This window comes from Kordia zhangzhouensis, assembly GCF_001005305.1.
GTDB lineage: Bacteria > Bacteroidota > Bacteroidia > Flavobacteriales > Flavobacteriaceae > Kordia > Kordia zhangzhouensis.
Genome location: NZ_LBMH01000002.1, coordinates 1 through 57671, shown reverse-complemented (window position 1 = coordinate 57671; position 57671 = coordinate 1). Strand labels below are relative to the sequence as shown.

Sequence of the window (57671 nt, the reverse complement as noted above, 5' to 3'; positions counted from 1 at the left end):
GGGAGCTAAAACACATTCATTCTTGGGTGCGGCATCATTAGCCTACAAGCTTACCAATAAATCAATTCTTACGTATAATATCAATATTGATTATGTAAATGCGAAGAATAATAGTTTTGTAGAAAACCAACTGTTTGACAACGGAAATCCTGAGGGTGTAAATACAACGGTATCCAATAACAATAACAACATCTTTTCACAATACCATCAATTATTATTTACTTCAAAACTACAAAAGAAACTTATCCTTGAAACTAAAGGAACTTACTACAGTGAAGGCAATACCTTGTTGAATGACTTTACTATTCGTGATGCAATAAATATGACCAATGAAGCACAAGCGTATCGTTTTGACAAAAATGAGGCGCAAGCAAGTTTAGCTTTAAAATATAAGGTCTCTGATAAATTTATTCCTAAGTTATCAACGCGCTATGTGGCGACACAAGATGAATTGAAAGATCGCGAGTTGACCAATGCGAAGTTACTCAGAAGAGAACGTGACGAGTTTTTTGTAAATCTTACAGTAGAAGGTGACGGAGTTGTAAAAGGATTGGATTATAATGTTATGATTGGTGTCAATCCATTCACCAACCGAATTGTGACAGATAATATTGAACAAAAAGATGTGTTCATTCCAACAAAAGCGTCCATAAGTTATGAAGATCGTGTAAATCGTTATCATATCAAATATGAAAGAACACGTACATTCAACGAACTATTAACAGGAATCACAACGATTCAACCGTTTAACAGTATTTGGAATGGAGATTTGACATTTCCTGCAAACTACAATACTTCTAGCTATATAAAGGCAAGTTACGATTATACCAACATTTTTGATGGAGAAGCCTTTGCTGTCAGTACTTCTTTTGAAAAAAATAAAAACGTATTACGTAAAAACTTTTTAGGGCAGGAAAACGGAATTTCAACATTCGAGCTTTTTATGGCGGAGGAATCAAGTACGTTTAAAGTAAACTCGTATTATGCAAAAACGGTAGCGCCACTTTCATATCCAACAAAAGTGACACTATCAGCAACGTATACAAGTACACAATATCCAGCAATCATCAATCAATTTAATACAGAAGTCACGACCCAAACGATTGAACCAACACTTACAATAGAAACAATTACGGACAAACTCTTAAATTTTCGTGTGACGTCTGAAGTATCGTTCAACAGTGATGAAGTTGCCAATACAACCTATGAAGCAGTATACACACGAAATAGTGCGGCAGTGTTACTCAAAAATAAAGCATGGAGAGGAAATGTCTCCTTTTTATATGACAACAATCGTATCAACGGAATTACCTATACCAGAAAAAACTTAAACCTTGGTTTATCATACACGTACAACAAAATAACATTCAGTATGGAAGCTAGGCATATTGGTGAATTGCTTTCGTTTTTTGAGAACGATGCGTACAACTCACAGTTTATCATTACCAACGGAATTACCAATACAATTATTAACAATCAATCACTCAATTACATTATTGGAGGGATTAAATTCAAACTTTAACCAACACATTTTATAAACTTTTAAATACCAGTATCATGAAAACTATCAAAATTTTAGCAGCAATTCTTTTTGTAAGTATTACATTGAATGTGAACGCACAAACTAAAGACAAGAACATCGTAAAAGTAAGTTATACAAGTAGTTGCGTTTCTGACTTCTTAGTAGATTTATTAAAAAAGCAAATTCAAGATCCGTCTGAATTCTCAGACGTAATGGCAAAAATGGAAGCCTACAAAATTCATAGTAGTTTTTACCAAAATGTAAAAACAAAAGAATCTATATATATAATTGATTCAATTACAGAAGTAGAAAACTTAAAAACAACAGGATATACCTATTTCGCATATCGTACTACAGAAGGAAAACTCTTTGGAAAAGAAGTATTCATGGGTTCCAAAATCAACTTTACAGGAAATGTGAACGACATCGAGTGGACAATCACTAATGAACAAAAGGAAATTAATGGATACCAGTGTAAAAAAGCACACTTAAAAGGAAATCCAAAAGTATATGCATGGTTTGCACCAGAAATTTCAGTAAATGGAGGACCATACGTTTTTTACGGATTACCAGGATTAGTACTAGAATCTAACAGTCACTTTGAATCAGTAATGGCAAATAGCATTGGATACGAATCAGTAGATATGTTTGAAAAAAAATTAGCCGAAGTAAAAGGAAAAATAAGCGAAAACAAATCTATCAGTCTGGAAGAAGTATTTGCAAAAAAAGAAAACTTTCAACGCATGATTGCAAACGGAAGATAGATTATATAAACCTACTTAGCATACAATAGAATATTCACCTTTACCTTATGAATTATGGAATTAGCAGTGACGAATGTTTCAAAAAAATACAGTTCAAAAAAATACGGAGTTAGCGATTATAGCATCCACATCTCTTCAGGAATTTTAGGTTTGCTTGGCCCAAATGGCGCAGGAAAATCAACCTTAATCAAAATGATTTCATCCATTAGCAAGCCAACTTCAGGAACCATTTCGTTAAACGGGAATGATATCGTAAAATCACCAAACTACATTCGTAGAATATTAGGATACCTTCCGCAAGATTTTGGCGTATATCCAAATTTGAATGCTTTTGAGTTTTTGTCGTATATCGCTGCTATGAAAGGCGTTGGAGGAAATGGATTATATGAGCGTATTGAAAAACTGCTTGTAGAACTAAACCTAATTGAAGTTGCCAACAAACATCTTGGAACCTATTCGGGCGGAATGATTCAACGGATTGGAATTGCACAAGCGTTGCTCAATGACCCAAAAGTAATCATATTTGATGAGCCAACGGTTGGATTGGATCCTGAAGAACGTTTGCGTTTTCGTGATCTTATCTCCGATTTGGCAAGTGAGCGTATCATCATTCTATCGTCACACATTGTTTCAGACATTCAAAGTATTGCTGATGAGGTGGCAATTATGAAAGATGGAAATTTGATTGCTAAAAATTCGCAAGAAGACATCATTGAACTTGCCAAAGGGAAAGTATTTGAAACGACTGTTAATCGTTCAAATATTCAAAACTTCAAAAAATACCATACCGTGGTAAGTTCGTATCGCTTACAAGATAACTTTAGAGTGCGATATCTATCTGAAACGCCACATGTAGATGCACAACCTGTGGCCGTCACACTTGAAGATGCTTATATCTATTTAACAAAAAATTAGTCGCATGCGTTCATTCATCAATATCATCAAAGGAAACTATCTACAATACGTGCGAAGCTATTCGTTTCTCATTACAGTAGCCATTAGTGTATATGTAGCCTTAAGTTTAGTACCATCGCCAAAAGCTACTTATTCAACTATACGTTTGGGTGCGTTTACAGGCGATTACAACAGTGTTTGGATAGGATTGGTTATAGCAGTAATGGCAAGTACATTTTTATCGTTAGCAGGTTTTTTCCTCATCAATGGAAGCATTCAAAAAGATATAGAAACACGTATTGGTCACATTATTGGAACGACTCAAATATCCAATAGTAGTTATCTATTTTCTAAGCTCATAAGCAATCTATGTATATTGATAACTATTCTTGGTGTTGTATTGTTGGCTGGAATTGTATTACTCTTTGTTTTTGGAAGTCAATACACATTACAACTGCTAGACTTTGTGCTTCCACTACTTTTGATTACCGTACCTACATTGTTTGTAGTTTCGGCTTTATCACTTGCGTTAGAAGTACTATTTCCTAAAAAACGATTTGTACAATACGGAATATTTCTTATCATATACTTTGTATCGTTATTTGGGTTTTCTACAGAAAAGAACGCAACTTTTGACATGTTTGGAATTCAAGAGCCCATTGCAATCGTAACAGAGCAAATTCAACAGCAACACCCATCAGAATCTACAAAACTAATAATAGGCTTTGTTTCTGGAGGAAGAGATCTTGACAAAGTTATCACCGTAGAACGTATTTCTTTTTCGCAAAACTATGTGTGGAATCGGTTGTTGTGGATTATAATAGCGATGCTGGCAACATTTTTAGTTTCGGTTGTATTTCATAGATTCAATATCAAAGAAAAATTGGTTCTTTCTTCAAAAAAAGTAAGCTTACAAACACAAAATAGTGCAGGTTTTCAACTCAGTAATCTAGCAATTACTCCAGAATTTTCCTCGCACGTATCTCCATTGATTGGAGCAGAAATCGTCATGCTCGTTCGAAAAAGTCCCAAATGGTTGATTGGTATTAGCTTTTGTTTGATGTTTGCTATGATTTTTGTACCACTCAAATTTGCACATTACTATATATTACCTTTGGTATGGTTCTTACAAGTAGGAGTCTGGTCAGATTTAGTTACCAAAGATATTTCGTTTCGCACGTATTATTTCACAGCTTCATCCTATAAACCGTTACAGCGACTATTTGTATCACGAATTTTGGCAGGGGTTTGTATTGCTTTACTTATTGCAATGCCATTATTGGTATGTTATTTAGTAGAACTGGACTTTCATACAATTGTAAATATTGTATTGGGAGCAATTTTTATCATTTTGCTTTCGGTATTCTTTGGAACACTCACAAAATCTAAAAAACTATTTGAAATTGTCTTTTTCTTTTTAATCTATAGTAATATCAATTTAGTGACTTTAACAGATTATTTTGGAGCATTGCACAATTCAGTTTCGTATACGCTTATGATGATTTTGTTGTCCGTAGTATTATTTTGTATGTCTTATTCCCTAAAAAAGATTCGTTATGGAAACTAATTACATGGATGAATTGATAGTTCAATACACAATTGTAATGTATGATGGAATTTGTGGTTTTTGTGATGCAAGTGTCCAATTTATCTTGGATAAAAAACCTTTGTCAACTTTACGTTTTGTATCTTTTCAATCTGAAATTGGAAAACAATTATTGCAAAAATATAATTACACCTCAACACCAGAAACAATTATTTGTATTGAGAATGGAGTATTTTTTAAAAAATCAGCCGCTATTTTTGCTATTGCTAAATATATACAAGGACCGTATCGATATGCTCAATACCTTCGTTGGCTTCCAAAATTCATTACAGATACAGGATACAAAGTGATTGCTAAATACAGATATCAATTGATGGGAAAAAAACAGCACTGCCGATTGTTAACATCCAATGAGCAGCACTATTTTTTAGAATAAATGTTCCTATTTACTTTAACTTATCAGCATGCAACTTGCGTAGTTTGGCAAGTTTTGGCGTGATTACAAAGTTGCAATATCCTTGTTGTGTATTTTGTCGATAATAATCTTGATGTTCTGCTTCAGCCTCAAAAAATGGCTCAGCTGCAGCCACCTCAGTTACAATAGGATTCTCATAATAGGAAGTTAATTCGCTAATTACACTTTCCGCTATTTGTTTTTGTGTTTCCGTATGATAAAAAATGACTGAACGGTATTGTGTACCCACATCTGCACCTTGACGATTCAATGTAGTAGGATCATGAGTCGTCATAAAAATGATTAGAATATCTTTGTATGATATCAAAGTTGGATCAAATGTAATTTGGATTACTTCAGCATGTCCAGTTAAGCCTGAACAAACTTCTCTATAAGTCGGTTTGCCAGGAACTGTTCCGCCGCTATAACCTGAAACAACTTTTTGCACACCTTTTACTTGTTGAAAAACAGCTTCGGTACACCAAAAACAGCCACCACCAATGGTTGCTAATTCCATATTTTTTTTCTCCATAAATAACTTATTCCTTCAGTAAACAATATAAAGATACTTATAAAAAAAGTATACTGTGTACTTAGTCGAAGCAACACAGGAAAACTTATAGTAACATTATAGTGATATTTTACTGACAAATAGCAGCGTGAATGCTGCATGGAGCATAAATATTTAACAGTAATTTGACATTAAGATATTCATTTATCTACAAAAAGAATACATTCGTCGAAGGTTTGGTTATTATTGTCTAATATATAGTGTTTTATAGTGCCAAGAATACTATATTTGACATAACTTTTTTTCATGGTTAAAGTAATTTATTGGTTATAAATTATTTCCCTTATTACCCTAAGACCCCAAATAAGAATAACCAATTTTTGGTAAGAGAAGAGAGCCTCCTAAAGGAGGCTCTTTTTTGTTTGAAGATGTAATAAAAACAATTACTTTTTTAAAAAAAGAGCAAGATTTCTTGTTGCAAATTTTTAATGATTTTATAAGCTAGCAGTTAAGTGTAAGTTGCTGAATATAAAAATATGTAAGAGTTGATAAAAAAGCAGCGAAGGAAATGACTAAAACCTCAGGAGCTTTTTTAGAGAAGGGACGTAGATAAAAAACTCCGCTATCAAAGCGGAGTTTATGTGTGTAAAGATATACTTATCACAATAGTACTTTATTCAGCAGTTAACACCATATATTGCCAAGGTTGCAATGCAACATCTTGTCCTTCTCTAAAAATTACGGTATCTCCAGTAAGGTAGTTGGTAAAACTTCCATCCAAATCAATTTTTGTAATCACTGTATCTTTAGAGAGATTACCAATATAAATTACCCTTTTTCCATTTTTTTCACGTTCAAAGGCTAGCACATTGTCAGCTTCACTGGTAGAAATTTTAGTGTATGAAGCAGGATTTTTACCTCCGTGTAAGGCAATATTTGTGTTTTTTAAAGCGCCTAATTTTTTCAATAATGGCCACATAGCTCCTTTTTCTTTTGGAATTTGATCTTTTTCAAAGAATTTTAATTGATGCTTCATGTCGTATTCTTGTCCAGAATAAATTAAAGGCATTCCTGGAGCTGTATAGATTAATGCTGTAAAAGCGGCAGCTCCTTCGCCCATTCGTTCTTCAATGGTTCCATTCCATGAATTTTCATCATGATTGGTCACAAAGTTCATTAAAATATCATCTTCTTCATACAATGAGTCAATTTGTTGCATGCGTTGATTCCACGCTTCTACGGTTTCTTTACCTTGAGCAATATGATTCATTTGATGGTGTGTGTCCCAACCATATGCCATGTCAAATAAATCACCTTCTAACAATTCTGGTTCCCATGCTTCTGCTAGCATAAAAATATTTTTAGTAGCACGTAATTGAGGAATGGCTTCTTCCCAAAAATCAGTAGGAACAGAACCTGCTACATCACAACGAAAACCATCAACACCTTCTTCTTTTAGCCAATACTGCATGTCTTTTATCATTTCTTTGCGGAGTTCTTTGTTGTCGTAATTCAAATCGGCAACATCTGCCCAGCCAACAGGTGTTCCATCCTCGTTTAACGGATCGGTAATTTCACCTTTGTCATTTTTTGTGTAGAATTCAGGATTGGTTTTAATCCACGTATGATCCCAACCTGTGTGATTTGGTACCCAATCTAAAATTACGTAGATATCATTATTATGAGCGGTTTGTACCAATTCTCTAAAATCTTCAATTGTTCCAAACTCAGGATTAATCTTGGTAAAGTCTGATACTGCGTAGTAGCTTCCTAGGTATTTTTTGCGTTCTTCCTCATCTTCAATATCACTCACAAACTGATCGCCTGTCGCTTTTCGTTTGGTTTCAGAAATAGGAAAGATGGGCATCAGCCAAATAATCTTTACTCCTAATTCTTTTAATTGCGGAATATCTTTAGTGAATGCATTGAAAGATCCTTCTTCAGAATATTGACGAATATTTGCTTCGTAAATGACTGCACTTTCCATCATATCAGCAGAAACCGCTGCGATGGTCGTTTCTTTTTCTTCTTTTGGTGTGGTATCAGCTTCTTTCTTTTTCGTTTCACACGAGAAAAGAATCAACACTGACACACAGAGTAGACTTAGTTTTTTCATTGGTATTTGTGTTAATTTCTATAGTTTAATTGTAATTTCACGTTCTTTTTCGGTATTCCAAGTTACCGTAAAACGAACCGTTTTTTGTGTGGCATTCCAGTCAAATTTTACACGTTTGCCACGAAATTTTATTTTTCTAGGATTTTTATGAATGTTGTGAACAATCACGTCAATTTCTTTGGTAGTTGCTGAAAAGTTTTTGCCAATTTCCGCTTCTAGTTCAATCTCTAAGCGATTGTTTTCAAATTCACTTTCAAACTCCAACAATTCATACATGCCTTTTTCAAACGCATTTTTAGTTTCGCCATCATCATTATACAGCATGCGTTCACTTTCGGCAATAGTTTCATCGTGATAGTAATGCAATTCCAAACGATTGGCATCATAGTTTGCCGTAGTTTGCATCGGCTTTGCCATCGGAATAAACGCACCACCACGTACAAACACAGGAATTGAATGTTCTTTTGTTTTCACCATTTTCGTTTGTCCACCGATGACTTTTTCGTTCGTTTCAAAGTCAAACCACATACTACCTTTTGGAAAGTAGACTTCTTTGGTGTCCACGTTATCTTTTAGAATCGGCGTCACTAAAAAATCATGTCCCCACAAATAGGTGGAAGCATTGGTGTATAATTTTTTGTTATCAGTTTCTTCAAAAAACAACGGACGCATGAGTGGCGTGCCTTTTTGGTTGTTTTCAAAAGCCAAGGTGTAATTGTATGGCAATAATTGATAGCGCAATTCAATCGCTTGTTTGGCTAATTTTTTCGCTCGTGCGGAACGGAATACAGGCTCACTCGGAACTTCTTCTTGTGCATGTGGTCTGTAAATTGGTTGAAACACACCATATTGCAACCATCGGATGTATAAATTATCATTCAAATTCGCGCCTGCAAAACCACCTAAATCCGAGTGCATATAACTTAAACCTTGCATGCTCATTTGCAACGCAATTTCTGGTTGTGATTGCAATCCGCCCCAAGTTCTGTTGACATCACCAGACCATGGAATCAATCCATAACGTTGCGAACCTGAATAGCCAGCACGCATCAAAATAAACGGTCGTACATTTGGAAAATCGCGTGCGTAGCCTTCGTAGACCAATCGCGCCCAATCGTGTCCGTAAATATTGTGTACTTCATTGGCGGTTCCTGTGTGATGGATGAGTTTTTCAGGATGCACTTCGGGTTCGCCCAAATCGCCCCAAACGCCTGCAACGCCTAGTTCTGCTAATTCTTTGTAAATATTCCAAAACCACGCTTCGCCTTTCGGATTGTAAATATCAATTAAGCCCGTATTTCCAAAATAAAAGTCAAACTTGTAGGGTTGACCCACTGAATCTTTCGCTAAGATTCCCAAGTTTGCAGTTTCATGCCATCTTTTAGACGTTGTCAAAATAAATGGTTCGGTGATAAAAATTGTTTTTACACCTTGTTCGTTTAGATTCTTGATCATTTGTTGGGCATCTGGAAAGGAATCTTTGTACACTTGCAGATTTCCCATCGTACCTTTGATATCTTTCCCAAACCAATACAAGTCTAGAATAATCGCGTCTACAGGAATTTTTTCTTCTTTAAATTTCGCAATGGTAGCTTCGGTTTCCGCTTGCGAATGGTAGCCAAATCGACTCGAAAAATTCCCCAATGCCCAACGTGGTGGCAACGGTTGTTTTCCTGTCAAATTGGTGTAGTTGTCTAAAACCGCTTCCCAGGAATTACCTGCAATCACTTGATAGGTTTTACGTCCCGAAATGGTTTCATAGGTGAGTGTATTGTCTTTTTTGCTGTCCAAATCCAAATAACCGATGGGCGCGTTGTCAAAATGCAGCATGTATTTGTTGGACGAGAGTACAATCGGCATGGTATAATTCATCAATTCCGAATGCGTTTCGTAACCGTAATGCGCTCTGTTGTATAGTTTCAAACGGTTTCCGCGACGATTCATGCCCAACGCACGCGCGCCGCCGCCGTACAATATTTCATCATCTGTTAAGTTGAACTGAATTGCTTCTCCGTCAGGAAGTTTTTGGTAGCCGTTTTTTTCTGAAATAATAGGCGTTCCTTTGTATTTGTAGGAGATTTGAAACGGCGATTTTTGTATATGCACCGAAATTCCGTCTGAGATTAAATCTACGGAAGTGGCAGACTCCTCAACCGATGGTATCTTCTGAATATTTTTTAAAATAACTGCATGACTTTTTGAAGTAATTTTTTGTCCTTTCGGGAGAAATGTTGTGCCGACCATCTCATCACTGATAAAGCGAATATAATAGCGTCCGTCTGAGACATCAATGGCGTGTACATTGACACTTTTACTATATTGAATGAACTTTCGTTCTGCATTCTGCGCCAGCGAGAACGAAAACCAAAGACAAGATATGAATAGAATATTACGTATTTTCATTACTATTTATTTAAAAATAATTTTTGATAATCGGTCTCAAGTGCCCATTTTGGGTCTAAAAACAAAAACATAAACGGAATGTGCAATCGTTTTTGCCAAGAGTTTTCTGAATGATCAGCTCCTTCAAACTTTCTATTTAAAAAATTTATACTACCGTCACGATATCCTTTTTTCTTAAAAATAGCATCCACTTTAGGTGCGTATTGCGGGTAGTATTTGTCTAGCGTTTCGGTGCCGTAATCAAAATAGAAACGATGCGTTTTTGGTGAAGGTAAATTTGCGTCCATATACGCAAAAAATGCTTCAGGAAGCGGATTGTTTTCCATCGGTTGCGCACCCACCCAATGTGTAGAAATACACGCTGCGGCACTAAAAACCTTTGGATATTCACACATCGCATACATCGAAATTAATCCGCCCATGCTTGAACCTGCTACAAAGGTGTGTTTGCGTTCGGTTTTTACAGAATAGGTGGTGTCGATATATGGTTTGAGTTCTTCCGTAAGGAATTTTAAATAGTTGTCCGCATTAAATTGTAGGGAGAAATTGTTCTTCTTTGCATCTTCACGAAATTTCTTCTGAACGTCTGCACTCAAGTAGTCAAATGCTTTTTGAGGAAAATAATCTTGCCAACGAATTTCAGCAATATTCCACGGAGAAACCACTATGAAATCTTTTACGCTACCTTCACTCATGAGTTTAGTAGCAACTTCATCTACTTTCCATTCTTGTTTATTCCAAGTTGTAGATGCGTCATACAACATTTGTCCATCATGCATGTACAATACGTTGTATTTTTTATCTGTGGAATAATCTTCTGGCAACCAAACATCTACGTTTCTAGGCACAATATAGTTGGAAGGAAAATCCACGACACGCATCAGTTTTCCAGCGTACAGTTTTGCGGTGGTGACTTCTGTTGCTTCAATTTTTTCGCTCGGTTGCTTTTTTATGTCTTCAGAAAATAGAAAAAGTAAGGCATCTTTAAGTTCGCTTCGCCAAAATGCTTCGTTATGTATGCCTTCTGGAGAAAACTTTACCTTGTAAGTTGCTTTAGGAAATTTGTTTTTTTCAAATAGCGAAATCATTTTTTGCAAATTACCTACCATTTGTTCTCCTTCTTTATTTCCCATTAAATAGTATAGGTGTGAATTTTTAGCAGTTGCCAATTGTTTTTCTGTAAAGGAAAAAATGTCATCAGAAAACCAAAAAGAAGGCGAGAAAATACCAGCTTTTCCAAATATATTCGGATGCGCAAATGCGGCGTAATGTGATATCAATCCACCCATAGAACTTCCCATGATGGCTGTGTTTTTAGCATCTTTTTTGGTTCTATAGGTTTCGTCAACGGCTGGTTTTAGTGTTTTGGCAATAAACTCTATGTATTGTTTTCCTTGTGGAGAAGGATGCTTTTCGTGTTTCCAAGCAGTGTATTCTTGCATGCGATTTTCGCTATTGTCAATTGCGACAACAATTACGCTTAAACCGTGTGTTTGATATAATTTGTTTAATATTTCATCTACTTCCCATTCACCTGAATATGAGGTCGCTTTATCAAATACATTTTGTCCATCGTGCATATACAATACAGGAAATGACTCTTTGGTAGTTTGATAATTTGGGGGCAAGTACACTTGAATTTTCCGTGTAGTATTTAACTGTGGAATTTTAAAATTTTCTGCAAAAGTGGTGACATTTGGTTGTTTGCTTGAAACTGTTTTGTTGGGACTTCCGTTAGACCAATTGCCAATTGAAACTTTGATAGTTTCAGGTATTTCTTTAAAACTATACGTCCTATTTTCTATATTTTGTCGTTTTTCATCTAATTCAACAGTTTCCCATGTTCCTAATGTAAATTTGTATTGGATGGTTTCTTTGTGATTAGGAAGTGTAATTTGATAGGTTTTGTTTTTCTTTTCTAGTTTTAGTTCTGGTCGTCCGCCAGACCATCCTTCAAAATCGCCCGAAATGTAGAGATCTTTAGAAAAATCGTGATTCGCAGGCAAATCGGTCACAATAAACGTCACAGATTTTTTTCCGTCGGTGTTGTCGTCTTTTTGCGTGCCTTTGCAGGAGAAGAAAAGGAGCGAAAGTGCTATGATTGTGAATTTATAGTTCATTTTTTAGAATAGTATTGAGAATTGAGACAAATTTGCTAGGCTCATTTGATTTTCAGAAAACTCATTACTCATATTTTATATCTAGTTAAATTTTGTTTCCAAGTACTTCTCGATACTATTTTCTTTCAGAAAATCACTCGAAGTGACGGTTTGGTTGTTTATTTATGCGATGTCATTCCGTACCTGATGCGGAATCCACAAGGATATTCTATGGGTTCCTGCCTTCGCAGGAATGACAGTCGATTTTCAAAAAATCTCACTACTCATATCTCAATACTAACATCTAATATCTAATCCAACTTCGTTGTCAAAATAACACTTCCTTTTTCTTTGAATTGCATGTCATCGCCCCACGTCATTTGCTCGCCTGTAATGACATTTTTAAGCGTTTTTCCTTTGAGATTCATTTCCGCGTAACGTTTTAAATCTATTGTAATTGGTTGTTCATTTTTGTTAATGATGTGTACAACAGTTTCCTCACCCGATGTTCTAAACAAGAAATACGTTCCCATGAACGGCGCAAAATGCACTGTTTTTCCCTCGTGAATGGTGTTGTTGTTTTTACGGAAATTCAATAGTTTTTTAAGATAGGCTTGCATGTCTTTTTGCTCGTCTGTCAAACCTTCTCCTGTAAAGGCATTTGTTGAATCACCTTGCCAGCCGCCTGGAAAGTCCGTTCGTATCAATCCGTGATCGCCAGGTTTTTCAAAGTCGTTCATCAAAATTTCTGTTCCGTAATAGATTTGTGGAATTCTAGGCAACACGAATTGAAAACTCAATGCCATTTTTGTATTTGTAACATCGCCATTGAGCTGTGTGAAAATGCGGCTCATATCATGATTGTCAGGAAAGATCATAATGTCTTTAGGATTTGCATAATGAAAATCGTTTGCCAAGCCTTCATAGATTTTTACCAATCCTTTATCCCACGATTCTTGTTCATTAAGAGCTTCTACTGTTTTTCGTTGCATGGCAAAATCCATGGTTGAGGTAAGATTACTTTCATAACCATCATTGTTTTTTGCGCCTTTTTGCCAATATCCTATGAGTAATGGATTGTAACTCCATTCTTCACCAACAATAGAAAAGTTAGGATATTCTCTCATAATTGCGCCTGCCCATTTGCTCATAAACTCTTTGTCAGGATATGGATAGGTGTCTTGACGAATACCGCCAAGCCCCAAGGCTTCAATCCACCATATACTATTTTGGATAAGATAGGTCGCCATAAAAGGATTTTGCTGATTAAGGTCGGGCATTGCACTGACAAACCATCCTTTACTCATGCCTTCTTTGTCACTTTGAGAAGCATAGATATCTTGATTGGAAGTACGCCTATGATTGGAATGATGAGTTGGAGCTCCTTTGCTATACTCTTCTTGGTAATTTACCCAATTGTTGAAAGGTAGATCTTTCATCCACCAATGTTCCAAACCACAATGATTGGCAACTTGATCCATAATGAGTTTCATGCCACGTTCGCTGGCTTTGTCTGCCAATTCTTTGTATTCGTCAAATGTTCCGAATCGCGGATCAACTTGGTAGTAATCTGTAATTGCATAACCATGATACGAACTTTGCGGCATATCATTTGTGAGTAGTGGACATGACCAAACAGCCGTAAACCCTAAATCATCAATATAGTCCAAATGTTTTGTGATTCCAGCGATATCGCCACCGTGGCGTGCGTAATCGTCGTTTCGATTAATGGCTGTTTCTAGTAGGCTTGTGTCAATGTCATTTTCAGGTATTGCATTTGCAAATCGGTCTGGCGTGATAAGATAGATAGCATCAGAACTGTCAAACCCAATGTAGTCGTTAGCAGCTTTTGTGCGTTTTTTGAGTTCGTAGGTTTGCGTGAGTGTGTCTCCGTTTTCTTGTTTGAATTCGATATTGAATTTGCCAGCAGTAGCCTTTGCGATATCCAAATCAATGAAAAGATAGTTGGGACTGTCGCCTTTTTGCACTTTTTCTATTGTGATGCTTTTGTTTGCAATGCTTGGCGAAGCTTTGGCAATGTTTGGATGTTTGACCAAGAGTTGGAGTTTGGTGTTTTGAAAACCTGTCCACCAATGTGGCGGTTCTACTCGTTCTAGGTCGTTTTTGATTTCTGTTATAGGTTCAGATGAAGTGTTGACGGTTGTTTTTTCTTCGGATTGTTTGCACGAGAAACAACTTATGAGTGTGAGGAGTATGAGTAGTTTTTTCATCTGATTGGTTTTTTTATATGGTATTGAGATGTGAGATGCTTTTGTTTGATTGCTTTGTGTTTTAAAGTACTTCTCGATACTATTTTTGAGTACACTTCGACAGGCTCAGTGTGCTCAAAAATCACTCGAAGTGATGTTTTGGTTGTTTATTTATATGATGTCATTCCTGCCTACGCAGGAATGACATTCGGTATCAACATCTCAATTCTAAATCTATCGTTTCTCATTAGCCCTGATTGCAGTGGCATCCTTTTTTTGCTTTGTTATGTGGCAAAAAAAGATACAACGGAAAGCAGGAAATAGCTCCTTATATTTAAACCGTTACCAAATCGTTTGGCGAAACGGCTACTTTTTTACCATCGACCAAAATCACTAGATTGTTTCCTTTTTCCAATTCAAATGACGTTCCTTTATGGGTTACATTGATTTTTAGAATTTGATTTCTAAAATTCACTTTAAACGAATAGCCTTGCCATTGCTTTGGAATACGTGGTTGAAATGAAAGCGTATCTTCCTTTACGCGCATTCCACCAAAACCTTCTACAATACTCATCCAAGTTCCAGCCATGGAAGTAATGTGTAAACCTTCTTCTACTTCTTTGTTATAATCGTCTAAATCTAAACGTGAAGTACGTAAATAGAAAGTATACGCCATATCCATTTTGTCTAATACAGCTGCTTGAATACTGTGAACACAAGGTGATAATGATGATTCGTGTACAGTGAATGGTTCGTAAAAGTTAAAGTGCTTTTCTAATTCTTCTTTGGAAAAATGATCTTCAAAGAAATAGAAACCTTGTAAGGTATCTGCTTGTTTGATGTACGGCGAACGCAAGATGCGATCCCAACTCCATTTTTGATTGATTGGTCGTTGAGAACTGTCTAAATCTGCCACACTAACGAGGTCTTTGTCTAAGAAGCCATCTTGTTGTAAGTATACACCGTATTGTTCACTGTATGGGAAGTACATATTTTCGGCAACTTCCATCCATGAAGAGATTTCTTGATCTGATAAACGTACTTTTTGCATGATACGATTATAATCGGCTGTGTATTCTTGTTTTACTTTTTCGATATGCTCTTTAGCGAATTTGATACACCATTGTGCTATATAATTTGTATACCAGTTATTATTGACATTGTTTTCATATTCGTTTGGACCGGTAACACCCAATATTACATATTTGTTTTTTGCGGTAGAGAAACTTGCTCTTTGATGCCAAAAACGTGCAATTCCAATCATTACTTCGAGCCCCATTTCTGGAATATAACTGTAATCACCTGTATAACGTGTATAGTTGTAAATGGCAAAAGCAATAGCTCCATTACGGTGAATTTCTTCAAAGGTAATTTCCCACTCGTTGTGGCATTCTTCTCCGTTCATAGTGACCATTGGATAGAGTGCCGCACCATTATTGAATCCAAGTTTTTGTGCGTTTTCAATTGCTTTTTCTAGGTGGTTATAGCGATATTGTAATAAGTTTCGAGCTACTTGCTGGTCTTTGGTCGTCATGTAGAACGGAATACAATACGCTTCGGTGTCCCAATAGGTACTTCCTCCGTATTTTTCGCCTGTAAATCCTTTTGGACCGATGTTGAGTCGCGAATCTTTTCCTAAGTAGGTTTGATTCAGTTGAAAGATATTGAAACGAATTCCTTGTTGTGCTTTTACATCACCTTCAATCGTAATGTCTGCCATTTCCCAAATTTTAGCCCATGCTTCTTTTTGGTTTTCTAGCAATGCTTCAAATCCTAATGAAGTTGCATTATTTAAGGCTTTTTTGGCAGCCGTAATAAGTTTGTTTTTATCGTGGTTTGTACACACAGTATAACCACCAAACTTATGAATGGTAAACGTTTCGTTGGCTTTTACCTGTTGTGTGTAATCAAAAGATATTTCTGTAGCTTTCTCAGAAGCGTTTGTAGGAAGTTGTAACTTTTTACCATTTAAAAACAACTCATTCTGCATGAACGTACATGCGTAAAAATTTGTTTTAAGTGTTTTGGCAACAATAAATGCTTGGTTGCTTTCTTCTTTCACTTGAATGGTTTCCCAGAATTTTTCCTCCCAATTAGCGTCTTCATTTTTGATGCCTGAATCTAGATAGGGTGTATATTGAATAGTTGCCTCGGTATTCAACGGTTTTACACTGTATTCGATTACACCTACTTCATCAATATCTATACTTAGAAAACGTTTTGCTCTTACTTCAATTTCAATATCATTTGGTAAAGTAGCCATAAATGTACGCTCATACCAACCTTCTTTCATATTGAGTTCACGACGGAAATTCACTACCTTTTTGCAGGTATTCAAATCGAGAACTTCTCCGTTTACTTTTACATTAATTCCTATCCAGTTAGGAGCATTTAGTACTTTTGCAAAATATTCTGGATACCCATTTTTCCACCAACCAACTTTCGTTTTATCTGGATAATATACTCCGGCAATATAACTTCCCTGAAATGTTGCCCCAGAGTAGTATTCTTCAAAATTAGCCCGTTGTCCCATGGCGCCATTTCCAATGCTAAAGAGGCTTTCTGAAGATTTAACGCTATCTGCGTCAAATCCTTCTTCAATAATCGACCAATTGTCTGGTTGTATATAATTTTGATTCATTTTCTTTACTTAGATATTAGATATAAGATATTAGACCACTGCGCTTTTAGACTCTAAGCGAGAAACGTTTTAATTTCTAAATTATCTATTTATTAATTCTTGTATAAAAAGTGTTTGTATTTCTGTAAAATCATTAAAAATATAATCTGCATGGCCAAGCGTTTCTTTGGAACCTATCCCGATAGAAATCATTCCTGCAGTATTAGCGGCAGTAACGCCAGCTACAGAGTCTTCAAACACAATACAGTTTGTTGGTTCAATATTTAGTTTTTGAGCAGCAATTAGGAATACTTCTGGATCAGGTTTAGCCTTGCTCACATCATTTCCATCAACAATCGCGTTTTTAAAAATGTCGTGCAATCCTACTTTTTGAAGAATTTTACGGGCATTTTTACTCGCAGACCCTAAAGCAATTCCTTGCTGTGTTTCTTGTAAATAGTCAAGTATTTTTGGGACATCAGGGAGAATTTCACCTGCGTCCATTTGTGCAATATGCGATAAATAATTATCGTTCTTTTCTGCCATGTATTTCATAAATTCATCTTCCGACAGTGTTTTGTTTCCCCAATCAAGTATAATTTCTAGAGAACGTATTCTGCTTACGCCTTTGAGTTGTTCGTTTTGTTCTGGTGTAATGTCAAAACCTAGTTCATTGGCAAGGGTTTTCCATGCTAGGTAATGATATTTTGCGGTGTCAACAATGACACCATCCAAATCGAATATAAATCCTTTTTTATTCATTAATCAATTCTGTTGTTGAAGTATTATCATTTACTGCTAATGAGAGTACGCCTGCCAAAATCATAGAAGCTCCGCCAATAAGCAATGCGTATACTGGTTGGCTTTCAAAAAAGTACGAAACTAAAAATCCTAGAATTGAAGCTGCGACCAACTGCGGAATTACAATGAAGAAGTTAAAAACACCCATGTAATATCCCATTTTGGAAGCTGGTAGTGATCCTGATAGCATAGCGTACGGAATAGATAGGATACTTGCCCAAGCAATTCCGACTCCGATCATTGGAAGCCATTCTACCAAAAATGTAGAAGGTTCTGAAATAAAATAAATTGAGATCAATCCAAAACCACCTGAGACCAATGCTAAAAAGTGTGTAAATTTTCTGCTGGTAGCTTTTGCTAATACAGGCAATAAGAACGCTACAATGGCGGCAACTAGATTATAGTTGGCAAACATTTCTCCTACTTGATTTGCTCCAATATTGTATGCTTCGGATGTCGTGTCAGTAGTGCCATAAATGTATTCGGTAATTGCGGGCGTCATATAAATCCACATTGAAAAGAGTGCAAACCACGAAAAAAATTGAACCCAAGCCAATTGCTTCATCATTTTTGGCATGGATTGAAAGTCATTCATAATAGTAATAAAGCCGCCTTTGGTATTTTTGTTTTGTTGCATCAATCCAGAAATGATGAGTGCAACTCCTCCAAGTGTGATAAGTCCTAAGGTTAATACGTACAAATCTTTTTTCAGATTGAAATGATAAATTAAATAGGTCGTAATCAATCCAATAGTTACTGCTATGATTCCTTTGATTAGGTGAGATTTACCATTGGAAATAAACCAAGACTCTGATTGTTTTTCTTTTTCGAAATCATCTTCTTTCTCGGCTGCTTCAAAGGCTTCCATTTCTTCAGGGGTATATTCCTTCGAAAAAACAACAGTCCATAACACAGCAATAAAAAAAGCGGCACCACCAATGTAGAATGAATATTTTACAGAATCGGGAATGATTCCTTCGGGAGCTGTATTGGAAACTCCTAAATACGTTAAGATATTAGGCAGTTTTGAGGCTACATACGCACCAATTCCTATGAAAAAGCTTTGCATTGCAAATCCTTTAGTGCGTTGCTCTTCGGGCAAATTATCTCCTACAAAAGCTCTAAAAGGTTCCATAGAAACATTAATAGAAGCGTCCATAATCCACAACATACCAGCAGCAAACCATAATACAGGAGAATTTGGCATGATGATTAATGCTAACGATGCTAAAATGGCACCAGCTAGAAAATAGGGTCTTCTTCTCCCTAGTTTTGGATGCCATGTTCGATCACTAAAATATCCTATAATAGGTTGGACAATTAATCCTGTTAATGGTGCGGCCACCCAAAGAATTGGGATGTCATCAATTTCAGCTCCAAGAGTTTGAAAAATTCTACTAACGTTGGCATTTTGGAGTGCAAACCCCATCTGTATTCCTAAGAAACCGAAACTCATGTTCCATATTTCCCAGAAACTTAAGGTACGCTTTTTCATTATCGTAACGTATTAATTAGTACTACGATAAGCGTTTAAACTTATCAAAACTTACTTTTTGGGTGAGAGGTAAAAATATAAGTCTTGATATTTAAGGCTGTAAATATAATTGTTTTTTTGAAACACACATTATAAAATTGAGGAGTTCACGTTGAAATTCATCTAATTTTAACAAATTAGTATTTGAAAATCATGGATTTACCGAGTAGTGTCTCTCTCAATCAATGTGGTGTTGATGACCTCAGTTTGATACTTTTCTTCGTCTACTAACTCTTCTAATTTATCAATCAACATAGTAGCCGCTTTTTTACCCATTTCGGAAGCATGTTGGCTAATTGTGCTTAAAGAAGGAATGGCGTGTTTGGATAAAACACCATCCGTAAAAGCTATGATAGACAGATCTTCTGGTATCTTGTATCCTTTGTTAATAGCTATTTTCATGGCTGTAATGGCATACAGTTCATTTACCGCAAAAATCCCATCAATAGATTTTTCTTTATCAAAAAGAGTGGAAATTTCACGTTCAAGTTTTTCAATTTCAACTTCTTTGTCTTTATTTTCTTCAACCTTTATAATTAAAGACGATTTTGGCACTATTTTATGTTCTTCCAACGCTTCCAAATACCCTTGTGTACGGAGCTTTCCAACATTTACATAATCTTTTGTTGTAATAAGAGCAATATGTTTACAACCACTTTCAATGAGTTTCGCAACCGCTTTTTTGGAGCCAAGCTTATCATCAACAACCACTTTGTCACAAGCGATTTCGTTGACAACTCTATCAAACATCACAATAGGCATTCCTTGATTGATAGTTTCGTAAAAATGATGGTAATCTTGAAGTAGAAGAGTTTCTTTTGCTACTGATAAAATAAAGCCATCAATGCTTCCGTTGGCAAGCATTTCAATGTTAATGACTTCTTTATCAAATGATTCGTTAGACAATCCAATAATTACATTATATCCTCTATTATTGGCTTCTTTTTCAATACCACTAATTACATTTGAGAAGAAATGATGTACAATTTCAGGTATAATAACCCCAATAGTTTTGGTGCGTTTATTTTTCAAACTCAAAGCAATGTTATTGGGTCTGTAATTATAAAGTTTGGCAAATGCTTGAACCTTTGTTCGAGTGTCCAAACTTATTTCTTTACTATTTCTTAAAGCTTTTGAAACAGTTGATACAGAAACATCTAATTCTTTGGCTATTTGTTTGAGGGTTACTTTTCGCTTCATTCCGTAGTGATTGTCGAATCAATAATTTAGGCTGTAAATTTTTATTTTTTTGTTAAAAATACGCTGTTTTAATTAGATAAAACCCAATGTTTACAAAAGTTTTCAACACGAAAACGTTTGCGTGACACCAAAAGTTATGCCCAGATTTTGATTTACTTAAAATTTACATAGTTTTAACATCGAGAGGTGAAAATATAGAGTATTTAAACTTGAAAAATCGCATATTTTTATCATAAAAGACATAATAAATGTAATGAAAAATACGCGATTATTTGACGACAATTTTGAAAACAAAAAATTAAACTAATGAAGAACATGCAAAAATTTATTTTGTTTTTGGCTTTTTTGATTCCCATCGGAATGCTTGCCCAAACAAAAGTGACAGGTGTTGTTACCGAGCAATCTACAGGAACTCCATTGTTGGGAGTAAATGTGGTGATAAAAGGAACAACCACTGGAACCACCACAGATTTTGACGGTAAGTATCAGATAAATGCTACGAACGGTCAGACGATTGTATTTACGTATGTTGGTTATAAGTCACAAGAAATTGTATATAGCGGACAATCTAGCGTAAATGTTGCATTACAAGAAGATACATCTCAACTAGATGAAGTTGTTGTAGTGGGATATGGTTCGGCAGTAAAAAAAGATGTAACTGGAGCTGTTGAATCGGTAACATCAGATGATTTTAATGGTGGAGCAATTGTTTCTCCAGAGCAATTAATTGCTGGTAAAACAGCAGGTGTGCAAGTAACACCGCCAAGTGGAGCACCAGGAAGTGGTTCGTCTATCAAAATTAGAGGTGGAGTTTCGTCATTATCGGCAAGTTCTAATCCATTAATTGTAGTGGATGGAGTTCCTCTTGATCAAGGGAATAGTGGATTAAATTACATCAACGCCAACGATATTGAGTCGTTTACCGTATTAAAAGATGCATCTGCAGCTTCTATATATGGTTCGCGTGCAACAGGAGGTGTAATTTTAATCACGACAAAAACTGGAAAATCTGGGCAACCGCTCAATATCAATGTAAATCACTACACATCTGTTGGAAACAACGTGAACGAAGTAGACGTGTTAACTTCAACAGAATTTAGAGAATTAGTGACAGCTAACGGTAATGCAAATCAGATCGCACAATTAGGAGATACAAGTACAGATTGGCAAGATCAGATTTACAGAGGTTCCTTAACGACCGACACTAACATTACGTTATCAGGTGGTTTTGAAAACTCTTTGTATAGAGCGTCTGTTGGGTATGTGCGACAGGAAGGAACATTGAGAAACTCAAAAGTAGATCGTTGGACAGGTTCAGTAAAGTTCATCCAACGTTTATTGAACGATGATCTTAAAGTTGAAGTAAATGTATTAGGCGCATTACTCGATGATACTTTTGGAAATGGAGGTGCTATTGGTGCTGCGGTTTCGTTTGATCCAACGCAATCAGTATTCGATCCAACAAGTCCATTTGGCGGATATACTGAAAACGTAAACAACGATGGTACTATCAATACAATTGCGGTGCGTAACCCAGTAGCTTTACTAGAGCTGTATGATAATACTGCGTACACTAGAAGAAGTACAGGAAGTTTAAATATTGATTATACGTTGCCATTCTTTAGAGATGTAAAATTAACTGCCAAAGGTGGATACGATTATTTTGAAGCAGATGGAAACTTGAACATTCCGGCAGAAGCAGCTTCTAACTTTAACTCTCAAGGATTTACAGGAACCAATAGTACACTGAATAGAAGTAACTTGTTAGACCTGTATGCGTTTTACAAAAAGGATATTGAAAGCATTAAGAGTACAGTAGATCTTACGGTAGGTCACTCATACCAGTATTTTTACAGATCTAATCGTTTTAGAAACGAAACAGGATTGGGGGAAGTAACTTCCAATGCTTTTAAAACAGACAATGCCTTAGAATCGTACTTTGGTCGTTTGAACTTTTCGTATGACAACAAATACTTGGTAACTTTAAACTTAAGAAATGATATTTCTTCTCGTTTAAACCCTGATGACCGCTCAGATTTCTTTGGAGGAGTTTCTTTAGGATGGAATATTATTGATGAAGATTTCATGAAAAACTCAAAAGTATTCTCTCAATTAAAATTGAGAGCTGGATACGGAGAAACAGGTCAACAAGAAATAGGATTAGATTACGGATACATTCCACGTTATACTACAGGAGATAATAGAGTTCAGTATCAATTCGGATACAACTCAGACGGTTCGCCACGCTTCGTAACAACACTTCGTCCAGAAGAATATGACGAAAATTTACGTTGGGAGCGCTCTAAAACGATCAACCTTGGTTTAGACTTTGGTTTCTTCAATGATCGCCTTACAGGTTCTGTTGAGGTATATGAGCGTAAAGTTGAAGACTTATTAAACTTCATTCCAGTACCGGCAGGAACCAACTTGTCTAACCAATTATTAACGAATGTTGGAAACTTGGAAAACCGAGGTTTAGAAATCAATTTGAACGCAACACCAGTTCAAAACGATAAGTTTACATGGAATACAAATTTCAATATCTCTTTCTTTGAGAACAAGATTACGAAGTTATTCTTAACAGACAATACAGATTCTCCAGGTGTGTTAGTAGGAGGAATCGCAGGTGGTGTTGGTAATACTATCCAGATCAACTCGGTTGGAAATGAAGTAAACGCATTTTACGTATTCAAACAAATCTATGATGCAAACGGTGCACCAATCGAAGGAGCGTATGTAGATATTAATGCTGATGGAGTAATTGATATTAATGACAGGTACCGTTACAAGAGTCCAAACCCAGATGCAGTAATTGGTTTTAACTCCAACATGCAATATGGTAATTTTGATTTTGGTTTTACATTACGCGCAAGTTTAGGTAACTTTGCTTATAACAATGTGGCATCAAACACAGGAAACACGCAAGCGTTATTTGGTGCAAACTCTATCAACAACGTAAATGCCTCCATCTTAGATACAGGTTTCCAAAATCAGCAATTATTCTCTGATTACTACGTGCAAGATGCATCATTCTTAAAATTAGATAATCTTACAATTGGGTACAATTTAGACAATCTTTTTAAAGATGTGAGAATGAGAGTATATGCTACAGGACAAAACTTATTTGTAATAACAGATTATGATGGTTTAGATCCTGAAATAAATGGAGGAATTGACAATAACTTCTACCCAAGATCAAGAAATATCTTGATGGGACTTAATTTGAACTTATAATAAAGTAATACCAAATACAAACAATGATGAAAACAATGAAAAAACAATCAAATCGTATAGGTATTGTACTGTTCATGCTAATGGTAAGTATCGGATTTATTTCGTGTTCTGACGAATTAGATCTTGAACCAATAGTAGAACAGTCAGCAGCGGATGTATTTGACGATCCAGCCGCATACGAGCAATTCCTTGCAAGAATTTATGCAGGTTTTGTAGTGAGTGGACAGCAAGGTCCTGCAGGAAATCCTGATATTACTGGAATTGACGAAGGATTTTCTAATTACTTGCGTCAATACTGGAAGCACCAACAATTAACGACAGATGAAGCATTAATTGCTTGGAATGATGGAACAATTCATGATTTGAATTGGCAAGTATGGACTCCAGCAAATGAGTTCATTACAGCAATGTACAACAGAATTTATTTCCAAATTTCTATATCAAATGAGTTTTTAAGAGCTACTGCAAATGTGGCAGAATCTGAGTTTTTACCTGCAGCCTACAAAGCGGAAGTTCGTTTTTTACGTGCATTGAGTTACTGGCATGCTATCGATATGTTTGGTGATGTGCCGTTTGTAACAGATGCAGACCCAATTGGAGCATTTTTACCAGAACAAGGAACTCGTCAAGAAATTTTTGACTTCTTGATTTCAGAGTTAACTTCAATTGAGCCTATCATGATTGATGCACGTCAAAATGTATATGGAAGAGCTGATAAAGCAGCCGTTTGGATGTTATTAGCCAAATTATACTTAAATGCAGAAGTGTACACAGGAACTGACCAAAGTGCACAAGCAATTCCATATTTAGAAAATATCATCAATGCTGGATATACATTACATACTAGCTATGATGAGTTGTTTTTAGCAGATAATGACACAAACGGAGCACAAAACGAATTCATCTTTACCTTCAACTCTGACGGATTAAATACTCAAGGTTATGGAGCAATGACATTTTTAGTTCATGCACCTGTTGGTGGAAATATGAGTGCAGCTGATTTTGGCATCAACGGAGGTTGGGGCGGAATTAGAACAACTAAAACATTTGTAAATCAATTTCCTAATGGAGCAATGTCTGCTGATGATAGAGCAAACTTCTTCACAGATGGACAAGAATTAGAAATCGCAGACGTATTTAACTTTAACGACGGATATGCTGTAGAAAAATTTAAAAATGTAACCAGTAGTGGAGCTCCTGGCTCGGATGCTTCAGGAGATTTTATCGATACAGATTTCCCTGTATTTCGTTTGGCTGACGTGTACTTAATGTATGCAGAAGCAGTAAAAAGAAGCGGAGCAGGAAATCAAGCATTAGCAGTACAATATGTTAATTTGGTAAGACTACGTTCCAATGCAAATCCAATAGGTGGTTTTGGTGATATTACAGACGAGTTTTTATTATCAGAACGTTCTAGAGAATTACACTGGGAAGCACATAGAAGAACAGATCTTATTCGCTTTGGTCAATTCTCTGATCAAGGTATCTGGCCTTGGAAAGGAAATGTAGAAGGAGGAACTACTACAGAATCTTTCAGAGATTTATTCCCAATTCCTTCAACAGATATCACAGCAAACCCAAATTTAACTCAAAACCCAGGTTATTAAAAAATAGTATAAACAGATGAAAAAATTAAATAAACTATCAGCAGGCTTTTTAGCTTTAGTGGCCTTTGTAGGATTTAACGCATGTAGTGATGATGATAACTTAATCATTGCTTCTCCTCAAGGTGGCCCACAATTAGTAACACCAGCATCAGGAACTTCTATTGTATTAACTGCTGCCAACGAACAAAATTTGGCAACTACTTTGGTTTGGAATGATGCAGATTATGGAGCGCAAACAGCTATCAACTATGATGTTCAAGTAGCACTATCTGGAACTGAATTTGCAGCACCTATCGCAGCAGGCTCAACGAACGAACGTTTCATTTCTTGGACAAATCAACAATTAAATGATGTTGTAATAGCAGCAGGCTTAAGTCCTTTTGTAGCTGGAGATATTGACGTACGTGTTATTTCTTCTATTGGAACACAAGATGCAGAGCAACAAATCTCTGATGTATTAACATTAAATGTAACACCTTATACTACTTCATTACCTAAAATAGCAGTACCAGGAAATCATCAAGGTTGGGATCCTGCAACAGCACCAAGATTGGCTGCTTCTGGGTTTGGAGCAAGTGACTATGAAGGATATGTTTGGTTAGAAACTGAATATAAGTTTGTAGCACCTGATGACACAGGAAATTTTGCTTGGGGAAATACAGATTGGGGTGATGATGGAAGTTTCTCTGGAATCTTAACAGAAGATGGAGAAGTAAACGTTCCTGCAACACCTGGATACTATTTAGTACAAGTTGACACTGAAAACCTAACCTATAGTGCTACACAATACTCAAACTGGGGATTGATTGGTTCGGCAACTCCAACAGGTTGGGATAGTGATAATGATATGACGTATGATCCAGCAACACAAACATTTTCAATAACATTAAATCTAACGGCAGATGAAATCAAATTCAGAGCTAATGACGATTGGGGATGGAATTATGGAGATACTGGAGCTGATGGATCCTTAGAAAATGGAGGAGACAATATTGCTGTACCTGCAGCAGGAAACTATACAGTAGTGTTAGATTTAAGTAATCCAAGAGAATACACTTACACATTAACACAAAACTAAAAATATTTAAAAAAGGCTGTAATACTTTATGTTACAGCCTTTTTTAATATAAATAATAAGTGTTTTAATTGGATGTATTAAATTCATTACAAAACACTACTCTCTAATTAATGGCTATGAAATAGGTCATGTAAACCATGTAAGCATGACAGATTCCATCTGATAAAAAATACAGCAGATGAAAAAAAAATTACATATACTCTTTTTATTGTTTGTTGGAATTGCTTTTGGACAAGTAACAATTTCTCCAACACCTTTTGAGGTAAATGAAACAATAACAATAACCGTAGATATCAATAGTACAGCAACTGATTGTGACGGAATAAACAACCCGAATAAGGTGTACATGCACTCCGGAGTTGGAACTGACAGCAACCCATGGACCTATGTGGTAGGTAATTGGGGACAAGATGATGGTGTTGGTGAAATGACCAATATGGGAGGAGGCTTATGGCAAATTCAAATTGTTCCAGAAACCTATTATGGATTAACGTCTACGCAAGCACAAACCATTACTAAAATGGGAATGGTATTTAGAAATGAAACGGGATCACAAGAATTGAAAGCGACAGGATGTTCTGACTTTTTCTTTGATGTAGGAGCCTTTCAGTCTACCTTAGTAACACCAAACGATGGGAGCACAACAATTTTAAGTTCTGGTTCAAATCTAGCTATAACTGCAAACAATACTGGAGGAACGGCTTCGTATGTATTAAAAGCAAATGGCACTACAATCAATTCAAATACAGGATCAACTTATTCATACACTGATACAAATATTACAGAAAATAAAAATTATGTATTAGAAATAACGCTTGGTGGAACTACAATAACAAAAAACTTTAGTGTTATTGTTAACCCAGGTACTGTAACACAATCGATACCTGCAAATATGGAAGATGGTATTAACTATGATGCCGATACAACAAAAGCAACGTTAGTACTTGATGCTCCTAATAAAGATTTTGTGTATGTAGCAGGAAGTTTTAACAATTGGCAGCCAGATGGTAATTATGCTATGAAAAAAGACGGGACTTCTGGAAAATTCTGGCTTGAGATTACCGGATTAACACCAGGACAAAATTATACGTATCAATATTGGGTAGTTGATCAAACTCCAATTGCAAATTCACCTTCATTAGTAAAAACAGCAGATCCTTATTCTACGCTAGTATTGTCTCCTTTTGATGACCCATACATTCCAGCAACAACGTACCCAAATGTACCTGCTTATCCAACAGGACAAGAACGAGAAGTAACTGTATTACAAACAGGTCAAACACCATATAACTGGCAGGTTGCTAACTTTACAAAGCCTAAAAAGGAAGACCTAATTATTTATGAAGTATTAATTCGTGATTTTGATGCGAATAGAAATTTCCAAGATTTAATAGATCGTATTGATTACTTCAAAAACTTAAATGTTAATGCGATTCAGCTAATGCCTGTAATGGAATTTGAAGGCAACGAAAGTTGGGGATACAACACGTCTTTCCACTTAGCATTAGATAAATACTACGGAACCGCAGATAAGTTCAAAGAATTTGTAGACCTATGTCACCAAAACGGTATTGCAGTAATCTTAGACGTAGCTTTAAATCATGCGTTTGGTAGAAACCCGATGGTACGTATGTGGATGAACGATCCTGATGGTGATGGTTGGGGCGATCCAAGCTCAGAAAATCCATACTTTAACCAAGTAGCAACGCATAGTTATAGTGTGGGTTCAGATTTTAATCATCAACAATCAAGAACACAATACTACACAGAACGCGTTATCAAACACTGGATAGAAGAGTTCAATATTGACGGTTTTCGTTGGGATTTAACAAAAGGCTTTACGCAAGAATGTACAGCAGGCGATGACGGTTGTACAAATGGTTACAGAAATGATCGTGTGGCAATTTTAAAGCAATATGCAGATTATTCATGGAGTTTGGACGACTCTCACTATGTTATCTTTGAGCACTTAGGACAAGATAATGAAGAAAAAGAATGGGCCGATTACCGCTTAGGTGAAGGCAAAGGAATTATGCTTTGGGGAAAAATGACTGATCAGTATAATCAGTTGACCAAAGGATTTGCTACCAACGCAAATATTACCCGAATGGGACACAATAGTAGAGGGTTTAATGGACCTAGACTGGTAGGGTATGCAGAAAGCCATGATGAAGAACGGTTAATGTATAAAAATTTACAAGAAGGAAACACCGCATTATCTTCTCACAATGTTCAGGATTTGAATACTGCTTTATCTAGAATGTCTGCTTTAGGAGCTGCTTCGTTAACAATTCCTGGTCCAAAAATGATTTGGCATTTTGGAGCCTTAGGAATGGAAAACTCTATTTTTACGTGTAACAATGGAAGTGTAAACACACCAAGTGATCCTACACCAGGTGATTGTAAACTAGATACCAAACCACAACCACAATGGACAAACAATTGGTTAGGAGATGCTAACAGAGCTAAAATCTATAATGATTGGGCACGTATCATTAAACTCAAGATAGGTGAGCCAGTCTTTGAAGGAAATTATGCAATTAGTCCTTACATTAACGATATTCGTCAACGTATTTATATTTGGGACGATAACATTCCTCAAACGCAGTTAAAAAATGTTGTAGTTCTATGTAATTTCTCTGTGGCTAATTTGACAATTGTTCCAGACTTTCCATATACAGGAACTTGGTATGATTTGATGGATGAAACAGGGACAACAAGTATCAATGTGACTAACACCGCAGATCCAATTGCAATCCCAGCAGGGCAATTTAGAATTTTTGGAAATCAACAAACAACGTTAAGTACGCAAGAATTCCAAAATGAAAGAAACTTAATTACTCTTTACCCAAATCCAGCATCAGATACGTTTAAGCTAAACAAAAAAGTTGAAGAAATACACATATATGATGTTACAGGAAAACAAGTCAAAGCTTTTACAGGAGGTTTTGAAGCAGGAGTAACTTTTAATGTTTCTGAATTGACAAAAGCATTGTATCTAGTAAAAATCGTTTCAAATCAAGGAATAGCAACTAAAAGATTAATTATAAATTAATAACATTTTTTTCGTAAAAAAATTGGCTATAAAATCATTATTTGACTAAACTTGTTCGTAGCTTGTGTTATTTGTAAAATAAAAAATACGTAAAAAATGTTCACAAAAGATCGCCTCACAGCGGTCTTTTTCTTTATAAAATATTCTCAAAAGCTCTGATAACTGTATATTTTTTTACAATGAAAAAAGAAGCCATCAGGAAAGCGAACTTTACTTCACTTTATAAATATGTTGAAAGTTACTTTTTAAACAAGCGCAGTTTATTGCCTATTTTCAAATCAGGAATACCGTCATACTTACCTTCTAAATAATCTTTTTCAAAGGAAGCGTCTTTACGAATTTTTTTATCATATAAAGATTCCAAAGAAGTTATTCCGTAAGTATTTTTTTCTGCAATCATTACTTGATCACGTCTAAATAACTTTCTTTTAGAATTAATTAGCGATGAATTGTGAGAAGCGAATATCAACTGTGCACCAAATGGATTGTTTTCCTTTGAGTGAAATAACTCAATAATTGCTTTACTTAAATGCGGATGTAATTGTGCATCAAACTCATCAATAATAAGTGTTTTTCCGTGAAGCAAAGTATCAATAATTGGTCCAGAAAGAGCAACATATTTTCCAGTTCCAAGAGATTCGTTTACAAACAGATTAAAATAAATATTATCAACTTCGTTGTGATTTTCATCATACACAACGTGTTTGGTGCTAACAATCACATTCTCTTCATCGTTTTCCAAAATCATTTTCCGGATTTCTTTCGGAACATTTCCTTTCTCTAAAATCTCTTCTGTAAGCTTAAAACGTTCTACTTTGGTTTCTGTAAAACCCAAATCAGCTCCTGCAATAAAATTATCAATGTACTTTTTCTTTTCAGGATCGTCCATCATATCAATTGTAAAATTGACGGTAAATCGATCTTGCATCCCAGAAATATACTGAATTCTACTCACAGCCTTCAATATGGCCATTCCTGTTGGAATATTAAACTGTGCACAAACTGAGATAAAAAGAGCATTTTTTCGGGTAATAGATGTCAAATTATGACTCGCATCATCATATTTTTTGGTGATTCGAATATCTTGAAATGATCGTTCAAATAGTAACTGCTCTTTACTTTTAGCTGTAGCGTATAACCATTCTTTATGAATTTCGGTTGCATCAACTTCAAAGCCGTAACGGTATTTAATTTTGTCATGAATAAAAACCAATTCAAAAAAACTAGGGTTTTCTAGAGTTTCTGTTGATAAACTAAATGGTTGAACATTGATAGGTTCGTCTGACTGAGAGTCTTTTGAAGAATTAATAATCAATTTTCGGGCAAAATTAATTGCTTTAAACAAATTACTCTTCCCGTTAGAGTTGGCTCCATAAATAACCATACTTCGTAACAGCGTTAAATTTTTCAACGGTGTATCATACAAATTTGTACTTCGTAATTCAGTTAGTGAAGTAGCGGTAAGATCGATTGTGGTTCTATTTTTGAAAGATAAATAGTTTTCTACCGTGAACTTTACGAGCATTCAATCAAAATTTTCAATTAATTCAATACAAATATATTATTTTATACGAAAATATCGTACAAAAACTCACTTTTTCTTTTGGACAGATAAAATAAAAGTATATATTTGTACGTGTTTTTCTCATAAAAAAGGATTTTTTGTGAAAAATGAGGAAGAACAGAGTGTGATTATCGCAAATGCCGTACGAAAAGAAGAAGCACATAAATTTTAGTATAGATACTTGAAAAAACAGTAATGATAAAGAGAGAATTTCCTTTTTACAGACAACTTGACCAAATGGATTGCGGTCCTACGTGTTTACGTATGGTGGCAAAACATTTTGGACGTGCGTATCCAATTGACTTTCTTAGAAAAAAGGCTAATATTACAAGGGAAGGTGTTTCTCTTGGAGGAATAGCGGAAGCTGCAGAAGAAATAGGGTTGCATACATTGGCGGTAAGTGTTGATTATAAAACGTTAGTAGACGAAGTTCCGTATCCATGTATTGCCCATTGGCGTCAACGTCACTTTGTTGTTGTTTATAAAATAAAACGAAATACAGTATATGTAGCTGATCCAGCACATGGATTAGTAAAGTATTCTAAGGAAGATTTCATTAAAGGTTGGATTGGTAAAAATGCAGATCAAGACAATGCTGAAGGCTATTTGTTATTGCTAGAACCAACTCCTGAATTTTATGAAATGGAGAAGGAAGAGAAAAAAGAATACGGATTCAAATTTCTCTTTTGGTACTTTAAGCCTTATAAAAAGTACATTTTACAACTTGTACTCGGACTTGTTGTTGGGAGTTTACTCCAATTAATATTTCCTTTTTTAACTCAGTCTGTAGTAGATTATGGTATTAATTATCAGAATAAGAATTTTGTATTTCTGATATTGATTGCGCAGTTAACGCTTTTTATTTCGCAAACAACTGTCGAGCTGATTCGAGGTTGGATATTGTTGCACATGACAAGTAGGATTAACATCAACCTGATTTCCGACTTTTTAATCAAGTTGATGCGATTGCCTATTGCATTCTTTGATTCAAAAAATACGGGAGATATTATTCAACGTATTTATGATCACAACCGAATTCAGAGCTTCTTATCATCTACCACATTAAATACGCTTTTTTCTGCGTTCAATATGATTATTTTCGGAGGTGTATTGGCATATTATAACATGCAGATATTTACGATATTCTTTATAGGTTCTGCTCTATACATTGGTTGGACTCTATTATTTATGAAAAAGAGAGCTGAGCTCGATTACAAACGTTTCGATCAATCTTCTGATAACCAAAGTAGTTTGTATCAATTAATTTCTGGAATGCAAGAGATTAAATTGAACGGGTCAGAACGAAGAAGACGTTGGGAATGGGAAGCTATTCAAGTACGCTTATTTAAAATTTCAATTAAAGGGTTAGCACTTTCTCAAACACAAAACACAGGAGGACGATTTATTAACGAATTGAAAAATATTATCATTACCTACATTGCGGCAACTTCTGTAATCGATGACCCATTATTTACACTGGGAATGATGCTTTCTGTTCAATATATCATAGGACAATTAAATTTGCCAATCAACAACTTTATTACTTTCATTCAATCAGGACAAGATGCAAAAATTAGTTTAGAACGTTTGTCTGAAATTCACAATAAAGATGATGAAGAAGATCGTTTTGAAGATAATATCAAGGAATTACCTGCAGATAAGTCTATTACATTAACCAATGCAAGTTTCCAATATGGAGGAAAAAGCTCACCGTTAATATTAGATAACCTTAATGTGACTATTCCAGAAGGAAAAGTGACAGCTATTGTAGGAGCAAGTGGTAGTGGAAAGACAACGTTGATTAAACTATTACTCAAATTCTATGAATTCAATGAAGGAACCATTACTATTGGGCCACACAAATTAGGAGATATTAGTACCAAAACATGGCGTAAGGCATGTGGTTCTGTAATGCAAGATGGATTCTTATTTGGAGATACCATTGCACGAAACATCACAGAGTCTGATTCTGAAGGAATTATTGATAAACAACGTCTAATACACGCTGTAAAAGTGGCGAATATCGATGATTTTATCGAAGAGTTGCCTTCTGGATACAATACAAAAATTGGTTCGAGTGGGGTAAATGTTTCTGGTGGTCAAAAACAGCGTATTTTAATTGCACGTTCAGTATACAAAGATCCAAAATATATTTTCTTTGATGAAGCTACAAGTGCACTTGATGCTAATAATGAAAAAGTCATCATGGAAAATTTACAGGAATTCTACAAAGGAAAAACAGTGGTAGTGGTAGCGCATCGATTGAGTACAGTAAAAAATGCAGATCAAATTATTGTTTTAGATAAAGGAAAGATTATTGAACTGGGGAATCACGAAGAACTTACCGCCAAACGCGGATCATATTATACATTAGTAAAAAACCAATTAGAGCTAGGAAATTAATATGGCTAAGAAGAAAGACGAAGAAGAAAAAAAAGAGCAGAGACGCAAAAAAATCAATGATTTGGACGAACGTTCCGATCAGGTGAAAGAAATATTAGGTCAAGCTCCAAATTGGGTAATCCAGTGGGGAATTTCGGTAGTATTAATTATTATTATTCTTTTTTTAGTAGGATCAGCTTTAATAAGTTATAACGATATTATTCCTGCTAGAGTAACAATTACTTCTGAAAACCCACCCGCACATTTAGCTGCCAAATCTTCAGGGAAATTGGCTAATATTTTTGTGGAAGCAGGGCAAAAAGTAGAAACAGATCAAGTTTTGGCAGTAATTGAAAATACTGCAAACTTTAACGATGTTCAAAAACTTAAGAAAAAACTAAAAGATTTTGAGCCAGATGTAAGTGATTTTGATTCTTTAAATTATACGCTTCCGCCTAAACTTAAATTAGGACCTATTCAAACAGCATACAATGCTTTTAGGGCACAATACCTAACATATTTGAACTATGCTATTTTCAGTGAAGATAAAAATCAGGCGTCAAATATACGTTTGCAATTAGGTAGAGTGCGCAATCGTTTGCAAAATAGTCGTAATCAGTTGGAGTATTACAAAACTGAATTAGCCAATGCTAAAATACGCTATGAAAAATTTAAGCGTTTGTATGAGAGTAAAAGTGTATCTGAACGAGAATATAAAGATCAAGAAAATATATACTTGTCTTCACAACGATCATATGAAGGTTTGTTAGCTAGTATTGAAAATGATGAAAATACAATTCTCTCATTACAAAATAATTTACGTCAAGCTTCAGTAGGTGATAAGAGTTCGGCAATTTCTACTGATCAAAATTTAGAACAAGCCAAGCAGGATGTTGAAAATCAAATCTTACAATGGGAACAACAATTTGTGTTAAAATCACCTATTGATGGCGAAGTAACTGTTTTTGATATTTGGTCTAAATACCAGAATGTAACCGTAGGACAAGATCTTTTTACGGTGATTCCTGATAAAATTGAAGGTATAATAGGTCGTGTGTCGTTCCCTGTACAGAACTCCGGAAAAATCAAAGTAGGACAAAATGTAATTATTAAACTGGATAGTTATCCTTATCAAGAATGGGGAAGTTTGTCGGGTGAAATAGTAAACATTTCGGGAGTTCCACAGCTTAATGCGCAAGGAGGGGCACCATCATATGTTGCATATTTAAAAGTAGATTCACTGGAGAGTTCATTTGATAAAGAAATAGACTTTAAGCAAGAAATGGAAGGAACAGCCGAAATAGTGGTAGAAGAACTAACAGTTATGCAACGTATCTTTTATCAACTACGAGAAGTGTTTAGCAGAAAATAAACTTTATAATTTTTCATGATAGCAAAAGCCTCAAGAAATTTTTCTTGAGGCTTTTGTATGTTTTAGCATGCATACAAACATGATAAAATAGCTTGCGTATTACATGTTGGATCGTTAGTACCACAATTATTGGTTCCAGTTCCACACCCATTATTCGTATTACAATTGGCAGTTACATCACACCCATCAAGATATCCTGTTAAAATACATCTTGGATTTGTTGATTCTTCACCACCTTTTGCGTTTAACGCGTTTAACTCTGCAATTCTAGACTTTTTTAAAGCTAGTTTGTTTAATCCTAATTTTTGTTTTTTCATGATCTAAAAATTTTTAGTTATTAAAAAACACAATCTTTAGGAATTTTCGAGGAAGTCATTTGTATAAAGATACAATCTAACGCTTAAATAATAGAAAGAAGATTTGTTAATTAACAAAAAAAGCCTTCACAATTTACGGAAGGCTTCATTAGGTTGTAAATTTAAATAGTATCTGTCTTTTAGATACCATCTGGATTTGCAGGAGCAGCAATACCTGTTCGTCCCATAGTGCCGCCACCATTTGTTTGGTTGGCACAATCGGAATCATCTTTATCTTTGGTGTATAAACAAGCAATATCATACGTAAATGGTACCGGATTGTTAGGGTTTTGTTGTGCTCCATTTTGGATTAATCCAGCAATTACAGAATGAGGTTCACTCAGTTTTGAGATTTTGATTTTATTCAATTTTAAGGGTTTCATGATGCAAAATGTTTAGTTAAACTCTTTCAATTTGCAAAAACTTTCTGTAAATACCATAATGTATAAGTGATATTTTATAAAATGTCACTTTATAGTATCTTGATTTTGAAGACTTTTGATGTATGATGAAGGGTATATTCCTGTTTGCGATTTAAAGGCTCTCGAAAAGGTTTCAGAACGCTTAAAACCAAACTCTTCGGCGATTGCTTTGATTGTATACGAACGTAATTTTGCGTCATTTTTAAGTTGAATCAGTGCTTCATTGATACGCAATTCTGTAAGATAGACTTTAAAAGATTTTTCTTTATACGTATTAATCACACTAGAAAGGTAAGTCGTGTTTGTTTTTAACTTTTTAGCAACATATCCTAATGTACAATCCTGGCGCAAATACAATTTTTTTTCTTCAAATGTTTTCAGATCATTTAAAATTTGCAAGGCATTTTCGTCTGTAACAGGCGTAGGGCTTTCTGCAGAAATGGTTGTTGAATTTGATTTTTCCTTTGACTCTTCTAATTTTTGTATTGCGACCATTAATTCTTTAAAACGCTGCTTGTCTTTTTGACGTCTTTGTCTGTTCCAAATCACAAAAGCAATTAAAACAAGCATTAAAAGCAGCAAGGAATAGTATAAATAAACAGCACGTTTTTGTTGTTGTTGGTTGACATTGTCTAACTGATTTATTTCTTCTTTTAAGGGTACAATATCATGCTCTTGATGAATTTTGTTGTTAACACTAAGGTCAATACTGTCTGTTTTTTTATCTAACGCTAAATAAGATTCGAAGTAGTTGTTCGCTACATCATGGTTTCCTAATTTATTATAGCATTTATACAATATTTCATAGGCTTCTTGTTGATCGCTGTATGCTATTTTATTTCGTTCAATGATGTCATTAAGTTGTTCTAAATAAGGAATGGCTTTTTCATAGTTTTCCAATTGAAAATTACTTTTTCCTAGATACAGATAAGGAGCAATTAATTGTGCTTCATTATCAATGCTCTTATAATAGTTTGCAGCGTTTTCAGAAATAGCTATAGTTACATCATATTTTTGATGTTGATAATTAATAATAGCTTCATTCATTTGAAGTAAATAATAAAATGCAGTTGACTTGTTTGGGTCACAAATTTTTAATGCTTCATCGTTGTATTTTTTTGCATCATTTGGCTTTTTAATTCGTAAGTAGGAATCAGCAATATTGAATAATATTTGCTTTTTATAGGTCTCTTTTTTTGGACTAGTCGTATTTAATTGATCTAAAATCGCTAAGTTTTCTTTGTAAATTTGAATGGCTTCTTCATGATCTTTATGAATTTTTTTGATAAAGGCTACATTTACATTTGCCACAATCGTATTTAGAGGATCAGAAGTTAATTCGGCATATTTTTTAGCAATTTCATATTGGTCTAATGCTTCAAATTCTTTATCATTATCAGATAATATGTTGCCCTTTAGATTGTGTCCTTTAAATAGCAATAAGTTGTCCTTTATTTGCAAAGCCAATTCAAGGGCTTTATCGACTGCTACAAGAGCTTCTTTGTGTGCGGGAATATAACTATTGGCATATGCAATGTAGTAGGTTGACCAAGCAATCTTTTCAGCATTCTCTTCACTATGTGCTTTTTGGTTTGCTCGAATTGCGTACGATTTTGCGTCTAGTGCATTTTTGAATAGTTCACTTTCGTACAATTGTATCAATTCTTCATACGATTCGCCTTGTAGTGAATCGTTTTGTGCATGTAGATTTGAAGATAAAAGAATGGATACACTAAATAACATCCAAAAACAAAAATTAAAAGGTCTTCGTAGCATCATAAAGTAAGTTTGAGCGTCTTTTATCTAACACAAGTATAACAGTTTTACATGTAGAAAAAAAATAACAAGGACAAAATACGTTTCCTTCATTATAAACAGTACACAATAAAAAAAGCCTAGTATGATACTAGACTTTACTATGTGTTTTCAACGTAGAAATTTTTCTTTTTGTGAACCGTGATTAAAAGAGTTTTATTTCTTCTTATTCATGTGTTTTTTACGTGCAACCATTGATTTATAGTAACGGTATAAGAAATCATAACAAACCATTTCATGAATACGGTTTTTTGATTTGAATAAGCGGTTCATCAACATGTGCAAATAACTACCCATCAAATCATCCAACGGCATCATTAAGGTTTCTTCTTCTTTGTGTTTGATAATAGCTGCTGCAATATCTTTGATACCTTCTTCTTTTTGTTGTAAAACTTCTAAAATAGGAGAATAATCAGGATTTTCTTCGGCAGTGAAAATCATAAATTCTTCAATTTTGGTACGTTCAGCTCTAAACTTATCATCCAACTGTTTTTTAAGAGGTCGTGCCATTCCGAATTCATTTCCAAAACCAGTTTTTAAACGATCCATAATTTCTAGTTTTTCATCATCGTTGTATCCATAACTTGTCAAGTGAGAATCCATTGCGCGAATGGAAAATAACCAACGAAGTTCTTCTCCTTCATCTCCTTCAATCATATCAATAAAATCAACAATCATTTTACTATCATGATAAAATAGACTTTCAGCTAGCTCCATGGTATTAGCTCCATAACGCTCAATTTCACGTTGGTACGTGTCAATTTGAATTTTATAAATCAAATCTTGGTCAATAAATTCTTTAAATTTAGGATACAATCCGTTGATAATCATTCCTACGTTTTCGGGTTTTGTATAGTGAAAACGCACGCGAATATGATGTTTCGGATCGGAATATCTAATAAAAAACCATTTGTCAATAATTCCGTGTGCAATCAGTTGTTCTGCAACAGGTTTTATAATTTCAGTGAGCACAGCATCACAGGTTTTAGGACCTGTATATATTTTATAATACAACCAACTGTCTCCTAGGATAAAATTTCTTTGTATTTCGTTATTCATTGCTTTGCTTACTTTGAGTTAATTTTTGTTCGTTATAAAATGAAATGACTACTTGGTTTGTATAGTACTCATCTCCTTCTTTTACTACACCGCGCTCGCTAAAGAGGAATTCAGTGAGTTTAAAAGCACCTCGCTTTCCTACGGTGTCAAGTAGCATGCGTACGGAAGTTAGGTTTCCAAAGTTTACAAGCAATTCGTTATCGCCATCAGCAAGCATTACATATTGTGGAATTTTTAAGCTATCACGTAAAGCTTTTACAGCTTCAGCAAGTTTATTATTGTCCTTCTTTGCTTTTAATAATGGTTGAATATGACTTTTTTTCAAGTTCCATGTAGCATCATGAAGAATAAGGTTGTTAAATTCAACACGAGGTAAAAACGGATATTCATTTGCAAAAGGGCCTAATCCAAAACCTACGCCACTTCGAATACCTTGAGTTTGCATGTCTGCTAAAAAGTGGTAAATAGGCAGAGAGTTGTGCGAATAGTTATGCGCATTCGTTAAGTGTGGAACAATTTCTTTATTATGTTTTTTTGAACGTAATAATACTTTTCTATGACTTTTTACAGAAACCATAAGATCGTCTATTGGCAATTGATGCTCTTCATCTTTGATAGATTTTGCCAAATACGGAATTTCATAATCACGTAAATCAGGACGCATCAGAATGTTTCCAACTCTTGATTCAGGTAAATGTACAATTTCTGCTAAAATTTTATTTTGATTCATTTCCGCTTCCATGTCTACCATTTCCTGCGTATAATCAAAAAGAGCTTGATCTCCGTGACAGAAGCGACCTAGCAAGTTGGCAGCACTTGATCCGCCGCCGCCGCTATACTTAATTTTATGTTCTCCATTAGCATCTTCCAAGATTTCAATCATGCATGATAAAGTATCGGGAAGATCATCCCAATTAAGGTCATAATCTTTAAAGTCTTCTTCTGTGATTTTGATGATGTAATCATCATTCTTAAAAGCTTCAATCAGTTTATCTTGAAAATATGTATTGATTGGAGTCCAACGGATTTCCATCGCTTGGTGCTTGGCTTGTCTTCCAGGAATCACAATATTATCAACAAGAGGATTAACATCTCCAGCACCTTGATCTTGCTTATATCCAATTCCAATTTCAACGTCTAATGCAGTAGATAATGGTACTTCTCGCTCTTCGAAGCGTTCGTGAAATGCATCTCTAAATTTAGTAAGAGTTGTCGCTGCAGGTGGAAATGTAAGTCTATTGAGTAGTGAAAATCCTTTTTGTACGTCTTCAACAATAGATTGACTTAATGTGTTTTTGGTATTTTCCAAAACCATATCGGTTTGGAACATAAACTTTAGTTCAAAATCTGTTTCTAATTTTTGCAAAAACTCACTAAGTTCTAAATATACTTGTGGGTTGTTTCCAATAGATTGGTCAATTTCGTTAATTTTTTTATCTGCTTCTTTTAGTGCAGTTAATAGCCCGTCTACGCCTTCTAAGCGTTCTAATACACTGCAAATTTGATCTAAGAATTCAGGCCCTGAAACGGAAGGCTCTAATTCACTGATGAGTAACTGGCTAGACACCAATTCTTCTATGAATTCGGTAGCTTCTTCCAAAGTAATTTCATCGTCTACAAGCAAACTAGCCAATGTTGACAACGAAGCTCCATGAGATGCTCTTTCTAAGACAACAGCTAGATATTCAGTGTCATCTACAGCGACAATATGATGATGTCGTCTACTGTTAAAGTATTTGTACTCTATATAACGAAGCTGTGGTCCAGCCTTGTAAATACTAGAGTTTGGATAGAATAGGAGTTGCTCTCTAATTTTTTTATTACGTACTAAATCTTGCGAAAGAGCTACCAAATAGTTCATATCCAATCGTGTATGACGTTTGTTTTTGGCAGAACCTTTAAGCTTAATATCTGTTTCTTCTCCAAATTCACCTACAGAACATCCGGCAAAGAGTCCGAAAGGGGTACATCTAGAAGACATTCTTGAGATATATTTTAAGATAGAATAGCGAAGTTTTTCTACTTTTTTGTCATCATCCATTTCGCCATCGAGCCATCTGTTCATTTCTTCGAATAGTGAAGGAGATGCTAAAAATAAAGCTTCTCTCACAATAGGATTTTTACAAATTTCTTTAAAGTCTTCATCCTTTATTTCACTATTAGCAGTAAATTTTTGATAAGAACTGAATGAGAAAAGCGGGGTACGTAATATATATTTTGAAAAGTTTTTATATGGATTATTACTCATTTGTCTTAGCTTATCATTAAACATTCGTCCCAATTCGTATTGTATTCTGCCAAATAATCAAGAATAGTCAATCCAATCCCTGCTATACCTTCTAGAAGTGAAACTTCAGGTTCCCAGCTTTTGTCGACTCCTTTCCATTGTTTATAGCCAGCGAAACCATCTTCATGGGTCGCTCTATTAATTCCGTCTTGCATCCAAAATTCGAACGCCTCTTTAAATTCCTCTTCACCAGTTTCTTTGTACATTCTGAAAAACATTTGTGCATTTCCGTATGAGCCGTGGCAAACACCTGCGTCTCGCACCAAACTGTCTTCTACTTTGGTTCTTTTGGCAGAATGTTTTAATACTTCTAATGCTGTATTTGCAAGTTCTTTATCATTGAGTGTTTTGGAAGCAAACCAAAAACGTATGGCAACTCCCAGATCGCCGTAACACCAAGCCAAACGACTTTGTCCATTTTCATCTTCCTTATTATCAGTAACCCAACTAGGAAAAATAGAAAACGGATTTTCTTCTTCGCTTTTAAAGCTTAGTATATAGTTTATAGCTCCTTTCAACATTGGTTCAGACGCTTCTTTGAAATCGTCAAATACATGAAGTTTGGTCAAGATTCCAACAATACTAGACATACCGTGCGAAAGACTCAAATTATACCCTCTTTCTTTAGTTTCAATGCTCAATTCTGATTCCCACTTTATTTTGCCATTTCCATCATCTTCAGACATGTCTTTCAATAAATCTAAAAACTCAAAAAGAATTGTTTTGTATTTTTCTTTAAGTTCTTCTGATTTGGTATTTCTGTAACGATTTAGGAAATAAAAAGCATATCCGATAGCACCATGTAAAAAGTCATAGTTGCCGTTTTTCATGTCGGTTACCATAAAAGTATGGATGTATTGATCTAGTTCAGGAAGCAAATCGTCATTATCAGCATCCATAAATTCTTCCTGCTCTAGGTGGTCTAAAACCCAACCTGCACCTGCAATTCCTGTACAAAATGTTGGATAGCTATATCCTTCATTGATTTTATCAATGCAATCCGTTAGCATTTCTACACCAATATCAGCATGATCGTCAATATCTAGGTACTTTGAATAATAAAACTCAAATAAAGAAATACCGGAAAGTCCTGCTAGTACACCTATTTGAGTTTCTTCTTTGTATTTGGATTTAATGATTTGGTCAATTTCTTGCAACTTTTTTTCTAATAGCTCCTTATTCATAATTTTAAATAATTCAAGTTTTGGTTTACCTCAAATTAAAGGTTTTTTTTATACTATCACAAGTACAAATTGGAGTATATGTAATAAAAAAGCCGATTAGTTATCGAAATTTATAAAAAAGAGTAAGAATTCTAGGTTATTTTAATTTTTTGAGCAGTTCTTTTGCTTTTGAGTAATTAAAGTTGCTTGTGTTTTCTATAAGCATCGTTAATGTTTTTTTAGCATTTTTAGTGTCATTTTGTTTTAAATAGGTCAATGCTAAATACCAGTATGCTTTGTGATGATCGATTGCGTCACTTTGTAGTAAGGTATCGAAAGTTTGAATGGCTTCATGGCTATTGTCAAGCTCTAAGTAAGAAACGCCAATATATAACTGAATTTTAGGGTCGTATGTTGTGTTATTTTGTTCATAATCTTTAAAAATTTCTAAAGCTTCTTTATATTTCTTTTGACGAAATAATGTTTCGGCTTTCGCTAATTTGTTTTCGGAATCACTTTTGGTTTGAAAAGAAGGTAATGAACTCCAATCATGATAACGTTCAAATGCTTGTTCAGCAGTAAGTGAAGGAAGGAAAGAAAAATATAACAAAGTACACACGGCAGCTACTGCAACAGCACTGGCAATGTATTGAAAATAAGTTCTCTTTTTTGGAATCTTCGTTTCTGTTTCTCTTTTTTGAATTGAACGAATCTTGCCTGATAAATTAACAACGTCTTCTGCTTTAAATTCACGAGCTAGAGCTTTTATTTCTTCAATAGAAGCACTACTTTTTACGGTCCATTGTTTTTCGTTATACACATGATCTATTGACTGAAAAGTATTGACAAAATCTGCTAGTTCAGGATTTTCTTTAAGCATTTTTTCAAATGCTTCTTTTTCCGTCGGACTCATTTCATTGTTTAAGAAACGACTCATTTCATGGTATGTACTATCGTCAAAACTCATAATTTCTTTATTCTGGAAAATTTTATGTCTTCCTGTATCAACTTAGTTAATTTGGCTTTACATTTAAAAACACGTTGCCTTGCTACTACTTTAGAAGCATACGAAAATGTGTCAACAATTTCTTCATACGAAGTTCCATTAAACAAGAGAGTTAAAATTTTTCGACAATTTTCAGAAAGTAATTGAAACTTCTCTATATATAATTCCCATTGCTCTTGCTCTAGTAATGCCATTGCATTTTCTGTGTGTTTGTCCTCTAGTTCAATAACCTCTGGTTTTGTTACCCGTTTTTTGTTCAATTCGCGTCGCCATAAGTTTTTACAGGTTGTAAACAAATATGCTTCGAATGAAGATTTTATAATGAGCTCTCTTTTTTTGAGTCGAACATATAGTTGAATCAAAGCATTATGGAATATATCTTCTGCATCAGTAGAGTCGCCTTTATTTTGTAGTACAAATTTTTTGACCTTTAAGAAAAACCGATCGTAAATTTCTTGCAAAACATTTTTATCTCCAGTGAGGAGACCTTCAGTAAAATAGGAATCATTTGACATAAAAATAGGGTTCACTAAATACTGTTCTAAATTTAATGAAATAAATCGGGTAACAAAACTTATCATTTCTAACTATCTCATGAATTGATTTATTTCCAGGCGAAATTTGAAAAGTTTTTTCAAAAAGAAAAGGAATCAACCAACGGCCAATACCATGTTAGTATGAAAAAAAATAATCTCAGTGCGTTTTGTTTGTTATTACTAAGGTCTTTTACAAGACAATTTTTCTGGAAGCAACCGAAGATTAAAATTTATAATGCAAGCAACATACATGTTCCCCTTACAGAATATAGTTTTGATAAAATCTTCATTAAAACTTTTAAAAATAATCACATTGAAAACCAATCAATTACCATATATTGAAACGATGATTCAGTATAATTAGTTGTAGAATAATATAATAATGCAAGAAAATTTTAGTCGGCTATAAACGGCTAAAAATTTTATATACCTAAACCGTAATCACAAATATCCTTAGTATTAATTTAAACTTAAAAACATGAAAAAAGTAGTAGTATTCTGTTATGTTTTAGTATTGACAACGCTTGTTGCATGTCATGAAGAAACACTAAATCAAGAAAAAACTGAATTTGCAAAAGAAACTCAACTTACCATAAAAGGAGGAAGCAATACCGCAGAAAATACAGAAGGAAATGAACTTGTCATTTTGTATCCTGACGGAACAACTGAAGCTGAAAAGGTTTTGAAAAGAGCCGAATATAATATTGAATCGTATAAAAAATGTGAATGTGCCGATCCTCATTTGGAACTTTGGATTTTTAGTAAAAGTGAAGCAAGCGGCGGCGGATTGGAAGATAAAAAAGCAACCGCTAGAGCCGATGAAGAAATTGAAGGAGCCGAATATAACCCTAATATTCGTATACAAGAAGAATTTTTTGTTGACTATGGAGGCTTTGGAAGTACAGACGATGCATTACTCAAAAGAGTGGCAAGTAATCAAGGAGTTACTGTTGCTGTACTTGATACAGGAATAATGTATGATTATGAGGGTTTTACCCAATCATTTTTATACAATAGTAGCAATGATGCATGTACAGATAATGGCTATCAAGAACTGTTTGGGTGGAATTTTGTAGATGAGAATAATAACCCGTATGATAATCATTATGGCAGACATGGAACGATGGTTTCTTCCTTTATTACATCTACATTGGACAATGCAAATGTTAATTATCAAATTCTGCCAGTAAAAGTAGCCGATCAAACGGGGAATATTCGTTATTTTGATGCGCTGTGTGGATTTCAATATGCTGCAAACAAGGCAGATGTCGACATTATTAATATGAGTTTTGGATGGTATACCTACGAACGCGAACTCATGGAAAAATTCATCAATGATGCTCCGCATGTATTAGTTATTACTTCTGCTGGAAATGATAGTATTAATAATGATAATTTTCCACATTATCCATCTTCATATGAATCTGACAACCTTTTAGCAATTGCTTCACTTTCAAGTAATGGTTCGCAGCCAGGAGGAAGCAATATAAATCAACCTGCCGATTTATTTTTAAATCCTTATGGAGGAAATTCGGGGAGTAGCAATTCAGCACTGGCGATTTTTTCTAACCGAGGAGTGCTATCAGTTGATATTGCTGCCACAGGAGAATATATTCCATTTACATACAACAATGAAGTTGTATATGTAAGCGGAACGTCTTATGCAGCCGCTTTTGCGTCAGGATATAGCGGTACACTGTCACAAAATGGTATGTCGGGTGTTTTTCTAAAAAACATGGTTATTGAAAGTAGTATATACAATAGTAATTTATATGAAATTCAATACGCAAAACATATTCCGCATTGATTTATAGTTTAAATTAGGTTTAGGTAATCTTGCATTTAGACTATTAACAAAGAGGAGTTTCGCCAACTCCTCTTTTATTTCTATATATAGTTGTCATTTTTTGTAAATCATACTAAGGTTTTATAGATGAATAACATGCGAAAGTTGCTAATTATTTTATAGATTTATAATTATTGCCTAAAAACTGTATTCTGTATTTATGACTATTACTCGCCTACAAACCAATATATTGTATGCAATCTGTTTTTTCTTGATATGTATGAATAATATTCATGCACAAACTCAAGAAGTCACTTTATACTATGAAGAATATATTCAGAAGAATGAAGTAAGCTTTGAAGAAAAAGAACAATTAGTAGATAGTTTACTAAAAGTACCCAATGCTTCTGTAGATTCGCTGAAGTTAGCTCAACTTTATTACAAATTCTCAGCAAAAGACTGGAAATCTAATTTAAAGCGCTCTATTTTTTATGCTGATAAGGCAATAGCAATTGCAAACAATTTAGGAACTTATGATGATGAAGTATTTGTAAAAATACATTACAATAAAACACTTTTTTTAGTAACTGATCAACAATACTACAAAGCATTAAAAAATAGTAATCGCTACTTACAACTCTATAAAAAAGAAGACCAAAGATTGGGCAAGCTTTATCGGTTGCGTGGCGACATATATACTGATCTTGGAGATTTTGAAAATGCAATTGCAAATTACGACAAATCCATCTACCTACTAAAAAAGAATGAAGAAGATAAAGACCTGTTAAAAACATACATCAACAAGCTAAAAACGCTTATTGAGATGTTTGTAGATGCTACAGATCAAGAACATATTACTAAAATTCAAACAGTAATTAAAGAGTTAGATGCCATACAAGAAAAATATGAAGCGAATGATTCTGATAAAGCTGCAATCAATTTGAATAAAGGTGTTTTTTATGATTTGATTCGACATAAAGACAAGGCCATTGACTTTTACACTGAAGCTTTGCGAGTAAATACAATGTATGACGATTCAACAAACATTGCAAAAAATGTAATTAACTTAGGGAGTGTTTACAAAAATAATGGAGAACTAGAAGAAGCTAAAAAACAATTACTAAAAGCTCAAAAAATCACTAAGAATCTTCCTTTCTTATCGTCGATGGTTTTCAATAATCTTGCAGATATATATCAAAAAGAAAACAATCATGAAAAGGCAATAATTCATTACCAAAATGCAATCACGCAAGCGCTACATTCAGAAACTCTTGATTTTCAAAAACTACCTTCGTTTGAAACAATTGAATTGTCACCTAACAAATTAGATGTTTTAGGATATCTTATTGATAAAGCAAACGGTTGGATTGCTTATTATGAAGCTAAAAACAACAATCAGTATCTGCAAAATGCATTACAAACATTTATACTTGCAGATAAACTAATTGATATTATTTACATTGAGAGTCGAGAAGATCTATCTAAACTCTTTTGGCGCAAAAAGAGTGCAACATTTTACCCAAAGGCTGTAGAGGTTTGTTATCTTTTGAAAGAACCTTCAAAAGCGTTTTTTTTCATGGAAAAAAATAAAGCGATGTTGTTGTTAGAAAATATGACTGATGCTTCTGCCAAACGAATCTCAAAATTGCCAGAATATGTTTTAGAAAGAGAACAAGAACTAATTAAAAACATAAAAACGTTAGCTTCAGAAATACAATCCTATAACCAAAATCAAGCTCATGAAATAGATGTTTTAAAAAATAAACTCTTTCACTATAAAAAAGAATACAACGGTTTTCTCGATTCGTTAGAGTTTCATTATCCTAAATACTACAATTATAAAAAAAACATCAACATTATATCCCTAGAAGAAGCGCAAAGCAATCTACAAAGTGAGGAAATGATATTACAGTATATCATTGGTAAAGAAAAGGGTTTTGTAGGGTTAATTACATCTAAAAATAGTATTATAAAAGAGTTGAACGATATCAATAAATTAACACAACTAATTAATCAATATAGAAATGCAGTTTCCCAACCCTTTCTCAATATAAAAGACAAGGAAATCTATGAGCAACTAGCTCAAAATTTGTATCAACAATTAATTCCGTTTGAAACAATACATAAATTTCAACAAAAACGAATTACAATTATAGCAGATGGTTTATTGCAATACATTCCATTTGAAGCCTTGCTTACAAAGAACAAAGAATATGTAATAAAAGACACAGAAATCAATTACAATTATTCGCTTTCTTCTGCAGCACAAGCTAGAAAAAATGTAGTAAAAATTGACAAAGAGTTTATTGCGATAGCTCCTACGAGATTTAAAGAAAATCAGTATGAAAAACTAGCAACTAGTACAGACGAACTGCAAAAACTCTCCCGTATTTTTAATGCAGATTATTTTCAATTTGATCAAGCAACTAAAGATCGATTTTCAAAAGCATACGGTCACTACAAAATCATTCATTTATCTACGCATGGCGGAATTGATAACACAATTCCTTGGGTTGCTTTTTATGACGAAAAAATGACATTAGACGAATTGTATTTTACCAAAGATCAGTCAGAATTAGTGGTGTTAAGTGCTTGTAAAACTTCCGATGGAGAGCTCAAAAAAGGAGAAGGAGTGATGAGTTTAGCAAGAGGTTTTTTTAATGCTGGAGCAAAAAGTGTAGTATCATCTCTTTGGGATATCAATGAAAAAGCTAGTAATGAAATTATTCAAGAGTTTTACAAAAATCTAGAAAAAGGACATTCAAAATCGGCAGCATTACAAAAAGCAAAATGGGCTTATATAAAAAATCATGAGTACACAAGTGAGGCTTCTCCATATTATTGGAGTGCATTAACAATAACAGGTGAAACAGCTCCTATTTACAAAGGAAATACTAAGTTTCTTTTGTATTTATTAGGAAGTGTATTCCTTAGCGGAGCAGCGCTGTTGTTTTATTTAAAAAAGAAAAGAAAAACCACGTAACTATTACACCAATACTTTTTGTAGGTTGGTAATCATTTCTAAAACAATCGCTTTCATATCAAATTGAGCAGACCAATTCCAATCACTTGAAGCTGCTGAATCATCAATACTTTCAGGCCAAGTATCAGCAATTTGTTGTCTAAAATCAGGTTCATAACGCACTACAAATTCCGGAAGTAATTGTTGAATGGCTTCAGATAATTCTTTTGGAGTAAAACTTGTAGCAGCAATATTATATGACGATCGAACTTTAATCGTTTCCGAATGGGCATTCATAATATCAATTGTAGCACGTACTGCATCGTCCATAAACATCATTGGAAGTGCAGTATCTTCTTTTAAAAAGCAAGTATATTGCCCATGTTTAATTGCTTCATGGAAAATCTCTACAGCATAATCAGTAGTACCGCCGCCTGGATTGGCTTTCCAGCTTATGATTCCTGGATATCGAATGCTACGAACATCTACTCCATAATTTTTATGATAATATTCACACCAACGTTCACCAGCAAGCTTACTAATTCCATAAACGGTTGAAGGTTCCATGATGGTATGTTGAGGTGTGTTTACTTTAGGAGAATTTTTTCCAAAAACAGCAATAGAACTTGGCCAAAAAACTTTTTGTATGACTCGTTCTTTAGCTAAATTCAATACATGCAATAAAGAGTTCATATTGAGATCCCATGCAAATTCAGGATTTTTCTCTGCAGTAGCAGAAAGCAAAGCTGCCATCAAATATACATCCGTTATTTCATGTTTTTCAACACACACTTTAATCGCTTCTTTATCACGTGCGTCCAAGAGTTCAAAAGCTCCGTGTGCAAACACTTCATTATCACTTTTTCGAATATCTGAAGCGACAACGTTAGCAACTCCATACGTGTTTCGTAAAGCGGTTGTAAGCTCTGTTCCTATTTGACCGCAAGCTCCAATAATTAAGACTTTTGTACTCATTGGTGAATGATAAATGATGAATACAAATATAGAGAATTCTATTTCTAGCGAATGTGAAAAATTAAACTAAATAGCACATATAATGATAAATTCATAAAATACAAGGCATTAGCATGGTAAACTTTGTTAAAAATACAGTCAAACCTAAAAAACTAGCTATATTTGTCTTTATCATTTTTAATCCTAGTTGTTGAAACATTAATGAAGAAGATTATCCTATCCGTTTTTGTGGTATGCTCTTTTATAGCGTGCAAAGAAGAGCCACAAGCAACACGTGCTGAACAAACTGAAACACAAGAAGAATATCTTGCTAAAAATAAACTAACTATTCCTGCAAAAGGGAAACTTCAAGAATTGACACCATCACAAAAAAAACTGGTACAAGATTGGCTTGAGTTCAAAACAGTACATGAAAACATGAAACTTATTAATTCGAGTACTCGTTTTGCTATTATTGAAGATTTGGGTCAATTAGCGGCTAATATTGATGATTTGGAAGAAAAAAAGCATCCTCAAAATTTGAATGCAAATCAAATCCGAAGTCGTTTTTTGGTCTTAAAAACAAAAGCCTTAAAACTACAAGATGATGCTACCGACGATAGTATTTCAAATGAATTTATAGAAAAGGAAATTGTAAAAATGAATCAAGTGTTTAACTCTATAACATATCAAATTTCACAAGCATCAAAACTTGATATGAAACCTGAAGAAATTCTTGGAAATACCTTAAAAGCAACAGGCACAATTCAAACGGAAAAGGAAAACAATGTCAAAGAGCAAAAACCAGTAGAGAAATATCAAAATACCCAAAAAACAGTTCAAGAAGTAAAAAAACAAAACCCATAAGTGTTGAAAAAAATCACCTTCCTTTTAATTCTGTGTCTAATCACTGCATGTAACACAGAAAAAGCACGTCAAAAAGTAGAAGAGTTTCGTCTTTCAAAGGATAAAACGGAAATCAATGTGCTCATAGATGCTTGGCATGCAGCAGCAGCAGCGGCAAAATATGAAGACTACTTTTCTAAAATGACCAATGATGCCATCTTTATTGGAACAGATGCGACTGAAAATTGGAAAAATGAAGAATTTAAAAAGTTTTCAAAGCCATATTTTGATAAAGGAAAAGCATGGAGCTTTACCTCTCTTCAACGAAATGTATTTATATCACAATATGGAGATATTGCTTGGTTTGACGAATTATTAGATACGCAAATGGAGTTATGTCGTGGCTCAGGGGTTGTAAAAAAACAAGAAGATGGAACATGGAAAATAGCACATTATGTCCTTTCAATTGCTATTCCAAACGAAAATGTCAAAGAAATTATAACACTTAAAAAAGAAAACGATTCAATTGTAAAGTCGAAACTATAAAAATCTTAAAATAATGTTAATGTGTTATGTAATAGTAACATAAATAGTATTCTTGATACTAAAATGAGTAAAACTAACTAAAAACGCAATCAAAAAATGAAAGCAAACACTTTGAAACTAGCACTTTGTTTCACGGCGAGTACACTTCTTTTTTCTTGTGATACCCAAAAAGAGGAGAAAGGAAAAGAAGTCGCGCAAATTCCAGGAATTAACTTGGAATATATGGACACTTCTGTAAGTCCAAAAGACGATTTTTATACGTATGTTAATGGAAAATGGATGGAAACTGCTGAAATTCCTGCCGATAGAAATTCATGGGGAGGATTTGCAGTTCTTCGTAAAAAAACAGACGCAGACGTATTAGCAATCATTGATGAAGCTAACAAAAGTGGGAAGTATACTGCAGATACTGATCAGGCAAAAGCGTTAATGATTTACAATTCAATTTTAGATACAGTTGCAAGAAATGAAGCAGGTATTAAGCCTTTGCAACCTACATTAGAAAAAATTGCAAGCATCAACTCTCTTGAAGAAATGCAAACAATCTTGGCTAAAAATCCAGCAACAATCTCTGCACCATTTATGTCATTATCGGCATTTGCAAATTTGAATGACAGTAGCATGAATGCAGCTTATGTTGGTGCAGGCGGATTAGGTTTGCCAGAAAGAGATTATTATTTGGATCAAGATGAAAAATCTATAGAAATTCGTGAAAAATACGTTGCACATATAGCGCGTATGTTACAGTTTTTAGGAGACGATAAAGACAAAGCAATCAAAGATGCAGAAACAGTTTTGGCATTGGAAACAAAACTGGCAGAGCCACGCTTAAACAAAGTTGAAAGTAGAGATGCACGCAACTTTAATAACCCTAGAACTGTGCAAGAATTGGTTGAAATGACACCAGCAATCAACTGGAATAAATTTATGGCTGATCTTGAAATTAAGAAAGTAGATACTTTGATTGTAACGCAACCTAAATACATGCGAGCATTGCAAGAAATTTTGACGAATGAAAGTATAGAAGATTTGAAAACCTTAGTTCGCTGGTCAACTCTTAATGGAGCTGCTGGGTTATTAACTACAGAAATTGACAGAGCTAATTGGGAGTTTTATTCTAAAGAACTTAATGGAACCGAAAAACAACGTGATGCAAAAGAACGTGCTTTGGCTACTGTAAATGGTTCTGTAGGAGAAGCAATCGGACAATTATATGTAGATGCTAAATTTCCTCCTGAAGCAAAAGAAAAAGCAGAGAAAATGATTGCAAACGTTATTGAAGCGTATAAAGATCGTATCAAGAACCTTGATTGGATGAGTCCTGAAACAAAAACTAAAGCAATTGAAAAACTAGATAAATTTACAGTAAAGATTGGATACCCTGATAAATGGGAAGATTACTCTACTTTAGATGTAAAAGAAAGTAACTCATACTTTGAAAATATGGTGGCAATTGGAAATTGGGCATTTAGAAAAAACTTAGATGAAATCAATGAGCCAGTGGACAAGACTAAATGGGGAATGTCACCACAAACGGTAAATGCTTACTTCAATCCGTTATTCAACGAAATCGTATTTCCTGCAGCAATTTTGCAGCCTCCTTTTTATAATTATCAAGCTGATGATGCTGTAAATTACGGAGGAATTGGCGCAGTGATTGGTCATGAAATTTCACATGCATTTGATGACTCTGGGGCGCGTTTTGATGCAGATGGAAACCTTACCAACTGGTGGACAGAAGATGATTTAAAGCAATTTACCGAAAGAGGAAATGCACTAGCAGATCAATATAGTGCTATCGAAGTATTGCCTGGCGTAAATATCAATGGAAAATATACACTTGGAGAAAATATTGGAGATCTTGGAGGTGTTTTGGGTGCGTATGATGGATTGCAACGTCATATGAAAGAAAATGGTCGTCCAGAAAAAATTGATGGATTTACACCTGAACAACGTTTTTTCCTTTCATGGGCAACTGTATGGCGAACTAAAATGAGAGAAGAAGCCTTACTTACACGTATCAAAACAGATACACACTCACCAGGACAATATAGAGCATATGTTCCTTTACAAAATATCGATGCTTTTTATGAAGCATTTGACGTTAAAGAAGGAGACAAAATGTATGTTGCTCCAGAAAAAAGAGTTCGTATTTGGTAATTATCAAAAACAGCATAAAAAAGCCTGAATATATATTCAGGCTTTTTTTTATTTTACAACTCAATAGTCTTTTTTACAATGACCGCATCGTTCAATACAAATGGTCGTGGCATCATATTTTTATCTCGTGGCGGAATAGAAAACAACGGATTATTCAATAAATCATAAGAAGCTTCATAAATAATCAACTGGGTTTTTGTACTAGGTTTTAATGTGAAAGAGACCTCCAAGGCTTCATTATCAGAAACGTAATAACTTATTAAACGATTGCTGCGCTTTGTAGGAACTTTTGTAAATGCTTCCCCATTCACAGTCATACTTTCAAAATCTTTTCCAGCACCAAAAACTTCCATGCGATTTACAGTTCGCTGTGGACAAACTTTAATTGTAACATGTCGCAAATCATTATAAATTGAATCTTGTACAGTTTCAATTTTTGGAAGTGGAACTGATTTAATTGGAGCGTCTTGTGTATATGTAAACCCAGCGCTATACTTACTGTCTATCACTTGAAGATTTTGTGATGTGTTCGATTCATCTTTAATATAATTTTGAGTCCAAGTGTCTAAAATGCGGTCATACGTTTTCCAAATGGCTTTATTTTGGTCAGCATCCAATAAATACACTAAACTATTTGGTTTTTGACGAGTTTCAGAAAAATCAGAAGTTGAATGCGCTTTTACAAAAGAAACAATAGCAAACAAAAAGAATGCATATGCGGTCCATTTTTTTCGTTTATACAATCCAAAGAAAGGCATCAGTAATCCTAAAATTAATACAATTAAAAAGGGAACAACAGCTAAAATTTTTAATCCTAAACCTACTGGAAATAATTTGATAAAAGGAACTAAAATAGCAACCGCAGGGATTCCTAATAGAGTCAATAAAAGAACAGAAGGTTTTTGTTGTTGTATAATAAGGATGAATACTGAAATTAAACTCAGCAAAACAGGGATAGCAATAAAACTAGCTCCTTCTAAATACAGCGCTGCCAATACAGTAATCACTACCCAGAAAAACAATGGTGCTATTGTAAGGTTTGCAGCAGTTACTTTCTTCTTAAATTTTTGATACGTGTAAAATGTTATACCTAATGATAGAAATGCAAATAAAATAATATATGTGTAGCCATTGTAGGTAAATCCGTGCTGTATTTCACTATACTGTGGATACAACCAATTAATTAGCTTCCAAGCCAAAATAGTAATTCCGCAACTTACAATTAGCGAAATAAGAAAGGGTGCAAAACCTAGTAAAATTCCTTTACTAGAAAGCATATTTTTTGAAAAACCGTACACAATTATTGCAATAAAAAGCAATATAATAACAATCAGCATAGGAAAAATCCACGAAAACGGATACGTGTGAAAACCAAAAGGAGTATTGAAATAAATCAAATCTTCATCAGTGTTCATTTGACTTAAATCTTGTTTTGAAAAATACGTTAACAAAGGCATTAAATACGAACCTTGATGTGTCAACGTATTAAAATCTAAGTTTTCTGGTGTGTCATTGGCGGTGTGATAATCAAAATGGTCATCAATGAACGCAAAATTAAATCCTTGAATATTTCCATCTTCTCTAAAAACTGTTAAATCAGTATCGTTTGGAAGCATTTTGTAAATGCTATAAGCAAGTGAGTTTCCTACAGGATATTGCAAGTTGGCATCTTTAAACGCTTTAATGAGTTTCGCATTTCCGTTATTAGTTTCAAGCAACATAATACTTGGTCCGCCGCTTCCACGAGCTTCAAAATTAAGCACCAAACCTACATCTTTTGTCCAAGGATGTTTATTTACGAATAATTCTGCACCATTCAAGCCTAATTCTTCCCCATCTGAAAGTAATAAGATAATATCATTTTCTGGTTGTTCACCTTTTGCTAGAAATGCACGAGTTCCTTCTAAAATAGTGGCTACACCACTTGCGGCATCACTAGCTCCAACTGCTGAATGTGGATCACTATCGTAATGTGACAATAATAAAAGCGCTTTGTTCGATTTTTTCCCTTTGATGCGAGCTAACACATTTTTAGGTTTTGAAATATTTCCAGAACTATCAAGGGTATAGCCTTCTTGAATTGTTGGTTCGAGCCCTAATTGCTTTAGTTCAGAAATTATATAATTTCGAACTGTTTCGTGAGCTTTTGAGCCTACATAATGAGGTTCTTTTGCAAGTTGATTTACATGCGCGAAAGCACGCACGGTTGAGAATGCTTCTTCAGGGACTTTATTTTCAGAAGTATTTTGTGGCATAACGCTTTTAAAACTAAAATATGCAGTAAGCGCAATTAGTAAAAAAGAGAAAAAAGTAAAGCGAGCTTTTGGAGTATTCATTTTAGTTTAGTTTCAGTCGTTTAAAAATACTAAAAAGTATACAGTAAATATGGGTGTAAAAGTTAATTTAGGTTAACTCGTTAAAAATGAGTAACTTTAGTAGAGACTAAATTGAATTTATTATGGGAATTAAAAGTTTTCAGGGAGCTCGTAAAGTACAAGCAAACATCTCAAAAAAAACCGAAGCATTTAAAGTAAGTGATTATATGACACGAAACTTAATCACGTTTTCTCCAGAACAAACTGTCGAAGAAGTAATTCAGAAGCTCATTCAACATAAAATATCTGGCGGACCTGTTGTGAATGAGAATAATGAACTCGTGGGAATTATTTCTGAAGGAGATTGTATCAAACAAATTTCGGACAGTCGCTATTATAATATGCCTTTTGAGCACAATAAAATTGAAGCACATATGGCGAAAGATGTAGAGACGATTGATGGAGAAACCAATATTTTTGATGCTGCAGATAAATTTATTCAATCAAAAAGAAGACGTTTTCCAATTGTAGAAAACGGAAAACTTGTAGGGCAGATTAGCCAAAAAGATATTTTAAAAGCTGCAATGAAATTGAAAGGGCAAAATTGGAAGTAATTTACAAACGGTTTTCAACTCGTATCATTGCTTTTGGTTCAACGGTGAGTAACAATTGTTGTGTTTTGATTTCAGATAAGGTTAGAACTCTGGAATCGGAGTAACTATCAATTGGGGTATCTAATTGTGTCTATTTTTTTATTCCCATTACCGCAATTTCTTCATCAAACTCTATAATTCGTTCGGTATATCGAGGCGTTTTATTGAAACCTAAAAAACTGACACTTTTTTTTAATACTCAAAGCATTTTATTCTTAGAACTTAAATAGGTTAAACACAAAGATGAACATTGCAAGACCTAGTAACAGTGCTATTGGAATGAGAAGTTCACTAAATTTCATAGGTTAGTTTTATTGTTTCTCAATTTCTGTTTCAATCTTTTTTATGTTTTCTTGTAATTGTTTCATTTTGGCCTCTCGTTCTTTTTTTTGAGCAGCATATACAGAGTCACGTTTCGCTTGTTCGGTAGCTTGTTGTAATTTCAAATCATTTTCACGCTGTTGCTGCATCGCTTTTTGATATAACTCTTGATTGGCTTTTTGTTGTTCGGCTTGAATGCGTTCTCTATTGTATTTTCGATACACACGAAACCCTACAATAGCTACAATTGCAATAGTAATTAATAGGCCATAAAATTTTGTTTTCATGCTATGAGCTTTTTTTGACTAATAAATAGCTGTCATTTTCTAGTGGTAAATAACCTTGATCGTATACATAATAATAAACAGCCTCAGCCTTAGTTACGTATATTGAAGTAAAGTACGTAAAATCAAAGCCTTTTTCCAAGAGTTTAGATTTTGAAATCTTTGTTTTTTGGTGCACGTTTAATTCTTCTAGAATGCGCCAATTTTTTCGGAGACGATTGTTAATATTACGAATCAAATTCTTTCCATCTTTATTCAGGCGATTGTTGAAAGCATTTCTACAATAATCACTGCAAAATTTTTTGTCGATACGACCTTTGAAGGAATCACCACATTCCATGCATTTTTTTTCCATATTAATTAGGATTTGTGATACTGTACCAACGCAGCATCATATTTTCAGGTTCATAATGAAAATCTTCAATATACTGAAGACCAATTTTTAATAATACTCGATGCGACGCTTCGTTATGTTGCTCTGTAATTCCATATACTGTTTTGAGTTGTAATGTATTCCACGCATAGTTTAAACACTCTTTAGAAGCTTCGGTAGCAAAGCCTTTTCCCCAGAATTTAGGACGTAACCGATAGCCAATATCATAAAAATTTGTGTGGTTATTAAACGTGTAATCTGAATACAACCGCAGTCCGCACCAACCAACAAACTCACTTGTATCTTTTGTTTCTACCGCCCAACGTCCTACACCACTTTCAGTATATTGTTGCTGTACATCTTTAATATATTTTAATGCTTCTTCCTTTTTGGTAATTGGTTTTTGACCTAAAAATTCATGAACTCTTGAGTCAGAATCCAATACAAATATTCCTTCAAGGTCATGCTCTGTAAGGTCTCTTATAATAAGGCGTTCAGTTTCTAAATGTATATTCATTTGTAAAGATAAGTTGCCTTCTAATATACTAATTATTCATTTACAAACGACTACAAATATTTGTAAACGAAAGTAAGTGCGTGGTAACCGAATAAAATTTGCAGGTCGTTTCATATTTGCAGTGTTGAATCAAAACAGCGATTCAATCATAAACAAATTATAAAACATATATAAAACTAGAAATTATGAACACATTACGCAACAGAGTACAGTTAATTGGAAATTTAGGGAGTGATCCAGAAATTATCAATTTGGAAGACGGGAAGAAGATTGCCAAGTTTTCAATTGCAACAAATGAAACTTACAAAAATGCACAGGGAGATAAGATTGAGAGCACCTGCTGG

The 57671-nt window shown here is 34.5% G+C and carries 41 protein-coding genes (1 of these 41 running past the window's edge); 18 read left to right on the top strand and 23 right to left on the bottom strand.

Translation table 11 applies throughout. The features are described from left to right. The 5 genes in view from AA088_RS01780 to AA088_RS01760 are tightly spaced (at most 54 nt apart) and all read left to right on the top strand, a layout consistent with a single transcriptional unit that may run on beyond the window. Window positions 1–1522: the 3' portion of a peptidase associated/transthyretin-like domain-containing protein gene (locus tag AA088_RS01780; RefSeq protein ID WP_156168352.1), read on the top strand. 1091 nt of this gene lie to the left of the window's left edge; 1522 of the gene's 2613 nt are visible here — the last part of the coding sequence; its start codon lies beyond the left edge, outside the window; the stop codon is at window positions 1520–1522. Window positions 1523–1557: 35 nt separating this feature from the next. Beyond that, the gene (locus AA088_RS01775; protein ID WP_046743241.1) at window positions 1558–2286 is read left to right on the top strand and encodes a GLPGLI family protein; all 729 of its coding nucleotides are present in this window, start codon (window positions 1558–1560) and stop codon (window positions 2284–2286) included. Between the two features lie 54 nt (window positions 2287–2340). Beyond that, the gene (locus AA088_RS01770; RefSeq protein WP_046743240.1) at window positions 2341–3201 is read left to right on the top strand and encodes an ABC transporter ATP-binding protein; all 861 of its coding nucleotides are present in this window, start codon (window positions 2341–2343) and stop codon (window positions 3199–3201) included. Window positions 3202–3205: 4 nt separating this feature from the next. Continuing rightward, window positions 3206–4747 (top strand): hypothetical protein, encoded by a 1542-nt coding sequence (locus tag AA088_RS01765; protein WP_052752746.1) that lies wholly within the window; start codon window positions 3206–3208, stop codon window positions 4745–4747. Beyond that, window positions 4737–5162, top strand: coding sequence for a thiol-disulfide oxidoreductase DCC family protein (locus AA088_RS01760; RefSeq protein ID WP_052752745.1), 426 nt, complete (start codon window positions 4737–4739; stop codon window positions 5160–5162). The genes AA088_RS01765 and AA088_RS01760 overlap by 11 nt, the downstream gene beginning before the upstream one ends. Before the next feature lie 10 nt (window positions 5163–5172). On the opposite strand, the gene msrA is transcribed toward AA088_RS01760, so the two are convergent. From msrA to AA088_RS01715, 9 genes are all read right to left on the bottom strand, one after another. Beyond that, window positions 5173–5712 carry a peptide-methionine (S)-S-oxide reductase MsrA gene (msrA, locus tag AA088_RS01755; protein ID WP_046743239.1) on the bottom strand — a complete coding sequence of 180 codons (540 nt, stop codon included), beginning with the start codon at window positions 5710–5712 and terminating at the stop codon, window positions 5173–5175. Between the two features lie 652 nt (window positions 5713–6364). After that, entirely contained in the window at window positions 6365–7807 is a 1443-nt protein-coding gene (locus AA088_RS01750; protein WP_046743238.1) for an alpha-amylase family glycosyl hydrolase, read from the bottom strand. Between the two features lie 18 nt (window positions 7808–7825). Continuing rightward, complete coding sequence (locus AA088_RS01745; RefSeq protein ID WP_046743237.1) at window positions 7826–10210, bottom strand: glycoside hydrolase family 31 protein; 2385 nt, start codon at window positions 10208–10210, stop codon at window positions 7826–7828. A 2-nt stretch (window positions 10211–10212) separates the two neighbouring features. Then, complete coding sequence (locus tag AA088_RS18695) at window positions 10213–12330, bottom strand: alpha/beta hydrolase (protein ID WP_082106519.1); 2118 nt, start codon at window positions 12328–12330, stop codon at window positions 10213–10215. Between the two features lie 290 nt (window positions 12331–12620). Beyond that, window positions 12621–14540, bottom strand: coding sequence for a glycoside hydrolase family 13 protein (locus tag AA088_RS01735; RefSeq protein WP_046743236.1), 1920 nt, complete (start codon window positions 14538–14540; stop codon window positions 12621–12623). A 313-nt stretch (window positions 14541–14853) separates the two neighbouring features. Continuing rightward, window positions 14854–17160 (bottom strand): glycoside hydrolase family 65 protein, encoded by a 2307-nt coding sequence (locus AA088_RS01730; protein ID WP_046743235.1) that lies wholly within the window; start codon window positions 17158–17160, stop codon window positions 14854–14856. A gap of 81 nt (window positions 17161–17241) precedes the next feature. Then, complete coding sequence (gene pgmB, locus AA088_RS01725; RefSeq protein WP_046743234.1) at window positions 17242–17901, bottom strand: beta-phosphoglucomutase; 660 nt, start codon at window positions 17899–17901, stop codon at window positions 17242–17244. Next, the gene (locus tag AA088_RS01720; protein ID WP_046743233.1) at window positions 17894–19435 is read right to left on the bottom strand and encodes an MFS transporter; all 1542 of its coding nucleotides are present in this window, start codon (window positions 19433–19435) and stop codon (window positions 17894–17896) included. The genes pgmB and AA088_RS01720 overlap by 8 nt, the downstream gene beginning before the upstream one ends. Window positions 19436–19633: 198 nt before the next feature. Continuing rightward, complete coding sequence (locus AA088_RS01715) at window positions 19634–20674, bottom strand: LacI family DNA-binding transcriptional regulator (RefSeq protein ID WP_046743232.1); 1041 nt, start codon at window positions 20672–20674, stop codon at window positions 19634–19636. A 315-nt stretch (window positions 20675–20989) separates the two neighbouring features. On the opposite strand from AA088_RS01715, the gene AA088_RS01710 reads away from it, so the two are divergent. The 4 genes from AA088_RS01710 to AA088_RS01695 all read left to right on the top strand — a co-directional run bounded on the left by AA088_RS01710 (window position 20990) and on the right by AA088_RS01695 (window position 29648). Then, window positions 20990–23908 (top strand): SusC/RagA family TonB-linked outer membrane protein, encoded by a 2919-nt coding sequence (locus AA088_RS01710; protein WP_052752744.1) that lies wholly within the window; start codon window positions 20990–20992, stop codon window positions 23906–23908. A gap of 26 nt (window positions 23909–23934) precedes the next feature. Then, entirely contained in the window at window positions 23935–25515 is a 1581-nt protein-coding gene (locus tag AA088_RS01705) for a RagB/SusD family nutrient uptake outer membrane protein (protein WP_082106517.1), read from the top strand. 16 nt (window positions 25516–25531) lie between these two features. Continuing rightward, window positions 25532–26593, top strand: a complete 1062-nt coding sequence (locus AA088_RS01700) for a SusE domain-containing protein (RefSeq protein WP_046743230.1) — start codon at window positions 25532–25534, stop codon at window positions 26591–26593. A 178-nt stretch (window positions 26594–26771) separates the two neighbouring features. Beyond that, entirely contained in the window at window positions 26772–29648 is a 2877-nt protein-coding gene (locus AA088_RS01695; RefSeq protein ID WP_046743229.1) for an alpha-amylase family glycosyl hydrolase, read from the top strand. A gap of 238 nt (window positions 29649–29886) precedes the next feature. On the opposite strand, the gene AA088_RS01690 is transcribed toward AA088_RS01695, so the two are convergent. Continuing rightward, window positions 29887–31173, bottom strand: coding sequence for an AAA family ATPase (locus tag AA088_RS01690; RefSeq protein ID WP_046743228.1), 1287 nt, complete (start codon window positions 31171–31173; stop codon window positions 29887–29889). Between the two features lie 234 nt (window positions 31174–31407). Between AA088_RS01690 and AA088_RS01680 the strand changes: the two genes are divergently transcribed. Continuing rightward, window positions 31408–33615 carry a peptidase domain-containing ABC transporter gene (locus tag AA088_RS01680; RefSeq protein WP_082106515.1) on the top strand — a complete coding sequence of 736 codons (2208 nt, stop codon included), beginning with the start codon at window positions 31408–31410 and terminating at the stop codon, window positions 33613–33615. Window position 33616: 1 nt separating this feature from the next. Further along, window positions 33617–34966, top strand: coding sequence for an HlyD family secretion protein (locus tag AA088_RS01675; protein ID WP_046743225.1), 1350 nt, complete (start codon window positions 33617–33619; stop codon window positions 34964–34966). Window positions 34967–35028: 62 nt separating this feature from the next. Here the strand turns inward: AA088_RS01675 and AA088_RS01670 are convergent, their stop codons facing one another. The 8 genes from AA088_RS01670 to AA088_RS01635 all read right to left on the bottom strand — a co-directional run bounded on the left by AA088_RS01670 (window position 35029) and on the right by AA088_RS01635 (window position 43589). After that, complete coding sequence (locus AA088_RS01670; RefSeq protein ID WP_046743224.1) at window positions 35029–35283, bottom strand: hypothetical protein; 255 nt, start codon at window positions 35281–35283, stop codon at window positions 35029–35031. A gap of 179 nt (window positions 35284–35462) precedes the next feature. Next, on the bottom strand, window positions 35463–35705 hold the full coding sequence (locus AA088_RS01665; RefSeq protein WP_046743223.1) for a hypothetical protein: 243 nt from the start codon (window positions 35703–35705) through the stop codon (window positions 35463–35465). Between the two features lie 84 nt (window positions 35706–35789). Next, the gene (locus AA088_RS01660; protein WP_082106513.1) at window positions 35790–37523 is read right to left on the bottom strand and encodes a helix-turn-helix domain-containing protein; all 1734 of its coding nucleotides are present in this window, start codon (window positions 37521–37523) and stop codon (window positions 35790–35792) included. 192 nt (window positions 37524–37715) lie between these two features. Then, window positions 37716–38618: a thiopeptide-type bacteriocin biosynthesis protein gene (locus AA088_RS01655; protein WP_046743221.1), complete on the bottom strand. Its 903-nt coding sequence runs from the start codon at window positions 38616–38618 to the stop codon at window positions 37716–37718. Next, the gene (locus AA088_RS01650) at window positions 38611–40866 is read right to left on the bottom strand and encodes a lantibiotic dehydratase family protein (protein ID WP_162199666.1); all 2256 of its coding nucleotides are present in this window, start codon (window positions 40864–40866) and stop codon (window positions 38611–38613) included. The genes AA088_RS01655 and AA088_RS01650 overlap by 8 nt, the downstream gene beginning before the upstream one ends. 5 nt (window positions 40867–40871) lie before the next feature. Then, on the bottom strand, window positions 40872–42089 hold the full coding sequence (locus tag AA088_RS01645) for a lanthionine synthetase LanC family protein (protein WP_046743219.1): 1218 nt from the start codon (window positions 42087–42089) through the stop codon (window positions 40872–40874). Window positions 42090–42225: 136 nt separating this feature from the next. Then, the gene (locus AA088_RS01640; protein ID WP_046743218.1) at window positions 42226–43035 is read right to left on the bottom strand and encodes a tetratricopeptide repeat protein; all 810 of its coding nucleotides are present in this window, start codon (window positions 43033–43035) and stop codon (window positions 42226–42228) included. Further along, a complete protein-coding gene (locus AA088_RS01635) occupies window positions 43032–43589 on the bottom strand; it encodes an RNA polymerase sigma factor (protein WP_046743217.1) in 558 nt (185 codons plus the stop codon). The genes AA088_RS01640 and AA088_RS01635 overlap by 4 nt, the downstream gene beginning before the upstream one ends. A gap of 499 nt (window positions 43590–44088) precedes the next feature. On the opposite strand from AA088_RS01635, the gene AA088_RS01625 reads away from it, so the two are divergent. Beyond that, entirely contained in the window at window positions 44089–45417 is a 1329-nt protein-coding gene (locus tag AA088_RS01625) for a S8 family serine peptidase (RefSeq protein ID WP_046743215.1), read from the top strand. Between the two features lie 199 nt (window positions 45418–45616). Next, the gene (locus AA088_RS01620; protein ID WP_082106511.1) at window positions 45617–48379 is read left to right on the top strand and encodes a CHAT domain-containing protein; all 2763 of its coding nucleotides are present in this window, start codon (window positions 45617–45619) and stop codon (window positions 48377–48379) included. Window positions 48380–48382: 3 nt separating this feature from the next. Here the strand turns inward: AA088_RS01620 and AA088_RS01615 are convergent, their stop codons facing one another. Beyond that, window positions 48383–49333, bottom strand: coding sequence for an NAD-dependent epimerase/dehydratase family protein (locus AA088_RS01615; RefSeq protein WP_046743213.1), 951 nt, complete (start codon window positions 49331–49333; stop codon window positions 48383–48385). 201 nt (window positions 49334–49534) lie between these two features. Between AA088_RS01615 and AA088_RS01610 the strand changes: the two genes are divergently transcribed. The 3 genes from AA088_RS01610 to AA088_RS01600 all read left to right on the top strand — a co-directional run bounded on the left by AA088_RS01610 (window position 49535) and on the right by AA088_RS01600 (window position 52864). After that, window positions 49535–50179, top strand: coding sequence for a hypothetical protein (locus tag AA088_RS01610; protein ID WP_046743212.1), 645 nt, complete (start codon window positions 49535–49537; stop codon window positions 50177–50179). Between the two features lie 3 nt (window positions 50180–50182). Beyond that, complete coding sequence (locus AA088_RS01605; protein WP_046743508.1) at window positions 50183–50704, top strand: nuclear transport factor 2 family protein; 522 nt, start codon at window positions 50183–50185, stop codon at window positions 50702–50704. A gap of 96 nt (window positions 50705–50800) precedes the next feature. Continuing rightward, window positions 50801–52864, top strand: coding sequence for a M13 family metallopeptidase (locus AA088_RS01600; protein WP_046743211.1), 2064 nt, complete (start codon window positions 50801–50803; stop codon window positions 52862–52864). Window positions 52865–52917: 53 nt separating this feature from the next. Here AA088_RS01600 and AA088_RS01595 read toward each other — a convergent pair whose 3' ends face one another. Next, window positions 52918–55200: a M28 family peptidase gene (locus tag AA088_RS01595; protein ID WP_046743210.1), complete on the bottom strand. Its 2283-nt coding sequence runs from the start codon at window positions 55198–55200 to the stop codon at window positions 52918–52920. Window positions 55201–55322: 122 nt separating this feature from the next. Between AA088_RS01595 and AA088_RS01590 the strand changes: the two genes are divergently transcribed. Then, the gene (locus AA088_RS01590; protein WP_046743209.1) at window positions 55323–55793 is read left to right on the top strand and encodes a CBS domain-containing protein; all 471 of its coding nucleotides are present in this window, start codon (window positions 55323–55325) and stop codon (window positions 55791–55793) included. Between the two features lie 350 nt (window positions 55794–56143). Here the strand turns inward: AA088_RS01590 and AA088_RS01585 are convergent, their stop codons facing one another. From AA088_RS01585 to AA088_RS01575, 3 genes are read right to left on the bottom strand one after another with little or no spacing between them, the layout of a single operon-like run. Then, window positions 56144–56440: a hypothetical protein gene (locus AA088_RS01585; RefSeq protein ID WP_046743208.1), complete on the bottom strand. Its 297-nt coding sequence runs from the start codon at window positions 56438–56440 to the stop codon at window positions 56144–56146. Between the two features lies 1 nt (window position 56441). Next, entirely contained in the window at window positions 56442–56792 is a 351-nt protein-coding gene (locus AA088_RS01580) for a hypothetical protein (RefSeq protein WP_046743207.1), read from the bottom strand. A gap of 1 nt (window position 56793) precedes the next feature. Beyond that, window positions 56794–57327: a GNAT family N-acetyltransferase gene (locus tag AA088_RS01575; RefSeq protein WP_046743206.1), complete on the bottom strand. Its 534-nt coding sequence runs from the start codon at window positions 57325–57327 to the stop codon at window positions 56794–56796. A gap of 185 nt (window positions 57328–57512) precedes the next feature. Between AA088_RS01575 and AA088_RS01570 the strand changes: the two genes are divergently transcribed. Then, window positions 57513–57671: single-stranded DNA-binding protein (locus AA088_RS01570; RefSeq protein ID WP_046743205.1), on the top strand; the 159-nt coding region annotated here is incomplete at its 3' end.

What these genes read in the sequence shown, in the direction of transcription:
- AA088_RS01775 (WP_046743241.1), top strand. Translation starts at nt 1,558, where the DNA reads ATGAAAACTATCAAAATTTTAGCAGCAATTCTTTTTGTAAGTATTACA.
- AA088_RS01770 (WP_046743240.1), top strand. Translation starts at nt 2,341, where the DNA reads ATGGAATTAGCAGTGACGAATGTTTCAAAAAAATACAGTTCAAAAAAA.
- AA088_RS01765 (WP_052752746.1), top strand. Translation starts at nt 3,206, where the DNA reads ATGCGTTCATTCATCAATATCATCAAAGGAAACTATCTACAATACGTG.
- AA088_RS01760 (WP_052752745.1), top strand. Translation starts at nt 4,737, where the DNA reads ATGGAAACTAATTACATGGATGAATTGATAGTTCAATACACAATTGTA.
- msrA (WP_046743239.1), bottom strand. Translation starts at nt 5,712, where the DNA reads ATGGAGAAAAAAAATATGGAATTAGCAACCATTGGTGGTGGCTGTTTT.
- AA088_RS01750 (WP_046743238.1), bottom strand. Translation starts at nt 7,807, where the DNA reads ATGAAAAAACTAAGTCTACTCTGTGTGTCAGTGTTGATTCTTTTCTCG.
- AA088_RS01745 (WP_046743237.1), bottom strand. Translation starts at nt 10,210, where the DNA reads ATGAAAATACGTAATATTCTATTCATATCTTGTCTTTGGTTTTCGTTC.
- AA088_RS18695 (WP_082106519.1), bottom strand. Translation starts at nt 12,330, where the DNA reads ATGAACTATAAATTCACAATCATAGCACTTTCGCTCCTTTTCTTCTCC.
- AA088_RS01735 (WP_046743236.1), bottom strand. Translation starts at nt 14,540, where the DNA reads ATGAAAAAACTACTCATACTCCTCACACTCATAAGTTGTTTCTCGTGC.
- AA088_RS01730 (WP_046743235.1), bottom strand. Translation starts at nt 17,160, where the DNA reads ATGAATCAAAATTATATACAACCAGACAATTGGTCGATTATTGAAGAA.
- pgmB (WP_046743234.1), bottom strand. Translation starts at nt 17,901, where the DNA reads ATGAATAAAAAAGGATTTATATTCGATTTGGATGGTGTCATTGTTGAC.
- AA088_RS01720 (WP_046743233.1), bottom strand. Translation starts at nt 19,435, where the DNA reads ATGAAAAAGCGTACCTTAAGTTTCTGGGAAATATGGAACATGAGTTTC.
- AA088_RS01715 (WP_046743232.1), bottom strand. Translation starts at nt 20,674, where the DNA reads ATGAAGCGAAAAGTAACCCTCAAACAAATAGCCAAAGAATTAGATGTT.
- AA088_RS01710 (WP_052752744.1), top strand. Translation starts at nt 20,990, where the DNA reads ATGCAAAAATTTATTTTGTTTTTGGCTTTTTTGATTCCCATCGGAATG.
- AA088_RS01705 (WP_082106517.1), top strand. Translation starts at nt 23,935, where the DNA reads ATGAAAACAATGAAAAAACAATCAAATCGTATAGGTATTGTACTGTTC.
- AA088_RS01700 (WP_046743230.1), top strand. Translation starts at nt 25,532, where the DNA reads ATGAAAAAATTAAATAAACTATCAGCAGGCTTTTTAGCTTTAGTGGCC.
- AA088_RS01695 (WP_046743229.1), top strand. Translation starts at nt 26,772, where the DNA reads ATGAAAAAAAAATTACATATACTCTTTTTATTGTTTGTTGGAATTGCT.
- AA088_RS01690 (WP_046743228.1), bottom strand. Translation starts at nt 31,173, where the DNA reads ATGCTCGTAAAGTTCACGGTAGAAAACTATTTATCTTTCAAAAATAGA.
- AA088_RS01680 (WP_082106515.1), top strand. Translation starts at nt 31,408, where the DNA reads ATGATAAAGAGAGAATTTCCTTTTTACAGACAACTTGACCAAATGGAT.
- AA088_RS01675 (WP_046743225.1), top strand. Translation starts at nt 33,617, where the DNA reads ATGGCTAAGAAGAAAGACGAAGAAGAAAAAAAAGAGCAGAGACGCAAA.
- AA088_RS01670 (WP_046743224.1), bottom strand. Translation starts at nt 35,283, where the DNA reads ATGAAAAAACAAAAATTAGGATTAAACAAACTAGCTTTAAAAAAGTCT.
- AA088_RS01665 (WP_046743223.1), bottom strand. Translation starts at nt 35,705, where the DNA reads ATGAAACCCTTAAAATTGAATAAAATCAAAATCTCAAAACTGAGTGAA.
- AA088_RS01660 (WP_082106513.1), bottom strand. Translation starts at nt 37,523, where the DNA reads ATGATGCTACGAAGACCTTTTAATTTTTGTTTTTGGATGTTATTTAGT.
- AA088_RS01655 (WP_046743221.1), bottom strand. Translation starts at nt 38,618, where the DNA reads ATGAATAACGAAATACAAAGAAATTTTATCCTAGGAGACAGTTGGTTG.
- AA088_RS01650 (WP_162199666.1), bottom strand. Translation starts at nt 40,866, where the DNA reads ATGAGTAATAATCCATATAAAAACTTTTCAAAATATATATTACGTACC.
- AA088_RS01645 (WP_046743219.1), bottom strand. Translation starts at nt 42,089, where the DNA reads ATGAATAAGGAGCTATTAGAAAAAAAGTTGCAAGAAATTGACCAAATC.
- AA088_RS01640 (WP_046743218.1), bottom strand. Translation starts at nt 43,035, where the DNA reads ATGAGTTTTGACGATAGTACATACCATGAAATGAGTCGTTTCTTAAAC.
- AA088_RS01635 (WP_046743217.1), bottom strand. Translation starts at nt 43,589, where the DNA reads ATGTCAAATGATTCCTATTTTACTGAAGGTCTCCTCACTGGAGATAAA.
- AA088_RS01625 (WP_046743215.1), top strand. Translation starts at nt 44,089, where the DNA reads ATGAAAAAAGTAGTAGTATTCTGTTATGTTTTAGTATTGACAACGCTT.
- AA088_RS01620 (WP_082106511.1), top strand. Translation starts at nt 45,617, where the DNA reads ATGACTATTACTCGCCTACAAACCAATATATTGTATGCAATCTGTTTT.
- AA088_RS01615 (WP_046743213.1), bottom strand. Translation starts at nt 49,333, where the DNA reads ATGAGTACAAAAGTCTTAATTATTGGAGCTTGCGGTCAAATAGGAACA.
- AA088_RS01610 (WP_046743212.1), top strand. Translation starts at nt 49,535, where the DNA reads ATGAAGAAGATTATCCTATCCGTTTTTGTGGTATGCTCTTTTATAGCG.
- AA088_RS01600 (WP_046743211.1), top strand. Translation starts at nt 50,801, where the DNA reads ATGAAAGCAAACACTTTGAAACTAGCACTTTGTTTCACGGCGAGTACA.
- AA088_RS01595 (WP_046743210.1), bottom strand. Translation starts at nt 55,200, where the DNA reads ATGAATACTCCAAAAGCTCGCTTTACTTTTTTCTCTTTTTTACTAATT.
- AA088_RS01590 (WP_046743209.1), top strand. Translation starts at nt 55,323, where the DNA reads ATGGGAATTAAAAGTTTTCAGGGAGCTCGTAAAGTACAAGCAAACATC.
- AA088_RS01585 (WP_046743208.1), bottom strand. Translation starts at nt 56,440, where the DNA reads ATGAAAACAAAATTTTATGGCCTATTAATTACTATTGCAATTGTAGCT.
- AA088_RS01580 (WP_046743207.1), bottom strand. Translation starts at nt 56,792, where the DNA reads ATGGAAAAAAAATGCATGGAATGTGGTGATTCCTTCAAAGGTCGTATC.
- AA088_RS01575 (WP_046743206.1), bottom strand. Translation starts at nt 57,327, where the DNA reads ATGAATATACATTTAGAAACTGAACGCCTTATTATAAGAGACCTTACA.